The organism is Naasia lichenicola (assembly GCF_004801885.1).
Classification (GTDB): Bacteria; Actinomycetota; Actinomycetes; order Actinomycetales; family Microbacteriaceae; genus Naasia; species Naasia lichenicola.
Genome location: NZ_SSSM01000002.1, coordinates 57,672 through 114,646, shown reverse-complemented (window position 1 = coordinate 114,646; position 56,975 = coordinate 57,672). Strand labels below are relative to the sequence as shown.

Annotated in this window: 51 protein-coding genes and 1 pseudogene (2 of these 52 cut by a window edge); 33 read left to right on the top strand and 19 right to left on the bottom strand. The window is 69.4% G+C overall.

Annotated features, from left to right (window positions below; all coding sequences use genetic code 11):
• Positions 1-95: pseudogene (locus E6C64_RS19350) on the bottom strand (DUF6518 family protein); it reaches 523 nt to the left of the window's first position.
• Between the two features lie 249 nt (positions 96-344).
• Here E6C64_RS19350 and rpsO point away from each other — a divergent pair.
• From rpsO to E6C64_RS04755, 4 genes are all read left to right on the top strand, one after another.
• Entirely contained in the window at positions 345-614 is a 270-nt protein-coding gene (gene rpsO, locus E6C64_RS04770; protein ID WP_136426499.1) for a 30S ribosomal protein S15, read from the top strand.
• 229 nt (positions 615-843) lie between these two features.
• A complete protein-coding gene (locus E6C64_RS04765) occupies positions 844-1,683 on the top strand; it encodes an NERD domain-containing protein (protein ID WP_158437738.1) in 840 nt (279 codons plus the stop codon).
• Positions 1,684-1,902: 219 nt separating this feature from the next.
• On the top strand, positions 1,903-3,336 hold the full coding sequence (locus E6C64_RS04760) for an MFS transporter (RefSeq protein WP_136426497.1): 1,434 nt from the start codon (positions 1,903-1,905) through the stop codon (positions 3,334-3,336).
• Between the two features lie 124 nt (positions 3,337-3,460).
• Positions 3,461-4,528: an MsnO8 family LLM class oxidoreductase gene (locus E6C64_RS04755; RefSeq protein ID WP_233255472.1), complete on the top strand. Its 1,068-nt coding sequence runs from the start codon at positions 3,461-3,463 to the stop codon at positions 4,526-4,528.
• Positions 4,529-4,683: 155 nt separating this feature from the next.
• On the opposite strand, the gene E6C64_RS04750 is transcribed toward E6C64_RS04755, so the two are convergent.
• A complete protein-coding gene (locus E6C64_RS04750; protein ID WP_136426495.1) occupies positions 4,684-6,942 on the bottom strand; it encodes an HAD-IB family phosphatase in 2,259 nt (752 codons plus the stop codon).
• 160 nt (positions 6,943-7,102) lie between these two features.
• On the opposite strand from E6C64_RS04750, the gene E6C64_RS04745 reads away from it, so the two are divergent.
• Genes E6C64_RS04745 through E6C64_RS04735 form a run of 3 tightly spaced genes read left to right on the top strand, consistent with a single transcriptional unit; the run spans position 7,103 to position 10,487 of the window.
• Positions 7,103-7,882 carry an SDR family NAD(P)-dependent oxidoreductase gene (locus E6C64_RS04745; RefSeq protein WP_136426494.1) on the top strand — a complete coding sequence of 260 codons (780 nt, stop codon included), beginning with the start codon at positions 7,103-7,105 and terminating at the stop codon, positions 7,880-7,882.
• The gene (locus E6C64_RS04740) at positions 7,879-8,691 is read left to right on the top strand and encodes a lysophospholipid acyltransferase family protein (RefSeq protein ID WP_233255471.1); all 813 of its coding nucleotides are present in this window, start codon (positions 7,879-7,881) and stop codon (positions 8,689-8,691) included. Before E6C64_RS04745 ends, E6C64_RS04740 begins: the two co-directional genes overlap by 4 nt.
• A complete protein-coding gene (locus E6C64_RS04735; protein ID WP_332908216.1) occupies positions 8,688-10,487 on the top strand; it encodes an FAD-binding oxidoreductase in 1,800 nt (599 codons plus the stop codon). The genes E6C64_RS04740 and E6C64_RS04735 overlap by 4 nt, the downstream gene beginning before the upstream one ends.
• Positions 10,488-10,649: 162 nt before the next feature.
• On the opposite strand, the gene E6C64_RS04730 is transcribed toward E6C64_RS04735, so the two are convergent.
• Positions 10,650-11,066 carry an LbetaH domain-containing protein gene (locus E6C64_RS04730; protein WP_136426493.1) on the bottom strand — a complete coding sequence of 139 codons (417 nt, stop codon included), beginning with the start codon at positions 11,064-11,066 and terminating at the stop codon, positions 10,650-10,652.
• Positions 11,067-11,232: 166 nt separating this feature from the next.
• Here E6C64_RS04730 and E6C64_RS04725 point away from each other — a divergent pair, with 166 nt between their 5' ends.
• A complete protein-coding gene (locus tag E6C64_RS04725; protein WP_136426492.1) occupies positions 11,233-11,631 on the top strand; it encodes a nuclear transport factor 2 family protein in 399 nt (132 codons plus the stop codon).
• Positions 11,632-11,661: 30 nt separating this feature from the next.
• Here the strand turns inward: E6C64_RS04725 and E6C64_RS04720 are convergent, their stop codons facing one another.
• Together E6C64_RS04720 and E6C64_RS04715 are read right to left on the bottom strand one after the other, a co-directional pair.
• Entirely contained in the window at positions 11,662-12,396 is a 735-nt protein-coding gene (locus tag E6C64_RS04720; protein ID WP_136426491.1) for an alpha/beta hydrolase, read from the bottom strand.
• A gap of 57 nt (positions 12,397-12,453) precedes the next feature.
• Positions 12,454-14,589, bottom strand: a complete 2,136-nt coding sequence (locus E6C64_RS04715; protein ID WP_136426490.1) for a bifunctional metallophosphatase/5'-nucleotidase — start codon at positions 14,587-14,589, stop codon at positions 12,454-12,456.
• A 376-nt stretch (positions 14,590-14,965) separates the two neighbouring features.
• On the opposite strand from E6C64_RS04715, the gene E6C64_RS04710 reads away from it, so the two are divergent.
• The 4 genes from E6C64_RS04710 to E6C64_RS04695 all read left to right on the top strand — a co-directional run bounded on the left by E6C64_RS04710 (position 14,966) and on the right by E6C64_RS04695 (position 18,489).
• On the top strand, positions 14,966-15,403 hold the full coding sequence (locus E6C64_RS04710) for a hypothetical protein (protein ID WP_136426489.1): 438 nt from the start codon (positions 14,966-14,968) through the stop codon (positions 15,401-15,403).
• Between the two features lie 117 nt (positions 15,404-15,520).
• Positions 15,521-16,681, top strand: coding sequence for an LLM class flavin-dependent oxidoreductase (locus E6C64_RS04705; protein WP_438941839.1), 1,161 nt, complete (start codon positions 15,521-15,523; stop codon positions 16,679-16,681).
• Positions 16,678-17,334: an FMN reductase gene (locus tag E6C64_RS04700; protein WP_438941838.1), complete on the top strand. Its 657-nt coding sequence runs from the start codon at positions 16,678-16,680 to the stop codon at positions 17,332-17,334. The genes E6C64_RS04705 and E6C64_RS04700 overlap by 4 nt, the downstream gene beginning before the upstream one ends.
• A gap of 105 nt (positions 17,335-17,439) precedes the next feature.
• Positions 17,440-18,489: an FUSC family protein gene (locus tag E6C64_RS04695; protein ID WP_136426487.1), complete on the top strand. Its 1,050-nt coding sequence runs from the start codon at positions 17,440-17,442 to the stop codon at positions 18,487-18,489.
• Between the two features lie 55 nt (positions 18,490-18,544).
• Here E6C64_RS04695 and E6C64_RS04690 read toward each other — a convergent pair whose 3' ends face one another.
• The 5 genes from E6C64_RS04690 to E6C64_RS04670 form a co-directional block, all read right to left on the bottom strand.
• Positions 18,545-19,135, bottom strand: coding sequence for a DnaJ family domain-containing protein (locus E6C64_RS04690; protein ID WP_136426486.1), 591 nt, complete (start codon positions 19,133-19,135; stop codon positions 18,545-18,547).
• A 144-nt stretch (positions 19,136-19,279) separates the two neighbouring features.
• Complete coding sequence (locus tag E6C64_RS04685; protein ID WP_136426485.1) at positions 19,280-20,053, bottom strand: ABC transporter permease; 774 nt, start codon at positions 20,051-20,053, stop codon at positions 19,280-19,282.
• Positions 20,050-20,937: an ABC transporter ATP-binding protein gene (locus E6C64_RS04680; RefSeq protein WP_136426484.1), complete on the bottom strand. Its 888-nt coding sequence runs from the start codon at positions 20,935-20,937 to the stop codon at positions 20,050-20,052. Before E6C64_RS04680 ends, E6C64_RS04685 begins: the two co-directional genes overlap by 4 nt.
• Complete coding sequence (locus E6C64_RS04675; RefSeq protein ID WP_136426483.1) at positions 20,934-21,314, bottom strand: GntR family transcriptional regulator; 381 nt, start codon at positions 21,312-21,314, stop codon at positions 20,934-20,936. Before E6C64_RS04675 ends, E6C64_RS04680 begins: the two co-directional genes overlap by 4 nt.
• Positions 21,315-21,412: 98 nt before the next feature.
• The gene (locus E6C64_RS04670; RefSeq protein ID WP_136426482.1) at positions 21,413-22,294 is read right to left on the bottom strand and encodes a LysR family transcriptional regulator; all 882 of its coding nucleotides are present in this window, start codon (positions 22,292-22,294) and stop codon (positions 21,413-21,415) included.
• A 122-nt stretch (positions 22,295-22,416) separates the two neighbouring features.
• Here E6C64_RS04670 and E6C64_RS04665 point away from each other — a divergent pair, with 122 nt between their 5' ends.
• From E6C64_RS04665 to E6C64_RS04645, 5 genes are all read left to right on the top strand, one after another.
• Positions 22,417-23,670, top strand: coding sequence for an MFS transporter (locus tag E6C64_RS04665; protein ID WP_136426481.1), 1,254 nt, complete (start codon positions 22,417-22,419; stop codon positions 23,668-23,670).
• Positions 23,671-23,890: 220 nt separating this feature from the next.
• On the top strand, positions 23,891-25,024 hold the full coding sequence (locus tag E6C64_RS04660) for an ABC transporter substrate-binding protein (RefSeq protein WP_233255470.1): 1,134 nt from the start codon (positions 23,891-23,893) through the stop codon (positions 25,022-25,024).
• Positions 25,025-25,028: 4 nt separating this feature from the next.
• Positions 25,029-25,988 carry an ABC transporter permease gene (locus tag E6C64_RS04655; RefSeq protein ID WP_136426479.1) on the top strand — a complete coding sequence of 320 codons (960 nt, stop codon included), beginning with the start codon at positions 25,029-25,031 and terminating at the stop codon, positions 25,986-25,988.
• The gene (locus E6C64_RS04650) at positions 25,985-26,893 is read left to right on the top strand and encodes an ABC transporter permease (RefSeq protein WP_136426478.1); all 909 of its coding nucleotides are present in this window, start codon (positions 25,985-25,987) and stop codon (positions 26,891-26,893) included. The genes E6C64_RS04655 and E6C64_RS04650 overlap by 4 nt, the downstream gene beginning before the upstream one ends.
• Complete coding sequence (locus tag E6C64_RS04645) at positions 26,890-27,993, top strand: ABC transporter ATP-binding protein (RefSeq protein ID WP_136426477.1); 1,104 nt, start codon at positions 26,890-26,892, stop codon at positions 27,991-27,993. Before E6C64_RS04650 ends, E6C64_RS04645 begins: the two co-directional genes overlap by 4 nt.
• Positions 27,994-28,076: 83 nt before the next feature.
• Here E6C64_RS04645 and E6C64_RS04640 read toward each other — a convergent pair whose 3' ends face one another.
• The 3 genes from E6C64_RS04640 to E6C64_RS04630 all read right to left on the bottom strand — a co-directional run bounded on the left by E6C64_RS04640 (position 28,077) and on the right by E6C64_RS04630 (position 31,746).
• Entirely contained in the window at positions 28,077-28,487 is a 411-nt protein-coding gene (locus E6C64_RS04640; protein WP_136426476.1) for a DUF779 domain-containing protein, read from the bottom strand.
• A 140-nt stretch (positions 28,488-28,627) separates the two neighbouring features.
• Positions 28,628-30,211 (bottom strand): acetaldehyde dehydrogenase ExaC, encoded by a 1,584-nt coding sequence (gene exaC, locus E6C64_RS04635; protein ID WP_438941837.1) that lies wholly within the window; start codon positions 30,209-30,211, stop codon positions 28,628-28,630.
• 269 nt (positions 30,212-30,480) lie between these two features.
• Positions 30,481-31,746: a sigma-54-dependent transcriptional regulator family protein gene (locus E6C64_RS04630; protein ID WP_136426475.1), complete on the bottom strand. Its 1,266-nt coding sequence runs from the start codon at positions 31,744-31,746 to the stop codon at positions 30,481-30,483.
• Between the two features lie 326 nt (positions 31,747-32,072).
• On the opposite strand from E6C64_RS04630, the gene E6C64_RS04625 reads away from it, so the two are divergent.
• The 5 genes from E6C64_RS04625 to E6C64_RS19345 all read left to right on the top strand — a co-directional run bounded on the left by E6C64_RS04625 (position 32,073) and on the right by E6C64_RS19345 (position 41,167).
• Positions 32,073-34,250, top strand: coding sequence for a glutamine synthetase III family protein (locus E6C64_RS04625; RefSeq protein WP_136426474.1), 2,178 nt, complete (start codon positions 32,073-32,075; stop codon positions 34,248-34,250).
• A gap of 185 nt (positions 34,251-34,435) precedes the next feature.
• Positions 34,436-35,593: a hypothetical protein gene (locus E6C64_RS04620; protein WP_136426473.1), complete on the top strand. Its 1,158-nt coding sequence runs from the start codon at positions 34,436-34,438 to the stop codon at positions 35,591-35,593.
• A gap of 388 nt (positions 35,594-35,981) precedes the next feature.
• Complete coding sequence (locus E6C64_RS04615) at positions 35,982-38,264, top strand: polyribonucleotide nucleotidyltransferase (protein ID WP_136426472.1); 2,283 nt, start codon at positions 35,982-35,984, stop codon at positions 38,262-38,264.
• 369 nt (positions 38,265-38,633) lie between these two features.
• Positions 38,634-39,638, top strand: a complete 1,005-nt coding sequence (locus tag E6C64_RS04610) for an aldo/keto reductase (RefSeq protein WP_136426471.1) — start codon at positions 38,634-38,636, stop codon at positions 39,636-39,638.
• Positions 39,639-39,736: 98 nt separating this feature from the next.
• Positions 39,737-41,167: an aldo/keto reductase gene (locus tag E6C64_RS19345; protein ID WP_233255469.1), complete on the top strand. Its 1,431-nt coding sequence runs from the start codon at positions 39,737-39,739 to the stop codon at positions 41,165-41,167.
• A gap of 52 nt (positions 41,168-41,219) precedes the next feature.
• On the opposite strand, the gene E6C64_RS04600 is transcribed toward E6C64_RS19345, so the two are convergent.
• The gene (locus E6C64_RS04600) at positions 41,220-41,816 is read right to left on the bottom strand and encodes a TetR/AcrR family transcriptional regulator (protein WP_136426470.1); all 597 of its coding nucleotides are present in this window, start codon (positions 41,814-41,816) and stop codon (positions 41,220-41,222) included.
• A 269-nt stretch (positions 41,817-42,085) separates the two neighbouring features.
• Between E6C64_RS04600 and E6C64_RS04595 the strand changes: the two genes are divergently transcribed.
• Positions 42,086-43,540: a M16 family metallopeptidase gene (locus E6C64_RS04595; protein ID WP_136426469.1), complete on the top strand. Its 1,455-nt coding sequence runs from the start codon at positions 42,086-42,088 to the stop codon at positions 43,538-43,540.
• A 91-nt stretch (positions 43,541-43,631) separates the two neighbouring features.
• Positions 43,632-44,234: a histidine phosphatase family protein gene (locus tag E6C64_RS04590; RefSeq protein ID WP_136426468.1), complete on the top strand. Its 603-nt coding sequence runs from the start codon at positions 43,632-43,634 to the stop codon at positions 44,232-44,234.
• 132 nt (positions 44,235-44,366) lie between these two features.
• Here E6C64_RS04590 and E6C64_RS04585 read toward each other — a convergent pair whose 3' ends face one another.
• Positions 44,367-44,837 (bottom strand): GNAT family N-acetyltransferase, encoded by a 471-nt coding sequence (locus E6C64_RS04585; RefSeq protein ID WP_233255468.1) that lies wholly within the window; start codon positions 44,835-44,837, stop codon positions 44,367-44,369.
• 237 nt (positions 44,838-45,074) lie between these two features.
• Between E6C64_RS04585 and dapB the strand changes: the two genes are divergently transcribed.
• Positions 45,075-45,920 carry a 4-hydroxy-tetrahydrodipicolinate reductase gene (gene dapB / locus E6C64_RS04580; RefSeq protein WP_136426467.1) on the top strand — a complete coding sequence of 282 codons (846 nt, stop codon included), beginning with the start codon at positions 45,075-45,077 and terminating at the stop codon, positions 45,918-45,920.
• Between the two features lie 13 nt (positions 45,921-45,933).
• On the top strand, positions 45,934-46,392 hold the full coding sequence (locus E6C64_RS04575) for a tetratricopeptide repeat protein (protein WP_136426466.1): 459 nt from the start codon (positions 45,934-45,936) through the stop codon (positions 46,390-46,392).
• A gap of 22 nt (positions 46,393-46,414) precedes the next feature.
• Here E6C64_RS04575 and E6C64_RS04570 read toward each other — a convergent pair whose 3' ends face one another.
• From E6C64_RS04570 to E6C64_RS04560, 3 genes are all read right to left on the bottom strand, one after another.
• Positions 46,415-47,473: a TIGR01777 family oxidoreductase gene (locus E6C64_RS04570; protein WP_136426465.1), complete on the bottom strand. Its 1,059-nt coding sequence runs from the start codon at positions 47,471-47,473 to the stop codon at positions 46,415-46,417.
• A gap of 89 nt (positions 47,474-47,562) precedes the next feature.
• Positions 47,563-48,111 carry a DUF4395 domain-containing protein gene (locus E6C64_RS04565; RefSeq protein WP_136426464.1) on the bottom strand — a complete coding sequence of 183 codons (549 nt, stop codon included), beginning with the start codon at positions 48,109-48,111 and terminating at the stop codon, positions 47,563-47,565.
• On the bottom strand, positions 48,108-48,575 hold the full coding sequence (locus E6C64_RS04560) for a TlpA family protein disulfide reductase (RefSeq protein WP_136426463.1): 468 nt from the start codon (positions 48,573-48,575) through the stop codon (positions 48,108-48,110). Before E6C64_RS04560 ends, E6C64_RS04565 begins: the two co-directional genes overlap by 4 nt.
• A 127-nt stretch (positions 48,576-48,702) precedes the next feature.
• Between E6C64_RS04560 and thyX the strand changes: the two genes are divergently transcribed.
• The 4 genes from thyX (at position 48,703) to E6C64_RS04540 (ending at position 53,349) form a co-directional block, all read left to right on the top strand.
• Positions 48,703-49,401: an FAD-dependent thymidylate synthase gene (thyX, locus tag E6C64_RS04555; protein WP_233255480.1), complete on the top strand. Its 699-nt coding sequence runs from the start codon at positions 48,703-48,705 to the stop codon at positions 49,399-49,401.
• A 209-nt stretch (positions 49,402-49,610) separates the two neighbouring features.
• Positions 49,611-50,504, top strand: coding sequence for an endonuclease domain-containing protein (locus E6C64_RS04550; RefSeq protein WP_136426462.1), 894 nt, complete (start codon positions 49,611-49,613; stop codon positions 50,502-50,504).
• Positions 50,505-50,607: 103 nt separating this feature from the next.
• Positions 50,608-51,585 carry a 4-hydroxy-tetrahydrodipicolinate synthase gene (dapA, locus tag E6C64_RS04545; RefSeq protein WP_136426461.1) on the top strand — a complete coding sequence of 326 codons (978 nt, stop codon included), beginning with the start codon at positions 50,608-50,610 and terminating at the stop codon, positions 51,583-51,585.
• Positions 51,586-51,672: 87 nt separating this feature from the next.
• Entirely contained in the window at positions 51,673-53,349 is a 1,677-nt protein-coding gene (locus E6C64_RS04540; protein ID WP_136426460.1) for a ribonuclease J, read from the top strand.
• A gap of 119 nt (positions 53,350-53,468) precedes the next feature.
• On the opposite strand, the gene E6C64_RS04535 is transcribed toward E6C64_RS04540, so the two are convergent.
• A complete protein-coding gene (locus tag E6C64_RS04535; RefSeq protein ID WP_136426459.1) occupies positions 53,469-54,464 on the bottom strand; it encodes an LCP family protein in 996 nt (331 codons plus the stop codon).
• 270 nt (positions 54,465-54,734) lie between these two features.
• On the opposite strand from E6C64_RS04535, the gene E6C64_RS04530 reads away from it, so the two are divergent.
• The 3 genes in view from E6C64_RS04530 to E6C64_RS04520 are tightly spaced (each overlapping or abutting the next) and all read left to right on the top strand, a layout consistent with a single transcriptional unit that may run on beyond the window.
• Entirely contained in the window at positions 54,735-55,796 is a 1,062-nt protein-coding gene (locus E6C64_RS04530) for an efflux RND transporter periplasmic adaptor subunit (RefSeq protein ID WP_199240957.1), read from the top strand.
• On the top strand, positions 55,793-56,497 hold the full coding sequence (locus E6C64_RS04525; RefSeq protein WP_136426458.1) for an ABC transporter ATP-binding protein: 705 nt from the start codon (positions 55,793-55,795) through the stop codon (positions 56,495-56,497). The genes E6C64_RS04530 and E6C64_RS04525 overlap by 4 nt, the downstream gene beginning before the upstream one ends.
• Positions 56,494-56,975, top strand: the beginning of a protein-coding gene (locus tag E6C64_RS04520) for an ABC transporter permease (RefSeq protein WP_233255467.1). 754 nt of this gene lie beyond the right edge of the window; the window shows 482 of its 1,236 coding nt (coding positions 1-482); its start codon is at positions 56,494-56,496; its stop codon lies beyond the right edge, outside the window. Before E6C64_RS04525 ends, E6C64_RS04520 begins: the two co-directional genes overlap by 4 nt.

The following is a 56,975-nucleotide window of genomic DNA, read 5'->3' as shown; positions in this document are numbered from 1 at the left end:
CCATAGGACGTGGCTCCGCCCAGCAGCAGAGCGGCCGCCGAGATGCCGAGGATGGAGGGCAGTGCCGCGCGGACGGTGCGCGAGCGGTGCGCCACGCTCGGCGGGCGATGCGGGTCGCGCGCCGATGTCGGCGGTCTGCAGGAGGCTCATGATCCGACGGTAGGAGTCCGATCCTCTCGTCGGCGTCCGCCTGTGGAGTGACCCGCGTCATCCGCAGGAACGAGCCGCCCCGTCAGCCGGAGATCGCTGGTAGGCTGGCACGTCGCCGTCGAACGGCCGCGGATAAAGAGAGCCTGCCCATCAGGGGTGGTGCGCCGCGCAACAACAGGAAGGGGATCCCATATATGGCACTCGAAGGAGAAGTCAAGAAGGCGATCATCGAAGAGTACGCAACGCACCCCGGTGACACCGGTTCCCCCGAAGTCCAGGTCGCAATGCTGACCAAGCGGATCAAGGACCTGACCGAGCACCTGAAGGAGCACAAGCACGACCACCACTCACGTCGTGGCCTGCTGCTGCTCGTCGGACAGCGTCGGCGCCTGCTGGGCTACCTGCAGGACATCGACATCGCGCGCTACCGGGCGCTCATCGAGCGACTCGGACTGCGTCGCTAGTCGGACTCACGATGTGATCCGTCGCAGGCCGAGAGGCTGAACTGCACGGACCACGCGAGCTTCTTCGGAGCGGGTCGTCACCTTCGGGTGGCGGCCCGCTTCTGCGTCTGCGCCCATACTCTCCGCGGGCCCGTGTGCTGTCCGGGCCGGGGTCGGCACCCCGAACTGGGACTCTTCCCGTCCCATGTGCGCCGAATAGCCTGGCATCTCCGAACGCATGGGGGTGCGCATGGTCAGGTCTGTCCGCGAGCAGGGTGATGTGATCGCCGCTCCTCGGCTGAGCGACCGACCCGCCGCGTACGGCCTCATCCGCGAATGCCTGCAGATCAACGATGCGGGCGCGCAGCCCTCGCAGCTCGCCTCGTTCATCGGCGTGCGCCCGCTCAGCCGCAAGGCGCACACCTGGTACGCCGGTGTGCTGGGCGAACTCGCCGTCGCGGAGCTCCTGCTGACCCTCGGCCCCGAGTGGCGGATCTTCCACTCCGTGCCGGTCGGCGTGGGCGAGAACGACATCGACCACCTGCTCATCGGCCCCGGCGGCGTGTTCGCGATGAACACCAAGCACCATCGTGGCGCCAAGGTCTGGGTCGCGGGCCCGAGCGTCCTGGTCAACGGCCAGAAGGTCGGCTACGTCCAGAAGGCCGAGACCGAGGCGCGCCGCGTCTCCGACTGCCTGCGCGATTCGCTGCGCTCCGCCGCGGTGCCGGTCACCCCTGTCGTCGTGCTCGTCGGACCGCGCAAGCTGACCGTGCGCACCGCCCCGCGAGAGGTGAGCTTCGTGCGCGACGAGCAGCTGCTGGACTGGCTGCGCGAGCAGCCGACCGTGCTCTCCGCCCACGAGATCGAGGCCATCGCCGCGGGCGCCGACCTGTACACGACCTGGCACTCCCGCCCCGAGTCACTCGATGCGACCCTCCAGGTGACCGCTCGCTTCGACCGGCTGCGCGCCGAGGTGGCTGCGGCCGACCGGCGGTGGCGGGGCACCCAGCGCGCCATCCAGATCGCCGGCATGGGCGTCGTCGCCATCGCCGCGATGGGCGCATTCGCGGCGTTCTTCCTGCTGGTCTGAGCCTCACCACCGCGGCGGCGTAAGGGCCGAGGCACGGCGACCCGCGACCGGGGTCGCCGGTAGACTGGACCCCTCGCGACGTGGCGAGCACTCTTCGACGGCTCGGCCCTCCATCCAGGAGCCGCCCGCCCGACTCTTCCGGTCGGATCGATCGCGCCCGCGCCCGGCTTCATCTCCGCCCGCCCGCTGCTCCGCTCCGCCACAGCCGAACGGCAGCCCATGCGCGATCCCCAGTCCGAACGACGTCAGCTGACCCGCATGCCGAATCCACGGGTCGTGGTCGCAGTGCTCGCGCTCGCAGGGATGAGCGCATCGTTCATGCAGACGATCGTCCTGCCGATCCAGAGCGAGCTGCCCGAGCTTCTGAACGCCTCGCGCGAGGACACCGCCTGGGTGATCACCGCCACGCTGCTCAGCGCGGCGGTCGTCACGCCGATCGCCGGCCGACTCGGCGACATGTACGGCAAGCGGCGGATCGCGCTCGCGCTCATCGCGGTGCTCGTGGTCGGGTCGGTCGTCGCCGCGCTCTCGCACTCCGTGGGGCTGCTCATCGTGGGCCGGGTGCTGCAGGGCGCCATCGTCGGCGTCATCCCGCTCGGCATCTCCATCCTCCGCGACGTGCTGCACGAGGACCGGCTCGGCGGCGCCATCGCCCTCGTCAGCGCCACCCTCGGCGTCGGCGGAGCGCTCGGGCTGCCGATGAGCGCGCTGGTCAGCGAGAACTTCGACTGGCACGTGCTGTTCTGGATGGCCGCGGGACTCGGCGGCGTCGACTTCGTCCTGGTGCTCGCCCTCGTGCCGGTCAGCACGCTGCGGAGCCTGGGCAGATTCGACTGGATCGGCGCGATCGGGCTCACCGTCGGCCTCGTCGGCGTGCTGCTGGCGGTCTCCCGCGGCAACGAATGGGGCTGGCTGTCACCGCAGGTGCTGCTGCTCGGGGTAGGCGGGCTCGCCGTGTTCGGCGTCTGGGGCTGGTACGAGCTGCGTCACGACAGTCCGCTCGTCGACCTGCGGGTCGCCGTCCGACCCCCGGTGCTGCTCACCAATCTCTCGTCCATCATGCTCGGCTTCGCCCTGTTCGCCTCGAACGTGGCGTTCCCGCAGCTGCTCGAGCTGCCGCTCGCGACGGGAGTCGGACTCGGGCTGTCACTGCTCGTCGCCAGCCTCATCCTGATGCCCTCGGGGCTCGCGATGATGGTGATGTCGCCGATCGCTGCCCGGCTGATGGGATCGGTCGGACCTCGGCTGCTGCTCGTCGCCGGCTCGCTGCTGCTCGTGGTCAGCTACCTCATGTCGATCTTCTTCGCGACGCAGATCTGGCAGGTGCTGCTGATCAACGTGATCATCGGGATCGGCATCGGTCTGGGCTACGCGGCGATGCCGACGCTCATCATGCGCGCGGTGCCGAAGTCGGAGACGGCCGCCGCGAACGGGCTGAACGCCCTCATGCGCTCTCTCGGCACCAGCTTCGCCTCGGCGGCGGTCGGCGGCATCCTCGCGCTCAACTCGGTGTCGATGGGCGGGGCCCAGGTGCCGACGGCGGCAGGCTTCAACCTGGCCTTCGTCTTCGGCGGATCCGCTGCCCTGCTCGGCGCGATCCTCGCCCTCTTCATCCCGACGGCCCGCACGGAGCCGCGCCCCTCCCTGCCCTGAGTTCCACATCGAGATGCCACTTTCCGTCCCTATCCGGCGCTCATGGGGACGGAAAGTGGCATCTCGATCGTGCGATCGTGAGGGCGGATGGAATGGGCGGCGGCGGCGCGGGGTTGGCTCAAGGGTGAGTGCACGCGAATTGAAGCTGTCCGTCCTCGATCTGATCCCCGTGCGGACGGGGCAGCGATCCGCCGACGCCGTCGCCGCGACGACCGCGCTCGCGATCGCGGCGGACGACGCCGGCTACACCCGTTACTGGCTGGCCGAGCACCACAACATGGCCTCCGTCGCATCGACGAACCCGCCCGTCCTGATCGGCGTGCTCGCTGCCCGTACGACGCGGATCCGAGTCGGCTCCGGCGGAGTGATGCTGCCGAACCACGCCCCGCTCGTGATCGCCGAGCAGTTCGCCGCACTCGAGGCCAGCGCGCCCGGTCGGATCGATCTCGGGATCGGCCGCGCGCCCGGCAGCGACCCGGTGATCAGCGCCCTGCTGCAGAGCTCGGGGCATACGAGCGACGTCGACACCTTCCCGAACAACGTCACCGACATCATCAAGCTGCTCTCGCCCGACGGCGCTGCCCTCTCGCTGCGCGGCGGGCAGACCTATCCGCTTCGCGCCACACCGAACGCCGACGGAGTGCCCACGGTCTGGCTCCTCGGATCGAGCGACTACTCGGCCCGCCTGGCGGCCAAGCTCGGACTGCCGTACGTGTTCGCCCACCACTTCTCGGGCGAGGGAACCGCCGAGGCGCTGCGCCTCTACCGCTCGCAGTTCCAGCCGTCCGAGGATGCCGCCGAGCCGCGGACCCTGCTCACCGCGAATGTGGTCGCCGCGGCCACGGCCGAGGAGGCGCACGCGCTCGCCCTGCCGCAGCTGCAGCAGATGGCCCGGCTGCGCACGGGCGAGCGGATGGACGCCCTGCCCACCGTCGAGGAGGCGGCTGCCACCACGATGACCGCGGCGCAGGACGCCATGATCGATCGGATGCGCGGCATGTGGATCATCGACGAGGCGGATGCCGCCGCGCGCCGACTCCGGGAGCTCGCCGAGCAGTTCGACGTCGACGAGATCATGGTCTCGCCCGGAGCAAGCGCCCACGCGGGCGATCCGATCGATCGCAGTCCGGCCCGCGAGAGCACCGTCCGCCTGCTGGCCGAGCGCCTGCTCGCCCCCGCCCTCGTCGGCTAGCCGAAGAGCTCACCTCGCGACGTTCGGCCACCTTTCGGCGCGACGGTCACCTTTATAAAGGTGGCCGTCACGTGAAAAGGGTGCCGCCGCGGGTGGAAAGGTGGCCGCCGCGAGCGGAAAGGTGGCCGACGGTACGAAGGGTGGCCGAGCGGCGCTCAGTCGAGGCGGGTGCGGCCGCCGCCCTTCCAGGTGTGGATGTCCCACTGCTTGCGCTGGGCCTCGCGGGCGAGCTGCGCGTCGGGGTTGACGGCGCTCGCGTTGCCGAGCAGGCCGAGCCAGACGAGGTCGGAGTGGCTGTCGCCGTAGCCGTAGGAAGCGGAGAGGTCGATGCCGTTCCGGTCGGCGTACTGCCGCAGCCATGCGGCGCGCGCCTCGTCGACCAGCGGCGGCTTGGCGAGGTAGCCGGTGAGCACTCCATCGCGCACGTGCATCTCGCTGGCGACGACCTCGTCGAACAGGCCGGCGAGGGGAGCGACGAGGGTTCCGATCGAGCCGGTCACCAGGATGGTGCGGTGTCCGGCGGCGCGGTGCTCCTTGATCCGCTCGATCGCGGCCTCGCTGGTGTGCCGGAGCAGGGTGTCCTTGTAGCCGCGCTGCACGATGCGCTCGAGCCGCTCGGCGGGCATGCCCGCATACCGGCGGAGGAAGGCGCGGATGAACTCGCCGCGGTCACGACGCTCGGCGGCCAGGTAGCGGGGGAGCGAGGTGAGCAGATCGGCGACCTCCTTCGGCCAGGCCGCCTTGCCGAATCCCGACGAGCGCACCCAGAGGTACTGCTCGACGATGTTGGAGTCGACGACGGTTCCCTCGAGGTCGAAGATGGCGACGACGTCCGTGCGCTGCTCGAGCGGCTTCGCCTCCTTGGCGGCGCCCGCGCCCGCGGCGCCCGAGCGCCCGGCGAACGCCCGCGTGAGCTTCGTGATCGTCGGGAAGTGCACCTTCTGCAGGTAGTCGGACCAGTCGATCTTGGTGACGTCGAAGCCGTGGGCGTCGCGCTTGTCGGCCGGCAGGCTGGCGTCGAGCTCGCGCAGCTTGGTGTCGTCGAAGATGACCTCGGTCTTCACGTAGGCGCGGTACAGATCGGACAGCGTGCGCAGCACCTCGAGCTCTCCGCGGCGCCGGGAGACGGCGGTCTGCCACTTCCTCGTGCGCGGGTTGGAGGGCAGGCGATCGATGAGGCGGTCGCCGAGGTCGGCGCGACGCTCTGCTGAGCTCAGCGCCTTCTCCATGCGTCCCTCGCCGGGGAACCTCCAGGTCGGCACCGGCACATCGCCGTCGGCGCCGGCAGCCGGCATGGGGTGCTCGGTGAAGTACTGCCGCACGTTCTCGTACATGTTGAGGAACGGGAGCGGGTTGGTCGCGCCGGAGGCCACCTGGTAGTAGTTCGCGACGCCGGTGCGCTCCGGCGGATTGGCGGCGGCCGCGAGCATCGCGTTGACCACGAAGTCGACCGGGATGACGTCGAGGACGCTGTCCGGGACGCCCGGGAAGTCGGGCAGCTGGCCGCGCCCGAAGGCGAGGATCAGCGGATCGGCGACCTTGAAGCCGTCGATCCAACCGGGGTAGGGGTGCTGCAGCGAGCTCTCGATGATCGACGGGCGCACGATCGAGAGGCGCCGGCCGTCCTGCGCCCACATCGTCTCGGCGGCGCGCTCGGCGAACGCCTTCGTCAGCGTGTAGACGTCGGTCCAGCCGAGGCTCTCCGCACGGCTGCGGCCTGCATCGACGAGCTGCTTCGTGACCCAGGCGACCCGGGCGGCCTCGGTGGCCCGCGCCACCGTCTGCGGGCCCTCCTTGCCGTGCTTGGCGCGTGCGTCGGCCATGAAGCCGGCGAGCGTCGCGGGCTCGCGGGAGGTGATCTCCACCTGCTCCCGCGCCGCCTTCGCCGCCTCGTACTCGGCGCGCCAGTCGACCTCGTGCTCGAGGCTCGCCTCGGGCAGCACTCCCTTGCGGATGCCTCCCACGTAGCAGGTCGACACGTGCACGACATGCGGGTCGGAGCCGCTGGCGAGCAGTGCACCGTAGACGCCGAGGGCACCGCCGACATTGGTGTCGAAGGCCTGGTGGATGGGCGGATCGAACGAGACGGTGGATGCGCTGTGGATCACGATGTCGATGTCGGACGGCAGCGCGGGGATGCTCGTCAGCCCGCCCTCGACGATGGTGACCCGAGCGGCGACCTGCTCGGCGACGGCGTCGGCGCCGATCTCGTTGCGCCAGGTCTTGAAGACCGGCTTGCGCATCAGGGTCTTGAGGCGGTCTTCGCTCGACTGCCCCGTCTTGGTGCGGACGAGCATGCTGACGCGTGTGCCGGGATGGGCGGAGAGGAGGCGCTCGAGCACCGCCTGGCCGACGAATCCGGTTCCGCCCGTCAGGAAGACGTGCGCGTTGCCGAGGTCGAGTGAGGACGTCATGGTTCCAGTCTCGCTTCTGTGTCGATGGTGCGGCTGCCCGGTCCGATGCGTCGGGGGCACCCACGCCAGCCCTGCAATCGTTTCCCTGTCCTGGGCTCGAACGCGCCGCGGGCGGCACGCATGCGCACAGGAGTGTCCTCGCTTTCGTATCGTAGGCCGTATGAGAACAGCGCTCGTCACAGGCGGCACGTCCGGGATCGGGCTGGCCTTCGCTCGGGCGCTCGCCGCACGCGGTCACCACCTCGTCCTGGTCGCCCGAGACGCCGATCGACTCGAGGAGATCGCCGCGGGCCTGCGCACCGAGGTGCGCAGCGTGGAGGTGCTCCGTGCCGACCTCGCCGATCGAGCGGACGTCCAGCTCGTCGTCGACCGGCTCTCCGACCCCGACCGGCCGATCGACGTGCTGGTCAACAACGCGGGGTTCGGGGTGCACTGGTCGCTCGTCTCCGACGAGCTCGAGACCTGGGATCGCGCCTACGAGGTGATGGTGCGCTCCGTGCTGGTGCTCGCCGGAGCCGCCGCCCGAGCGATGAAGCCGCGCGGCTTCGGGACGATCATCAACGTCTCGAGCGTTGCCGGATACATCACGATGGGCGCGTACTCGTCGATCAAGGCCTGGGTGACCTCCTACTCGGAGAGCCTGTCCAACGAGCTGAAGGGCACCGGGATCACCGTCACGGCCCTGCTCCCGGGCTGGGTCCGGACCGAGTTCCACGGCCGGGCCCGGATCAAGTCGTCCAGCATCCCATCCGCGCTGTGGCTCGACTCCGAACCACTCGTCGATGCCTGCCTTCGCGATGTCGACCGCGGCCGGGTGCTGTCCATCCCGACCATCCGCTTCCAGGTGCTCACCTGGCTGCTGCGCCACCTGCCGAGGAAGCTCGTGAGGAGCGTCTCGCGCGCCATTTCCTCCAGCCGCCGCGATAGCCTGAACCAATGACAGCCGGTTCCGCGCGCCCACCGCGCATCGGCGAAGAGGACGGACAGCCGATGGCGGCAGCTGAGAGAGACAGGTTCACCTCTCCCGTCATCGCAGCGGCCCGGTTCGTCGCCCAGCGGATGATCCTCAAGCCCGTCGTCTGGACCGTCACCAAGGTGACCGTGCTCGGCAAGACGGAGCTCACGGACCTGAAGGGCGCATTCGTCGTCGTCGCGAACCACACCAGCCACCTCGACGCTCCCCTCATCTTCGGCGCCCTGCCTCGGCGCCTGGCCCGCTACCTGGCCGCCGGCGCGGCGGCCGACTACTTCTTCGACGTCCGTTGGCGTCGTGGCCTCACCGCCCTGTTCTTCAACGCCTTCGCCGTGGATCGCTCCGGAGTCGGCCCGCGCGGCGTCAGCGCCAAGTCGCTGCTGCGTCGGGGCATCCCGCTGATCGTCTTCCCCGAGGGCACCCGATCGCGCGACGGCAGCCTCGGCACCTTCAAGCCAGGAGCGGCGGCGCTCGCCGCCGGCGCCGAGGTGCCCTGCGTGCCCGTCGCGATCATCGGCGCGAGCATCGCCCATCCACGAGGATCCAAGTGGCCGGGGCCGGGACGACTTCCGGTCGGAGTCGTGTTCGGCGAGCCCATGCACGCCGAACCGGGGGAGGCCCCCACGGCCTATATCACCCGGGTGCGGGCGGAGGTCGCCCGCCTCACCGACGAGCACAGCGCGCGGATCCTCGCGCAGGGGCCCACGCACGGCCAGGCGGATCGCCCATCAGGGGATTCGGCCGGATCCGCCGAGTCAGGACAAGGACAGAGATGACGAACCTCGACCAGGCAGCACCTTCCGCTGAGGAAGCGGAGGCCGGCGCACCCACGACCGAGCACGCGTCATCGCCCCACAGCGCCGTCGCAGCAGGAGCATCCGTCGATGCGTCCATCGAGCCGGCGGACACCGGCGTCAAGCACATGAAGTGGTGGGGCTGGGGCATCGAGGGCGTCGGCTTCCACCACGAGGACAAGCCGGGCTTCGCGCCCTTCGTGCTCAAGGCGGTCGGCCTCGACCTGCACACGGCCGAGCGAGCGGAGAAGCCGGCGTTCGAGAACGTGCAGATGCCCGACAGCAACGCGCAGGCCTCCTTCCTCACCGCGCTCGCCGGGATCGTCGGAGAGCGCTACGTCTCGACCGAGCGCATCGAGCGCGTCGTGCACACGTTCGGCAAGAGCCTGCGCGACCTCGTGCGCGTGCGCTCCGGCGTGATCGAGCGCACCCCCGACGTCGTGGTCTACCCGGCCGACGAGGCCGAGGTGCAGCGGATCGTCGATGCCGTGATCGCCGAGGACGCGGTCGTGATTCCGTTCGGCGGCGGCAGCAACATCGCCGGCAGCCTCGAGCCCGACCCGACCGAGACGCGGACGATCGTCTCGGTGGATCTGGGCCGGATGAACAAGGTCCTCTCGATCGACGACGAGTCGGGTCTGGCCCGCATCCAGGCCGGTGCCCTCGGTCCCGACCTCGAGGACCAGCTCAAGGCGAAGGGCTGGACGATCGGGCACTTCCCCGACTCGTTCACCCACTCGACTGTGGGCGGCTGGGTCGCCACCCGGTCGTCGGGCATGCAGTCGGACAAGTACGGGGACATCTCCGACATCGCCAAGGGCATGCACGTCGTGCGTCCCGGCGGACTGCTCGAGATCCGCGGCATCCCCAGCGCATCCACCGGCCCGAGCGTGCGAGAGATGATCCTCGGCAGCGAGGGGCGCCTCGGCATCATCACCGAGGTCACCGTCCAGGTGCACCGCATTCCCGCCGAGCGGACGATCTACGCCTACTTCTTCCCGAACTGGAAGGCCGGCCTCGCCGCGATGCGCGCGATCTCCGAGAGCGACGCCGCCCCGTCGGTCACGCGCATCTCCGATGCTCGCGAGAGCGGCTTCTCGCTCGCGACCAGCAAGGAGTCCAAGGGCGTCTCGAAGCACGTGCAGAACGCCCTCTTCGGCTTCCTCAAGCGCCGCGGCTGGGACCTCGACCAGCTCTGCCTGTCCTTCATCGGGTACGAGGGCAGCCCGTCGCATGTCGCGCGGCAGAAGTCGATGGTCGGCAAGATCGTCAAGAAGCACGGCGGCATCGGCGTCGGCACCGGACCGGGCGTGCTCTACGACCAGAAGAAGTTCGACACCCCGTATCTGCGCGACTTCCTGCTCGACATGGGTGCGGCGGGCGACGTCTCCGAGACAGCTGCTCCGTGGTCGAAGCTGCAGGGCGTCTACGACGCGACGATCGCCGCGGCGAACGGCGCCTACGCGAAGCTCGACCGCACCGGCTGGATCATGTGCCACATGTCGCACTCGTACCACTCGGGGGCGTGCCTCTACTTCACCTTCGCCTTCGTGATGGGCGACGAGGATCCGCTGGGCGAGTACGACATCGTGAAGTCGGCCATCCAGGGCGCCTTCGTGAAGGCGGGCGGGACGATCTCGCACCACCACGGCGTGGGCCTCGAGCACTCGCCCTGGTTGGAGGACGACATCTCGCCCGAGGGCGTCGCAGTCATGCGCGGTCTCTTCGCGAGCGCCGACGCGGGCGGCAACTTCAACCCGAACAAGATCCTCCCCTGATGTGTACGTTCCGGCCCCATGTGCTCGTAATTGCGAGCACATGGGGCCGGTTTCGTGCACATGGATCCGCTCCTGGACCTTTCCGGAGAATGAGGAAAGGGCCCCCTCCGCGATGCGGATGAGGCCCTCTGCTCTGTCGTGCTGCTGATGTACCTCTGCCGATCAGGCGGCCGACGCCCAGCCCTCGCCGCGGGACGACTTCGACGCGATGACCGCGTTGTCCGCCACCGTGCTGTCGGCCGGCACCCGTGCGCCGCCGGTCACGCGGGCGTTGTCGCCGACACGCGCGTAGCTTCCGACCTTCGATCCGGCGCCGATCACCGCACCCTCGCCGATCCGAACGCTCGCGCCCAGTTGGGCGGTCGCGCCGACCAGCGCATTGCGGCCGATCCAGCAGCCGGGACCGATGCGCACCGAACGCCCGATCTCTGCTCCTGCCTCCACATAACTTGTCGGAGCGATGAACGCCGAAGCGTCAACGCTCGCACTCACCTCGACGAATCCGCGCCCGTTGGGGTGCTTGCGGTACTTGGTGACACCGCCGCGGCCGTCCTCGATCTCCTCGAATACTCTGCTCATCGCTAGCTACAACCATGGAATGGACTCAGATGTTCCCGCATGGACTCGGCGTGGCGCGGGACGATGATGTCCTGCTCGTTATCCAGAAACTGCCCATATGAGTCCCGGATTTGGGCAGAATCTGGAGAACGACGCTCCGCGCCGGGGCGAAGGAGAGGAGACCGCGATGACGATCACCAAGGACGACGTGCGCGCATGGGTCGCCGGGTACGAGAAGGCCTGGACGAGCAACGAGCCAGAGGACATCCGAGCGCTGTTCGCTCCGGGAGCCGAGTACCGGTTCGAGCCGTTCAGCGAGCCGGAGGTCGACATCGACGCGATCATCGCCAGCTGGCTCGACCACAGGGATGAGCCCGGCACGTGGACCTTCGACAGCGAGGTGATCGCCATCGAGGGCGATCTCGGAGTCGTGGAGGGCCGGACGGTGTACGGCCGGCTCGGCACGGCGTATCGGAACCTCTGGCTGATCCGCCTCGACGATGGTGGCCGGGCGACCATGTTCACCGAGTACTACGCGAAGGAGCCCGAAGTCGAGCAGGCTGCCGCCGTTGCGGGCGCCGTCTGAGCCGGCGCTGAGCCGGCCCTGAACCGGCGATCAGCCGGGCAGGTCCGCGAGTGCTCGGTCGACCGCGTCGCGCAGCTCCTGAGTGCCGAGTGGTCGGAAGTGCCCCGATGACCTCAACCGGATGTTCGTCGCCCCGCTCAGTGCGCTCCCCCCGGGGATGTGCGGATCGAAGGCGCCCCAGATGGAGGTGATCCTGCTGTTCGCGTCGAGCTGGGCGCCGAGCGAGCGGAGGGTCGCGTTGTTCGGCGAGAAGGCGCGCAGCGTCGCCCCGACGAGGAAGCGGGCGTAGATCGAGCCGGAGAACGGCGTCGAGATGGCGATCATCCGGTCGATCCGACCCCGTGGATCCTGCAGCATCGCGGCCTTGCCGATCAGGCCGCCCTTGCTGTGCGCCACGATGATCACGCCATGCAGGTCGCGCTCTTCGATCATCCCGTTGACGATCCGCGCGCTGTCCGAGACGGATGCGGTGTTCCAACGGAGCTCGGGCACCATGTGCACGGGATGGCCGTTGCCCTCGAGGTGATCGGCGAGGGGTCGAAGGAACTGCCAGCGCTCGTAGACGCCCGGAAGGATGACCACAGGGGCCTTCGGGCCGGGATGCGCGAGGTACTGCTGTGGATCGGCGTGTCCGACGAAGGACCGGGTCATCCAGTAGCCGACGTAGGCGTAGTCCAGCCCCCAGGCGACCCAGTTTCGCAGAAGCCCCCACGGACTCAGGCGCTGACGATCCTGGGGGGCGTCCTCGTCCGTCGTCGGGGGCATCCGTCGACCCTATGCGCAGGACGCCGGATGCCCCTGAGAATCGCGAAGAAGTCGCCCTCAGCCGACCCTGATCCGTCGTGCGACGACGATCATGCCGGCGCCGACCAGCAGAGCCAGGATCGCCACGGCGACCATCGGACCCGTCTCGGCGCCCGTCGCGGCGAGCTCCTGACCTGATCCGACGCCCCCGGAACCGGTGCTGCCCGAACCGACGGTCCCGGGCGAGGTGCCCGTTCCCGAACCGCCCGCCGTCGATGCGGCGACGACCGTGATCGGCACGTCGATCGAGGTCGCGGTACCCGGCGTCGTGACGGTGAGCGACTGCGCGCCGACGGCGATGCCTGCCGGCAGGGTCACATCCACCGATGCCCGTCCGGCCTCATCCGTGCCGTCGACGATCGTCGGATCGATGCTTCCGGTGCCGACCAGCGCATCGCCCAGACGGATCTCCACCGTGGTCGGCTTCGGCTCGTCGGTGCTGAACAGCAGCGAGGAGAGCGAGACGCCGACCGTGCTGCCCGGCAGGTAGCCGCCGTTCGCGGGGGCGCTCAGCTGCACGCCGACCGAACGCTGGGCGTCATCCGGCGTGGCGGTGCCGAACTCCTGGAACCAGTCGACCATCGACTGCAGATCGATCCGACCCGAGTCGGCGACGCCGGTGCCGGCCGTGAAGCCGAGGAAGTTGTCGCCGCCGGAGGCCAGGAACGAGTTGAGCACTGCCGTCAGCGAGGCATCATCCGCGAGGGGTGAGCCCTGGTAGGAGATCGTGCCGATGTGCGATCCCGCAGGAGCGGCCGGATCGTAGGTGTACGACAGCCCCTCCGAGAGGCCGAGCTTGAGGAACGGACGGCTCGCGCCGGCGGGCTGCCACTGCTCCTCCAGCACCTGGCGGATCTGCGCTCCGGTGAGCTGCATGGTCACGAGGGTGTTGGCGAACGGCTGCACATCGGCCGCCTCCCGATAGGTCACGACACCTTCGCCGTCGCCCGAGACGTCGGGGTTGGCGGCGTAGACGAGGTCCTGCCGGATCCCGCCGGGGTTCATGAAGGCGATCTGCGCGCCGACGTCCGTCGTCGCCCAGAGCTGCACGTCGGCGACGAAGTTGCCGAGCGTCGACTCGCCGCCCCGGTTCTCGGTCGCCCCGTCCGTGCCGACCGCCCGGTTGAAGTCGGCCGTGATCTCGCCGAGCGGCACGCTGCCCGACACCTCGGCCTCCGCCACAGCATCGTCGACGATGGCTTGCACCTCGGGGTCAGCGTCGTAGAGCGGGTACGACTCGCCATCCGCGTCCTCCGCCGTCAGCGGCAGCACCTCGGGCGTGAAGCTCGCGATCTGCTTGGTGTCGGCGTCGATCGACAGGGTCAGCAGCCCGAACGCCTCGCTGTACTGGCCGGCCTGGATCACCGGGCGCTGGTAGGGGTCGAACGGCACGACTCCCGCGTACTGCTGATGCGTGTGTCCCGAGACGATGGCGTCGACATCGGAGTCGAGCCCGCTCACGATGGTGCCGAACACCGAGTCCGCCGGGATGTCCGTCGTCGGACCGCTGGCCGGCGCGCCCTCGTGCATGACGGTGACGACCACATCGGCTTCGCCGTTGGATTCGTCGCCGTCCGACAGCTCTCCGGCCACGCGGTTCACGTTGTCGACGATGCTCTCGACCTGCAGACCCTCGATGCCCGCGGGGCTGACCAGGGAGGGCAGCTCCTCGGTCGTCGCGCCGATGAATCCGATCCGCACGCCCGCGACCTCGGCGATCCAGTACTCGTCGAGGGCGGCGCTGCCGTCGTCGTGCCGGACGTTCGCGGACAGGATCGGGAAGTCGGCGAGCGGCAGGACCCGATTCACCAGGTCGTCGTAGCCGCGGTCGAACTCGTGGTTGCCGGCGGCGCTCGCGTCGAGGCCCATCGTGTTGAGCACGTCGATGGTGGGCTCGTCCTCCTGGATGAAGGACGTGAACGTCGACGCGCCGATGTTGTCGCCGGCGGACACCATGACGGTGTTCGGGTTGGCGGCGCGGACGGAGTCGACGGCGCCGGCGAGCACCGCGGCGCCCGCGACGCTGCCGTCGGCCTCGAGGCGACCGTGGAAGTCGTTGATGGTCACGATGTCGATGGTGACCGGTGCCGCGTTCGCGGCGACCGCGCCGGAGAGCGCGAGTCCGGCCCCCGCGAGCAGGGCGACACCGGTCATGGCGACGGCCCGATGGAAGGATCCCCGCCGGGAACGCCGGCGGGCTGATCGGGACGGGATGGCGGACGGGGGAGTGGCGTCGCTCGCGCGCAAGGGGGCCTCCGGGATGGGCGCGACCGGGGGCGGAGGGTGTCGGGACTGCGCCTGCCGGCAGGTGATCCGGGGTGCGGAGCAGGTCTCGACGAGTGCGGGGAGCACAGCACGCGTTCGGGTCGCGGTGTCGGGTGCGGCGCTGGGTGCGCCGAGTCCAACCTGTCACAGGAGCCCCCGATGCGGAACCCGGTTCATCGAGCTTTTACCTTGCGGCAACACACGGCTCTCCCGCCGGCAACGGCCGGGGATCGCCGGATGGGTGCCGCCCGATTAGGTTGGCGCTATGGCGTGGTTCCAGCGCGGCGCAGCAGCCGACGTTCCCGACGGGATGCGGTTCTCGAAGAGCGACTCCGGCAAGGCCGACCTCAACGACTACGCGTTCGACCTCCGGCCCAAGAACGCGAAGGTCAGCATCCGGCTGGCGGGCAGCGATCCTCGCCAGGACGAGATAGCGCGGCTCGCGGGCAACGCCGATCTGCAGACCGCCGGCGGGCGGCGCACGCTGGAGGAGGAGCGCACCGACGCGCCCATGGAGGTGCGCCTGTTCGCCGATGCACGCATCAGCGGAGTAGTCGGCATGGTGCCGCGCGGCTTCGAGAGCGCGGTGACCGAAGCGCTGAACCGTCTGGAAGAGGCCGGGCGCAAGCCCCGCATCCCCGTCCGGATCGTCTCCACCCGACACGGCTATCGGGTCGACCTCCTGGTGGGTTCCACCCGCTGAGCCCTCCAGGCTGAGGCTCGCGGCATATGCCTCTCGACACGCCCGAGATGCACGTCGGCGGGTCCCGGGAATGCCTGGGGCCTCTTCCCTGTTCTCTCGGATATGTATGCAAACGCATTGAATTCTGAGTCCGCTCCGGCGGTCCAGTTCGGCATCTTCACGGTGGGCGACGTCACCACGGATCCCACCAACGGCGAGACCCCCAGCGAGCGGGATCGCATCAAGGCCATCCTCGCCATCGCCCAGAAGGCGGAGGAGGTCGGGCTCGATGTCTTCGCGCTCGGCGAGCACCACAACCCGCCCTTCGTGCCCTCGTCGCCGACGACCATGCTCGGCTACATCGCGGCCAAGACCGAGAGGCTCATCCTGTCCACCGCGACGACGCTGATCACCACGAACGACCCGGTGAAGATCGCCGAGGACTACGCGATGCTCCAGCACGTCGCCGACGGGCGCGTGGACATGACCCTCGGCCGCGGCAACACCGGCCCCGTCTACCCGTGGTTCGGCCAGGACATCCGTCAGGGCATCCCTCTGGCCATCGAGCACTACGCGCTGCTGCACCGGCTGCTCCGCGAGGACGTCGTCGACTGGAGCGGCAAGTTCCGCACCCCGTTGCAGGGCTTCACCTCGACCCCGCGCCCGCTCGACGGCGTGCCTCCGTTCGTCTGGCACGGATCGATCCGCAGCCCCGAGATCGCCGAGCAGGCCGCGTTCTACGGCGACGGCTTCTTCGCGAACAACATCTTCTGGCCGAAGGAGCACTACATGCGCCTCATCGGCTACTACCGCCAGCGCTTCGAGCACTACGGCCACGGCTCCGCCGACCAGGCCATCGTCGGGCTCGGCGGGCAGGCCTTCATGGCCAAGAACAGCCAGGACGCCGTGAAGACCTTCCGCCCCTACTTCGACAACGCGCCCGTCTACGGACACGGCCCGTCGCTCGAGGAGTTCACCGAGCAGACACCGCTCACCGTCGGCAGCCCGCAGGAGGTCATCGACCGCTACGCCGGGATGCGCGAGCACTTCGGCGACTACCAGCGCCAGCTGTTCCTGATGGACCACGCCGGCCTGCCGCTGAAGACGGTCCTCGAGCAGCTCGACCTGCTGGGCGAGGAGGTCGTGCCCGTGCTGCGCAAGGAGTTCGCGAAGAACCGACCCGCGCACATCCCGAACGGACCCACCCACGCCGCCCTCGTCGCCGCTCGCGATGCCGCCCAGGATGCGGAGCTCGCCGGTGCGACTCGGACCGCGGCGCCCGTCGCGCAGGAGGCATGACCATGGCCGCATCGACTCCAATGCGCACGAAGCGCACCGTCGCCGTGGTCTCCGCCGGTCTCAGCCAGCCGTCGTCCACCCGTCTGCTGGCCGATCGGCTGGTTCAGGCCACCGAGCGCCACCTGGTGGAACGGGGCTTCGAGGTGGAGATCGTGACCGTCGAGCTGCGCGAGATCGCCAAGGACGTCACGAACAACCTGCTGACCGGGTTCCCGAGCCCGTCGCTCAGCACCGTCATAGAGCAGGTGACGGGCGCCGACGCGCTGATCGCGGTGACGCCGACGTTCACCACGAGCTACAGCGGACTGTTCAAGTCGTTCATGGACATCCTCGATCCGAGCTCGTTGGTGGAGATGCCCGTCCTGATCGGCGCGACCGGGGGCTCGCCGCGGCACTCGCTCGTGCTCGACTACGCGATGCGGCCCCTGTTCACCTACCTGCACGCGCTCGTCGCACCGACCGGGGTCTACGCGGCCTCGGAGGACTGGGGGAGCAACCCCGACGATGTGAAGCCGCTGCCCGAGCGGATCGATCGCGCGGGCGCCGAGTTCGCGGCATTCGTGGAGCGCTCCGATCGCGCCGGGCGCCTCGTGGATCCGTTCGCCATCCCGGTATCGGACGGCGCTGGCGTCGGCGGCTTCCAGGCCCAGTGACGCATCCCTCTCGCGGTCCCGCGAACCGAGCGCGGCAGGTCCGCCGACCGCGCTCGGCTCCCCGGGCCGCGTGAGGCCTGCTCGGCCGCCCCGTACCCTCGAAGGGTGGAGTTGCGCAGCTGGCTGAGGGACTTCGTCGCCATCCGGCCCATCCCCACCCGCTGGGGGCACGCCATCCAGGGCGGCGTCGCCGTGCTGCTGCCGGGGCTCGTCTTCGTCGTGATCGGGCGACCCGAGCTCGCGCTCGCCGCGTCCAACGGCGGATTCCTCGCTCTCTACCTCGGTGGTCTCAGCAGGACGCGACGGGCGCGCCTGCTCCCGATCCTCGGCGCCGGCCTCTTCGCGGCGGTCGCCCTCGCGCTGCTCGGCGCGCAGGCGGGGGCCGCCGGAGCCGTGGTCACCGTGTCCGTCCTCGCTGTCGGAGCCACGATCCTCACCGTCGGCTGGGGAGTCGGACCGCCCGGTGCGCTGTTCTTCGTGCTGCTCGCCGGCGCGTTCTCGACGCTGGGGGTGCAGGAGCTGGAAGCCGAGGGCTCGATCGACTTCGCGTCGGTCCTGGGACCGCTCGCGGTCGGACTCGTTCTCGCCTACGCGATCGTCATGCTGCCGCTGGCTCTCCCCTCGGTCCGGGAGCGGACCGGGCTCGCGCCCGGTCGCAACGCCCGCCTCAGCTTCAGCCTTCGCGGCGAGGCGCTCGTCATCGTCGTCCGCGTGGCGGTGGCCGTCCTCGTGGCCGCCATCGTCGGCCTGCTGCTCGGCGAGGACCGCGCGTACTGGATCGTGCTCACGGTGGTGACCGTCCTGCAGACCAGCGTGCGGCGACGGATGTCGGCGATCCGGGCCGGTCAGCGACTCGTCGGCACCCTCCTCGGCCTCGGCATCTTCGCCCTGCTCGCTCTCCTGCCGCTCAGCGCGCTCACGCTGCTGATCATCATCTTCGTCCTGCAGACCGTCATCGAGCTCGTCATCGCCCGAAACTACGGACTCGCCCTCATCTTCATCACACCGCTCGCGCTGCTGGTGGCCACGCAGAGCGACCCCAGCGACGTCGGGGCGGTCGTGGGGGAGCGGATCGTCGACACCGTCATCGGCGCCACGATCGCGCTGGTGGTCATCCTCGTCGAGCACGCCTACGTGGTCCGCCGAGCGCGGTAGCCGCGGCGGCGCGGGAGGGCCGCCCGCGGTCGGCGCGGACTGCCGCGCGCTGCGCCTACGGCCGGGACCGGCGAAGGCGTCGGCGCTCGCGTCGGGTGAGTGCGGCTTCGGCTTCCGCCTCGGCCTGTCGGCGCGCGGTCTCCTCGGCGCGGGCGGCCTCCCGACGCTCCCGCCAGGCGTCGAGCTCGGCGCCGACATCGCGGAGGGGAGTGACCACGGGAGGGCCGCCCAGCAGCTGGCGGCGGGCCTCCTTGACGCGACGGTTGAAGTCGTCGAGCACGGCCCGGACGTCCGATTCGAGGTGCAGCGCGTCGATGCGGCCGCGCAGCTGAGCGCTCTCGGTTCGGAGGGTCAGCGCGGGAGGGCCGAGGCCGGTGAGGTTCTCGCGCTCGATCTTCTTGCGAATCCACCAGTCGGGGTCGTGCACCTCGTGCAGGTTGGGCAGCGGCTTGCCCGCGCCCGGCAGGTTGTCGAACTCGCCGCGGCGGAACGCCTGCTGGAGAGCCGTCTCCGCGATCGCGGCCCGCTGCTGCATGCTCGCCGCCGGGCGTTCGCCGCGCGGCTCGTCGGGAACGGATTCGCCGCGCTCCCGAGCCGCCTTGTCCAGCTGGTAGCGCGCCACGTCGAGGCGCGGATCGTCGGCCATGGTGCTCGCTCCTTCCGTGCGACCGATTCCAGGGTAGGCACGTGATCCTGAAAGCCGAACACGGCAGCTCCGCCCGGGCGGCAGACGACGCCGTCGCCCGGGCGGAGCTGCGGGAATGCGCGGGCCACTGCGCCCGCGTGCGGTTCAGCCCCGGGGGGTGGCCCGGCGGAGCACCGCGTAGCCGGCGACCGCAGAGATGACCGTCGGCACGAGACTCCAGGCCACCAGTCCCGGGGCTCCGTTCACGACGAACCAGTTCCCGACCTCGGGCCAGCTGCGCGTCACCGTCGCGAGGAATGCGAGCGCGACGAGCAGCACCGTCAGGATCCCGAAGAAGACGAGCGTTCCCGTGACCCTCCAGCGGGAGTAGATCGCGGCGATCACGGTGCCGAAGAAGAAGAAGAACAGGAAGGCCGCGGTGAAGAGCAGGAAGCGCTGGTACCAGACGCCGTCTCCGAAGTAGACGGCGGTGAACATCCGACCGCCCAGCCCCCAGCCCCCCGTGGCGGTCTCCACCACGGCCAACAGGGTGAAGACGGCCCCGAAGAACACCGACAGGAGCACCCAGGTCGCTGCTGTTCCCAGGTAGAAGTCGCGACGAGTGACGCTGAAGCCGAGCGCGAGCGGGAAGGTCGCGGAGACTCCCAAGATGCCGAGCACCATCATGTAGATGAACAGATAGAACGAGGCGCCGCTCCACTGCAGCCCCTCCTGCGCATCGGCGAGGTCGGAGGCGTCGGTCACGGAGGCGGCGATGATCGCCCAGATCGCGACGTTCACCAGCAGGATGAAGCCGAGGATGATCAGCGGTGTGCCGATGATGCTCGCCTTGTTGACGAGGTGCAGCCGCACGACGGAGCCGATCCGGCTCGTCGGGCGGGACGGTCGGGCGAGCTCGGTCACGGTGGTGGTGGTCATGCGCTCTTCTCCAGTTCTGTGGCGAGTCCGGTGCGGCGGACAATCAGCTGCTGCAGGGACACCGGTGTGAGTTCCAGTCCTGCCGTGGTGGCTGCCGCGCGCTCAGCGGGCGTCAGCTGGCCGATGGTGGCGGAGGCGAGGCCGCCGATCCGGTCGAGGTGGAGCACCTCGTGCCCTGCGATGAATGACTCGACGGCGGTGCCGGTGCCGACGACCGTCGTGGCCGATCCGCGCAGGCTGTCGGAATCCTGGTCGATGATGATCCGGCCGTCGTCGATGACGATCACGTGCTCGAGCAGGCTGCTCACCTCGTCGATCAGGTGCGTGGAGAGGATGATCGTGCGCGGGTGCTCCGCGTAGTCCTCGAGCAGGCGGTCGTAGAAGATCTGCCGGGCGACCGCGTCGAGGCCGAGGTACGGCTCGTCGAAGAACGTCAGCGGTGCGCGGGACGCGAGTCCGACGATCACTCCGACCGCGGAGGTCTGGCCGCGGGAGAGCTTCTTGATCCTCCGGTTCACGGGGAGTCTGAAGTCCTCGATCAGCCGGGCGGCCAGCTCGGCGTCCCAGTTCTCGAAGAACCACGGTGCGCTCTCGAAGACGTGCTTCGGCTTGAAGTCGTCCGGGTACTTCTGGCTCTCCTTGATGAAGCAGACGCGGCGCAGGACGCCGCTGTTCTCGACGGGGTGCTCGCCGAAGATCCGGATGCTGCCGGAGGTCGCGAAGTCCTGGCCGGTGATGAGCTGCATGAGCGTCGTCTTGCCGGCTCCGTTGCGGCCGAGCAGGCCGTGGATGGTGTTCTCCTCGACGGTGAAGGTGGCCTCGTTCACGGCAGTCGTGCTGCCGAAGCGCTTGGTGAGGCCGGAGACCTCGACTGCTGCGGTCATGCTCTGTCGTCCTTTCGAATGCTGTTCTCGTCGTCACGGATCATGGCGATGAGCTGGCTGCGCGAGAGGCCGAGCTTGGCTGCCTCGCTGATGAGTGGCTGCACGAATTCCGTCCGGAACTCGTCGCGGCGCTTATGGAGCAGACGCTCCCGCGCGCCGCTGGCGACGAACATGCCGATGCCGCGCTTCTTGTAGAGGACGCCGTCGTCGACGAGGAGATTGACCCCCTTGCCGGCCGTGGCGGGGTTGATGCGATGGAATGCGGCGAACTCGTTGGTCGACGGGACCTGCTCCTCTTCCGCGAGACCGCCGGCGATGATGTCGTTCTCGATCAGCTCTGCGATCTGCAGGAAGATCGGTCGCGACTCATCCACGATGCGGCCGCCACCTGGTTGGTTCGTTACTCATGTAACTAACCAACCAGGTGCGCCGCCGGAAGTCAACAGCGGTCCGGAGGTCGCCGGCCTGCGGCTGATCAGATGCCGGCGCGCTCCTCGAAGCGGGCGAAGAGGCGGCGGGTGGCGGCGCTCGGTCGCGTGCGAGTCGCGACCGAGATCCTCCACGTCAACGGCTCGCCCTCCAGGGGGAGGGAGACCGTCGCGGGATGGATGGGTGCGAGGCCCTCGGGAGTGACCGCGACACCGAACCCCGCCGCGACGAAGCCGCCGATCGCCGCGAGATCGGCGACCTCGATGGCGACGGTGCGGCTGATTCGTCGAGCCGCGAAGGCGGCGTCGAGCAGGACGCGGTTGCCGAATCCGCGCACGGTGTCGACGAACGGCTCTGCGGCGAGGTCGCGCAGGGACACTGCTCGGCGCGCGGCGAGTCGATGGCCCACCGGCAGGATCGCGACGAACCGGTGCTCGGAGGCGGTGACCGTCTCGAGGCCGCTCAGCTGCTCCGGCGGAAGCGCCACGAGCGCGATATCCAGCCGGCCGGCGCGAAGGTCCTCTGCGAGACCGGTCGAGCCGCTCGGCGAGGTGGACAGCCGCACATCGACATGCGGCGCCTCCCGTCGGAAGCCCGCGAGGATCTCGGGCAGGTCGAGGATCACGAGCGCCGCGAAGGTGCCGAATCGGATGCTGCCGCGCAGGCCCGACGACGTCTCATCCACGGCCTCGTGCATGCGGTCTGCGGCCGCCAGCAGCTCCCGCCCCACCGGCAGTGCCGACGCTCCGGCCTCCGTCAGTGCGACGGATCGGGTGGAGCGGGCGAAGAGCGATGCGCCGAGCTCGCGTTCCAGTCCGCGGATCGAGGCGGAGACGGTCGATTGGACGACGTGCAGGCGTGCAGCGGCGGCGCCGAAGTGCAGCTCCTCCGCGACGGCGACGAAGGTCTCTATGCTGCGGATGTCCATCCGACAATCATCGGCGAACGCGATCACTGCGTGCAAGACAATTCGTTGGACGTGATCAATGGACCGCGCGACACTGAGAGAGCTCGAAGGGGAGCGCCCACCGCACTCTCGAGGAGCAGCTCATGTCCACCGACTCGCCCGCCCGCACCGTCACCGGGCAGCCAGCTGCCACCACCGTCGCTCCTCCCGGGAGCCGAGCGCACGCACGCGGCTTCTGGGTGATCGCGGTCGCCTTCCTCGCGGTGATGGCCTTCTCGACGATCCCCACTCCGCTCTACGCGCTGTATCAGGCGCGCGACGGCTTCCCGACCTGGATCGTCACCGTGATCTTCGGCGCCTACGCGGTCGGCGTGGCCGCGAGCCTGTATCTCGTCGGGCACATCAGCGACTGGGCGGGGCGCCGGCCGATGATCCTCGTGGCCGTAGCGCTCGAACTGCTCTCCGCGGTCGTCTTCCTGGTCTGGCCGGATGTGCCCGGTCTGCTCGTCGCCCGCTTCATCAGCGGCATCGGCGTCGGAGCGCTCACCGCGACGGCGACGGCTCACCTCTCCGAGCTCCGCGCCGCGGCTCGACCGGGCAGCGGCCCGGGGACGAGCGCCGCCGTGTCCACGGTGGCGAATATCGGCGGGCTGGCGCTCGGGCCACTCATCGGCGGGCTGCTGGCGACCTTCGCGCCCGCGCCGCTGACGACGCCCTACCTCGTGTTCCTCGTGGTCCTCGCGCTCGCGGTGGTCGGCATCGCGCTCGTCCCCGAGACCGTCATCCGCGCGGCCCAGCGACCGGCATACCGTCCTCAGCGGCTCGTCCTCCCTGCCGAGGGCAGGGCCGAGTTCTCCGCGGCGGGCGCCGGAGTCTTCGCCGCGTTCGCCATCTTCGGGCTGTTCACCGCCCTCGCGCCGAGCCTGCTGGCCGGCCAGTTCGGAGTCACCTCCCGCATCGCGGCGGGCCTGGTGCCGTTCGCGGTCTTCGCCAGCGCCGCGATCACCCAGGTCGTCCTGGCCCGGCTGACGCTGCGGCGCCAGCTGTCGATCGCGGTCGCCTCGATGATCGCGGGGCTCGCGGCGCTCGGCGTCTCGGTGCTCATCCCGTCTCTCGCGCTCTTCGTGATCTCAGGGATCGTCGCCGGCGCGGGAGTCGGACTGCTCTTCCGCGCTTCTCTCGGAGTCGCGGCATCCCTCGTCGCCGGGCCCGAGCGCGGGGGAGTGCTCGCCGCCCTGTTCCTCATCGCCTACGTCGGGCTGGCCGTCCCCGTCTTCGCGGTGGGCCTCGCTCTCTCGGCGCTGAGCCCCGTCGTCACGCTGATCGGCTTCGTCGTGCTCGTCGGCGCCCTCGTCCTCGTCTCGGGCATCCGGATGATCCGCAGGCTCGCCGCCTGATCGGCTCGGCCCCACGGTGCCGATCAGCTCGGCTCCACCTGATCCGATGGGCGCCAGGCCGCCTGCGTCCGAAGTCAACCCGCTAGCTCGGCGTCGCCTTCCGTTCACCTGCGATCCATGGCCGGTTACCCGGCGATCCATAGGTTCAGGGCCGTCCCCGCCGAGTGCAGTCGCCCGATCCACAGCTCGGGCCGCTCGCGGGGATGAATCGGAGGACAACGTGATCCGCAAGCGCACCGCGCTCGCAACCCTCGCCCTGCTCACCGTGTCCGGACTGGCCCTCGCGGGCTGCTCCAGCGACACGGCGGGCGCATCGACCGACGGCACCGACGCTGCCGCGGCCACCAGCCTCGCCGACTTCGGCGATCTGGCCGCCCTCGAAGAGGCGGCCAAGTCGGAAGGCTCGCTCAACGTCATCGCGCTTCCGCGCGACTGGGCCAACTACGGCGAGATCCTCGACCTCTGGGCGGAGAAGTACCCGGAGATCGCCCTGAACGAGGCCACTCCCGACGCGTCCAGCGCCGAGGAGCTGCAGGCCGCCGAGAACCTCAAGGGCCAGGACACCGCGCCCGACGTGTTCGACGTCGGACTCGCTGTCGCCCTCGCCAACACCGACTCGTTCGCGCCCTACAAGGTGGCCGGCTGGGATGACATCCCCGACGCGCTCAAGGAGCAGTCGGGTCTGTACACGGGCGACTACGGCGGATACATGGCCGTCGGCTACGACCCCGACGCCGTGCCCGCCCCCGACTCGCTCGAGGACCTCCTCGGCGCCGACTACAAGGGCAAGGTCGCGATCAACGGCGACCCGACCCAGGCGGGTGCGGCATTCGCGGCCGTCGGCCTCGCCGCGGTGCAGAACGGCGGATCGGTCGACGACTTCCAGGCCGGCATCGACTTCTTCCAGGAGCTCAACGCCGCAGGCAACTTCGTGAAGATCGACCCGACCCCCGCCACCATCGCCTCCGGCGAGACCCCCGTCGTCTTCGACTGGGACTACCTCAACGTGGGCTACGGCACGCAGCTCGAGGGCCAGCGCAACTGGAAGGTCGTGGTCTTCCCGGGCACCGGCTACGCGGGCTACTACAACCAGGCGATCAACGCCGACGCGCCGCACCCGGCCGCAGCGCGCCTCTGGCAGGAGTTCCTCTACAGCGACGAGGTGCAGAACCTCTGGCTGAAGGGCGGCGCCCGTCCGGTCCGCGCCGAGGCGATGGAGACCGCCGGAACGATCGACGACGCGCTGTTCGCCGCTCTTCCGGAGACCCCCGAGGAGACGGTCGTCCCGACCGCAGAGCAGAGCGAGGCCGCCTCGACCCTGCTCGGCACCGCGTGGGCCACGGCAGTCCAGTAGTCAGATGACCAGCGTGGCATCCTCCGCGCCGGTCGCCACCGCCGCTGGTCCTGCCTCGGGGACGATCTCCCCGCCGCAGGGCCGGCGGCCTCGGCGTCTGCGCCTCTCCCGACCCGCACTCCTCACACCCGCGGGCATCGGACTGCTTCCGTTCGCCGTCTGGGTGCTGCTCTTCCTGGCGGTGCCCACCCTGCTCGCCCTCGGCACCGGCTTCCTCGACGGCGACGGCTCGTTCACGCTCACGAACGTCGAGGCCCTGGGCGACCCGTTCGTGCTCAGCGGCTTCGGCGCATCCTTCGGCATCTCGGCCGTCACGGCGCTCGTCGGAGTGATCGTGGGCGGACTGGTCTGCTACGCGCTGCTCGGCGCGAACCCCGAGGGCCCCCTGCGCTCGACGGTCGATGCCATCAGCGGCGTGCTCGCCCAGTTCGGCGGGGTCATGCTCGCCTTCGCGTTCGTCGCGACGATCGGCATCCAGGGCTTCTTCAAGGTCTGGCTCGAGACGACCTTCGGCATCGACATCTTCGCCGACGGGGTCTGGCTCTACGAGGTTCCCGGCCTGATCCTGCCCTACATCTACTTCCAGGTGCCCCTCATGGTGATCACGTTCCTGCCCGCTCTCGAAGGGCTCAAGCCGCAGTGGGCGGAGGCCAATGCCACCCTCGGCGGCACGGCCCGCGTGTACTGGACGCGGATCGCCCTCCCCGTGCTCGCGCCATCGCTGCTCGGCAGCTTCCTGCTGCTGTTCGCCAACTCCTTCTCGTCATACGCGACGGCGGCGGCGCTCACCAGCCAGGGGGCGGGGATCGTGCCCCTGCAGATCCGCGCGGCGCTCACCAGCGAGACGGTGCTCGGCCGCGAGAACCTGGCCGGCGCGCTGGCCCTCGGAATGATCGTCGTGATGGCCGTCGTGATGACCCTGTACGCACTGCTGCAGCGTCGGGCCGCGAGGTGGCAGCGATGAGCCACGTCCCGCCCGCGCACGCACCGAAGGCGGCAGCGCGCACCGTCATCCTCGTTCTCGTCGGACTCGTCTTCGCGGTGCCGATCCTGTCCATGGTGGAGTTCACCCTCCGCGGAGGTCTCGCGGGCGGCTACACGCTCGACCGCTGGATCGCAGTGTTCTCCGGTCAGCTCGATGCGTCGTACCGACCCATCTGGACGGGGCTCGCGAACTCCGCGCTGCTCGCGGTGATCACCGTGCTGCTGACGCTGGCGATCCTGGTGCCGACGCTGATCCTCGTGCAGCTGCGCTTCCCGTTCCTGCGCCGTGCGGTCGAGTTCCTCTGCCTGCTGCCGATCAGCGTGCCCGCGATCGTGCTGGTCGTCGGCCTGGCGCCCGTCTACTCGGTGGTCGCCCGCATCTTCGGCAGCGGCGTCTGGCCGCTGTCCTTCGCCTACGGCATCACCGTGCTGCCGTTCGCCTATCGGGCGATCCAGTCCAATCTCGACGCGTTCGACGCGAAGACCCTGAGCGAGGCGGCCCGCTCCCTCGGCGCCGGCTGGATCACGGTGTTCCTCCGGGTGCTGCTGCCCAGCCTGCGCCGCGGGGTGCTGGCGGCCGCCATCATCGCGCTCGCCGTCGTGCTCGGCGAGTACACGATCGCGTCGCTGCTCAACCGGGTGAATCTGCAGACGGCTCTCGTGCTGATCAGCAAGAACGACCCCTTCACCGCGGTGATCTTCGCGCTGCTCGCGCTGATCTTCGTCGGCATCCTGCTGTTCGTGCTCGGCAGGGTCGGCTCGGGCACGGCCGGATCGGGCCGCACTCCCAAGCCGCCCCGAGCCGCCCGCCGGCCGCGCTCGGCGGTCGCCGCAGCCACCACTCCCACACCGTCCGCGCCACTCGTTCCAGGAGCCAGCTCATGAGCCTCGCCACCGCCCCGTCGTCCAGCGCCGACACCCAGATCCGAGCTGTGTCCGTCGAGCTCGACACCGTCGTCAAGGAGTACCCGGGTCACCGGGCGCTCGATGGCGTGAGCCTCGACGTGCAGTCCGGCGAGTTCGTCGCACTGCTCGGCCCGTCCGGCTGCGGCAAGACGACTGCGCTCCGCGCCATCGCCGGCCTCGAGGGCATCGACGGCGGACAGATCCGGTTCGACGGCGAGGACGTCTCTCGCACCCCGACCAATCTGCGCGACGTGGGCATGGTCTTCCAGTCGTACTCGCTGTTCCCGCACCTCACCGCGCAGGAGAACGTGGAGTTCGGCCTGCGGATGCGCAGGGTGCCAGCGGCCGAGCGGCGCTCGCGGGCCGCCGAGGCGCTCGACATGGTCGGCCTCGGCGAGCGAGGGGCGCGCTATGCGCATCAGCTCTCCGGTGGCCAGCAGCAGCGGGTGGCGCTCGCCCGGGCGCTGGTCACGCGTCCGCGCGTGCTGCTGCTCGACGAGCCGCTCTCGGCCCTCGACGCGAAGGTGCGCGTGCAGCTGCGCGACCAGATCCGGAGCATCCAGACCGAGCTCGGCATCACGACCCTCTTCGTCACGCACGACCAGGAGGAGGCCCTCGCGGTGGCCGACCGGGTCGCCGTGATGCGGGCGGGGAACATCGAGCAGATCGGCACGCCCGAGGAGCTCTACGGCCAGCCGGCGACGGCGTTCGTGGCGGACTTCATCGGCCTGTCCAACCAGGTTCCGGGGACAGTGCTCGGCGGTCAGGTGGAGCTGCTCGGCACGACGCTGGCGCTGCTCGACCCCTCGGTGCCGACCGGACCCGTCCTCGCCAGCGTGCGCCCGGAGGATGTGCTGATCGGCGCGCCCGGCACGGGTTCGGCCGCGATCGTGACCGGCACGAGCTTCCTCGGCTCGCACCGTCGTACCCGCGTGATCCTCGAGGACGGCACCGAGCTGCTCATCCAGCACGAGGCGGAGCTCAAGACCGCCGTCGGCGACGCGGTCGGCATCCGCCTCCGCGGCACCGCGGTCGGCATCCGCCTCCGCGGCACCGCGGTCGCCGTAAGGCCGGCATAGCAACGTCCCCGAATTGCCACAAATGGCTCCCAAATGCGCAGTTTGGGAGCCATTAGTGGCAATTCGAGGTTGTTGCCGAGTCGTCAGGTCAGGGCGGCTGCCGTGTCCGGGACGGCAGGGATCAGGCCGAAGAAGTCCAGCTCCTCGTCGGTCAGCATCCGCGAGCGGATCATGAACCGCTTGCCCTCGGGCGCCTCGAGGGAGAAGCCCGATCCGCGCCCGTTCACGAGGTCGATCGTCAGGTGGGTGTACTTCCAGTACTCGAACTGCGACTTCGACATGAACACCTCGACCGGGGCGATCCCCTCGACCTCGAGCGCGCCGAGGAGGACATCCGACTGGCCGGTGCGGAACATGCCCACCGGGTAGCACATGGGGGAGGAGCCGTCGCAGCAGCCCCCCGACTGATGGAACATCAGCGGCCCGTTGGTCGCCGCCAGCTCCTGGAGCATCCCGGCAGCGGCCGGGGTGACATCCACTCTCCTGCTCGTCATTGCATCTCCTCTGTCCTCTTCGACCGCGGTCATTGTGGGCCTCCCGACGGGAACACAGGTCACCGTGTCCATCAGACGGGCCGGACGGCCGGGACGAACGCGCGCTGCGCTCGCCCCGGCCGTGCATGGATGATGCGGGATCAGAAGAAGCCCATGGGGCCCTCCGCGTAGGACACCAGCAGGTTCTTGGTCTGCTGGTAGTGGTCGAGCATCATCTTGTGGTTCTCGCGTCCGATGCCCGACTGCTTGTAGCCGCCGAACGCCGCGTGCGCCGGGTACTGGTGGTAGGTGTTCGACCAGACACGCCCCGCCTCGATGGCACGGCCGGCTCGGTAGAGCTGCGAGCCGTTGCGGCTCCAGACCCCTGCGCCGAGGCCGTAGAGCGTGTCGTTGGCGATCGAGATGGCGTCGTCGAAGTCGGTGAAGCTCGTGAGCGCGAGCACCGGTCCGAAGATCTCCTCCTGGAAGATGCGCATCTTGTTCTGGCCCTCGAAGACCGTCGGCTGCACGTAGTAGCCGTCTGTCAGGTCTCCGCCGAGATCGGCGCGCTCGCCGCCGATCAGCAGCTTGGCGCCCTCCTGTTTGCCGATGTCCATGTAGCTGAGGATCTTCTCCAGCTGGTCATTGGAGGCCTGGGCGCCGATCATCGTCGACAGGTCGAGCGGGTTGCCCTGCTTGACCTTCTTCACGCGGTCGAGGCCGTCGGCGACGAAGCCGTCGTAGATCGACTTCTGCACCAGCGCCCGTGACGGGCAGGTGCACACCTCGCCCTGATTGAGGGCGAAGAAGGTGAAGCCCTCGAGCGCCTTGTCGTAGAACGAGTCCTTCTGTGCCGCGACGTCCTCGAAGAACACGTTGGGGCTCTTGCCTCCGAGCTCCAGCGTGACCGGGATCAGGTTCTCGCTCGCGTACTGCATGATCAGGCGACCGGTCGTCGTCTCGCCCGTGAAGGCGATCTTGCGGATCTTCGGGTTCGAGGCCAGCGGTGCGCCCGCCTCGATGCCGAAGCCGTTGACGATGTTGAGCACTCCCGGGGGCAGCAGATCGCGGACTAGATCCATCCAGACATGGATCGACGCGGGGGTCTGCTCGGCCGGCTTGAGGACGATGCAGTTGCCGGCGGCGAGAGCGGGGGCGAGCTTCCAGACCGCCATGAGGATCGGGAAGTTCCAGGGGATGATCTGGCCGACCACGCCGAGCGGCTCGTGGAAGTGATACGCGATGGTGTCCTCGTCGATCACCGAGACGCCGCCCTCCTGGGCGCGCAGAGCGCCGGCGAAGTAGCGGAAGTGGTCGATGGCGAGGGGGATGTCGGCGGCCAGCGTCTCGCGGACGGGCTTGCCGTTCTCCCACGTCTCGGCGACGGCGAGCAGCTCGAGGTTCTGCTCCATCCGGTCGGCGATCTTGTTGAGGATGTTGGCTCGCTCGGCCGGGCTCGTCTTGCCCCAGGCGGGGAAGGCCTTCCAGCCGGCGGCGACGGCCGCGTCGACGTCGGGTGCGGTGCCGCGGGCGATCTCGCAGAACGGCTTGCCGGTGACCGGGGTGATGTCCTCGAAGTACTTGCCGTTGGCCGGCGGGACGTACTCTCCGCCGATGAAGTTGTCGTAGCGGCCCCTGTAGCTCATCACCGCCCCTGCGGTGCCCGGCTGGGCGTAGACCGTCGAGCTCGCCTTGGGCGTCTCCTCCGGCTGCTGTTCGAGTGCTGAGTCAGCGGTGAGTGTCACGGATGTCCTCCATCGACGTCGTCGTCGGGCGCACGGGTTCGCGCGTCGTTCGAGCCCGACGCTACGCGCGCACGAGTTGCAACAGATTGCGCTCCGCCATTCCTACGTTCCGGCCGAATGTGCACGTAATTTCGTGCACATTCGCCGCTTTCGTAGGTGCTCCTGGGAGCGGAGAGAAGCGGTCCGGACGGCGGTGGATATCGAGGAGTACCTACGATCCCCGCGGATACCTACGGAATTACGTAGGTATCGGGCCGGAACGTACACATTCAGGAGGAGTGCTGCTCGAGGAGCTCGAGGTGGGCCACGACGCCAGCGCGCTTGGGGGAGTGGCGGGGCAGGCCGTGCAGGGCGGCGCGCCAGATCCGCTCGTCGTCCGCGCCGTCGGGGGTGTTCGCCCAGGCCAGGAGCACATCGGGAGCGGCGCAGTCGAGCAGCGCCTCACGGATGCGGCTGGCCACCTCATCCCGCAGCTGGACGATGCCGGGCGCCGACGAGCCAGGGAGCGGCCCGCCCGACCAGGCGGTGACGGCAGCGCGATGCGCGCCCCGATCCAGCAGGCCGACCACGTTGGCGACGTCGAGCTCGACACCCGACGGCAGCCGGTACGGCCGGGCCAGCGGCTCGAGAGCCGGCGCCGCGTCGTGCAGGGCCCTGCGCAGCCGCACCATCTCGGCGCGGAGGGTGACCGTGGCGTCGTCCCGGTCGTAGACGAGCTCGGCCAGTCGCTCGGCGCCGATCCCCGACGGATTCCAGGCCAGCAGCGTCATGATCTCGCTGTGCCGCGCGCTGAGCGCCGTCGTGCGGCCGTTGGCGGTGACCGTCGCCGCATCGCGACCCAGGGCCCGCAGCGACGGGGCGGTCTCGATGCGCCGACGCGGCGAGCGGCGGAGCGGGCGCTCCGCCGCCGCCCTCAGCCGATGCACGAGCAGCTCCCGCTCCACGGCGGCGACAGCGGCCTCGATCATCGGCAGCGTGTGCGGAGCGACGACATCCGATCCGCCCGTGATGTCGAGGACGCCGATGATCGCGCGCGTCTCGGGATCGTGCACGGGCACCGCGGTGCAGCTCCATGGCTGGACGGCGAATGCGAAGTGCTCCGCTCCGTGGATCTGGATCCCGTGATCGAGGGCGAGCGCGGTTCCCGGTGCGGACGTGCCGACGTCGGATTCCGACCAGCCGGCACCGGCCATGAAGTGCATCCCCTCCGCCCGTCGGCGCAGCACGGGATCGCCCTCGACCCAGAGCAGCCTGCCTGCCTCGTCGCCGACGGCCACGAGGACCTGGCTGTCCTCATCCGCGTCGCGCACCAGCAGCTGGCGGATCACCGGCAGGGCAGGGGTGAGGGGGTGCAGTCGACGGCGCTCGAGCAGCTCCTCCTCGGAGTAGACGAGGGGAGCAGCGACCCGCTCGGGATCGAGCCGGACCAGCGCCCGTTTCCACGACTCGGCGACCAGAGCCCGCGGCGCCCGTCCGACGGGGACGGCTGATCCGGGCGAGGCGAGCCAGGGATTGCGCACTGCGTCACCACCCATCGTCATCGATCGGGAAGCCGGAGGACCCCTCCGGTCGACGTGCGAATAATACGCTCGCCGCCTGCCGGGAAGACCAGCTCCTGCGCGGACCCCTTCGCGTCGACGATCGGCCGCACGCGAGCAGTGACGGATCGGCGCCGATCATCGGCACTCGATCGTCGGCCTTCGTTCGTCGGCATGGGCCGGCAGGGCATCTCCATGGCGAATGCGTCAGAAGACGACACACGGCCGAAACATGCCTGGCACACCCGGTTCGTAGATTTGCGCCAACGGATTCCGCTGACTCGCGCGGACCGCAGCGTCGCGTCGAAAAAGGGAAGACCCACATGACAGGAAATGCCGCTCGCCTCCAGGCACTCAAGGACGTCGAGGCCTACGTGCCCCCCACCGTCAGCTTCGTCGGCGAGGAAGCGCCCGGCCAGGTGTTCGGTGAGAACGTCTTCAACAAGGTCGTCATGAAGCAGCGTCTGCCGAAGTCGGTCTACAAGTCCGTCATCGCCACCATCGAGCACGGGGTCAAGCTCGACCCACTGGTCGCCGACGCCGTGGCCTCCGCGATGAAGGACTGGGCGCTGGAGAAGGGCGCCACCCACTACGCGCACGTCTTCTACCCGCTGACCGGCCTGACCGCCGAGAAGCACGACAGCTTCCTGGAGCCCGAGTCGGACGGCACGGCGATCGCCGAGTTCGCGGGCAAGACGCTGGTCCAGGGCGAGCCCGACGCATCCAGCTTCCCGAACGGCGGGCTGCGCAACACGTTCGAGGCCCGCGGCTACACCGGCTGGGACGTCACGAGCCCCGCCTACGTGCTCGAGAACCCGAACGGCAACACCCTCTGCATCCCCACCGTCTTCATCTCGATGACGGGTGAGGCCCTCGACCACAAGACGCCGCTGCTGCGCTCGCAGCAGGCCATGGGCGAGCAGGCCGAGCGCATCCTCAAGCTGTTCGGCCACACGAACCTCAACCACGTCGTCTCGTTCTGCGGCCCCGAGCAGGAGTACTTCCTGGTCGACCGCCACTTCTTCCTCGCCCGCCCCGACCTGCTGAACGCGGGACGCACCCTGTTCGGCGCGAAGCCGCCCAAGGGCCAGGAGTTCGACGACCACTACTTCGGCGCCATCCCCGAGCGCGTGCTCGGCTTCATGATGGACACCGAGCGCGAGCTGTTCAAGCTCGGCATCCCGGCGAAGACCCGCCACAACGAGGTCGCCCCCGGCCAGTTCGAGATCGCGCCCATGTTCGAGCGCGGCAACGTGGCCTCCGATCACCAGCAGCTGCTGATGACGACCTTCAAGACGATCGCCAAGAAGCACGGCATGGAGATCCTCTTCCACGAGAAGCCGTTCTCGGGCGTCAACGGATCGGGCAAGCACGTCAACTTCTCGCTCGGCAACAACGAGCTCGGCAGCCTCTTCGTGCCCGGCGACAACCCGCACGACAACGCCCAGTTCCTCGTCTTCTGCGCCGCCACCATCCGCGCGGTGCACCTGTACGGCGGACTGCTGCGCGCGTCGGTCGCCTCGGCCTCGAACGATCACCGCCTCGGCGCGAACGAGGCGCCGCCGGCGATCATCTCGATCTTCCTCGGCGACCAGCTCGCCGACATCTTCGACCAGATCGCCAAGGGCTCGCTGACCTCGTCCAAGGGCAAGGGCAAGATGACCATCGGCGTCGACACCCTGCCGGTGCTGCCCACCGACCCCGGAGACCGCAACCGCACGAGCCCGTTCGCCTTCACCGGCAACCGGTTCGAGTTCCGCGCCCCGGGATCGCTGCAGACCGTCGCCGCGCCGATGACCACGATCAACACGATCATGGCCGACTCGCTCGACTACATCGCGAACAAGCTCGAGGCGGCGGTCGCCGAGGGAACCGACTTCGACGCGGCGGTCCAGACCCTGCTCACCGAGATCATCACGGAGCACGGCGCGGTCGTCTTCAACGGCAACGGCTACTCGGCCGAGTGGCCGATCGAGGCGGAGAAGCGGGGCCTCAAGAACCTCAAGACCACCCTCGACGCCCTGCCCGAGCTGATCACCGAGCCCGCGCTCGAGCTGTTCCAGAAGTACAAGGTCTTCAACCACCGCGAGATGCACAGCCGCTACGAGATCGGTCTCGAGCAGTACATCCTGACGGTCGGCGTCGAGGCGCGGCTGACGGCCGAGATCGGCGCGACGGTCATCCTGCCCGCCGCGGTCCGCTACCAGACCGAGGTCGCGGTCAACGTCGGCGCCCTCAAGGCCGTCGGGGTCGAGGCGGACACCACCGCGCTCGATGAGGTCAGTGCTCCGATCTCCGAGCTGAGGGCCGCGCTCGCGACGCTCAAGTCGGCGCTGGCCGCCGAGCTGCCGCACGATGCGTGGGCCGAGGCCAAGCACGCGCAGGACGAGCTGCTGCCCGCGATGCTCGCCGTGCGCGCCGCCGCCGACGCGCTCGAGGAGATCGTGGCCGACGACCTCTGGCCGCTGCCGACCTACCAGGAGATGCTCTACGTCCTGTAGCCCGATCCGCGCGCGCTGAGCCTTCAGCCGTGACCTGCCCAGTTCTGCCGCTCCGGACGCGATCCGGGCGGCAGAACTGGGCAGTTCGTCGTCTACGGGGTCGTTTCCGCCGCCGTCGGCGTGGCGCACGTTAACTCCGTGAAACAGGTTGGATCGGCGTGCATGGATTGGCATACGGTGGCTGAGTGACCTACGAGCCCACGCCCTCCGACTATCTGCAGAGGGAACGGGCCAGGTCGGATGACTCGGCTCCGCAGCGCGCGTGGTCGACTCCGCGGCGAGAGTTCGACGGCTACCCGCATCCGAGCAGCGATCCGCAATTCGGCAGCGCCTACCGTGAGCAGGACCGGTGGGGGCAGACCGGAGGAGCGCAGGGCACCGGCCCCACCGGCAGCGCGCCGTACTCGCGCGGTGCGCAGGATCCGACCGGCACAGGACCTCAGGGCCAGCAGGGGCAGGGCCAGCAGGGTCAGCAGGGGCAGGGCACGGGGCCTCAGGCTCAGCAGCCCTACGGTCAGCAGCAGCCGTATGGTCAGCCCGACCAGCGGCCCTACGGGCAGCCGGAGCAGGCCTACGGCCAAGGTCGCGCATACGGTCAGCCGGCGTATCAGACCGGTCAGTTCCCGCCCGCAGGACAGGACTACGCCCAGGACTACGGCACGGACTACGGCCAGGACTACCGGCAGCCCACCGATCTCTACGGCCAGCCGATCTCCCAGCCCACGCCGCAGCAGACCGGAGTGCAGCAGCCGGCCGCCTACGAGCAGCAGACCGGCGGCTACCCGCCCGTGACGGGCGGGTATCCCGCGACGGGCGGCTATCCCGCGACAGGCGGCTATCCCGCGACAGGTCAGTACTCGCAGCCGCAGACCGGCCAGCAGAGCGCATACCCGGGGCTGTCCGACGGCTACTCCGACGCCGAGTACTTCGCGCCTGCGCCGCGTCGCAGCGGGGCGGCGGTCACCGGGCTGGTCTTCGCCATCGTGCTCAGCATCGGCGTCATCGCCGGCGAGATCATCAGCACCATGCTCGCGACCTCGATGCTGACCGTCCCCGGCCTGGCCCTGGGTTCCTCGGTCATCGGCTACGTGGGACTCGTCGGGCTCGGCATCCGGGTCGTGCTCTCGGTGCTCGTTATCGTGCTCGCCGGAGTCGGCCTCACCGCGACGCGGCCGCAGGGATCGGCGAAGCTCGGCCGTGCGGCGGCGGGGGCGGCGGCAGCCCTCGGATACCTGCACCTGCTGCTCGCCATCACCACTGCGGCCCGCGCGGCGATCTACTACCTGCAGTACGGCGGCGGCGACCGGATGGTGCTGCTCGTCCAGCTCTTCAACTGGTCCTGACCGGACCCCGCGAGCGGGCTGGGGATGCTCCGCGCGCCCTGACCGTGTGCGATGAGCCCGATCCGGCTAGAATGTTCGAGTTGCCCGCCTCGGAAGAGGCAGGCTCCACTAGAGCAGATCGGCTGGAAGCTGGTCGTTAGTGGTGGATTTCCAACACCGGGACCGAGCACCTGATTCCTTTCTCACGGCTCATCGTCGAGGCATTCCTCGAATCCCGTTCGGCGTGGAGTTCTTCTACTGATGACCAGAAGTCCGCAATCGGACTTGCCTCGCTCTTTCCTGCCGTCACGTCTGCTCTGTAGCTGAACGAAGCCCCCGCCTCGAGGCGTGGGCTCACAGTCCGCCCTGCGCCATTCGGCGCGGGCGGCGAAGCAAAGGAGAGTGACTCTTGGAGGGTCCAGAAATCAAGTTCGCCGAAGCAGTGCTGGATAACGGCAAGTTCGGCAAGCGCACCATCCGGTTCGAGACCGGCCGCCTCGCGCAGCAGGCTCAGGGGGCAGTCGCCGCCTACCTCGACGAGGACACCATGCTGCTGTCCGCCACCAGCGCCAGCAAGCACCCGAAGGACAACTTCGACTTCTTCCCGCTGACGGTGGATGTCGAGGAGCGCTCGTACGCCGCAGGGAAGATCCCCGGATCGTTCTTCCGCCGTGAGGGACGTCCGTCGACCGAGGCCATCCTCGTCTGCCGCCTCATCGACCGGCCGCTGCGCCCGTCGTTCAAGGAGGGCCTGCGCAACGAGGTCCAGATCGTCATCACCGTGCTGTCCATCGCCCCCGGCGAGTTCTACGACGCCCTGGCGATCAACGCGGCCTCCGCGTCCACCCAGATCTCCGGTCTGCCCTTCAGCGGCCCGATCGGCGGCATCCGTCTCGCCCTGATCGACGGCCAGTGGGTCGCGTTCCCCAAGTTCGAGCAGCTCGAGCGCGCGGTCTTCGACCTCACGGTCGCCGGCCGCCTGGTCACCGACTCCGCAGGCAACGAGGATGTCGCGATCATGATGGTCGAGGCCGAGGCCACCGAGCACTCGTGGGGCCTCATCCAGGGCGGCGCCACCAAGCCCGACGAGGCGGTCGTCGCCGCCGGACTCGAGGCGTCGAAGCCCTTCCTCAAGCAGCTGATCAAGGCTCAGGCCGAGATGGCCGCCCAATCGGCCAAGGAGATCGCGGACTACCCCGTCTTCCTGCCCTACAGCCCCGAGGCCTTCGCGGCCGTGGCCGCTGAGGCGGAGACCGAGCTCGCCTCGATCTACCAGATCGCCGACAAGATCGAGCGCCAGAGCGCCGACGACTCCCTCAAGGAGCGCGTCAAGGCCGCCATCCAGGCCAAGGTCGAGGCCGGCGAGCTCGGCGGAGAGATCCCGCCCATGGTGTCCGCCGCCTACAAGTCGGTCACCAAGAAGGTCGTCCGCGGACGCATCCTCACCGAGGGCGTGCGCATCGACGGCCGTGGCCTGAGCGACATCCGTGCGCTCGACGCCGAGGTCCAGGTCATCCCGCGCGTGCACGGCTCGGCGATCTTCCAGCGCGGAGAGACCCAGATCCTGGGTGTCACCACGCTGAACATGCTCAAGATGGAGCAGCAGATCGACTCCCTCGCCCCCGTGACGAAGAAGCGCTACCTGCACCACTACAACTTCCCGCCCTACTCGACCGGTGAGACCGGCCGGGTCGGCAGCCCCAAGCGTCGCGAGATCGGGCACGGCTTCCTCGCCGAGCGCGCCCTCGTGCCGGTGCTGCCGTCGCGCGAGGAGTTCCCCTACGCGATCCGCCAGGTGTCCGAGGCTCTCAGCTCCAACGGCTCGACCTCCATGGGCTCGGTCTGCGCCTCGACCCTCTCGCTGCTCAACGCCGGTGTGCCGCTGCGCGCACCCGTCGCCGGCATCGCGATGGGCCTCGTCTCCGACACGGTCGACGGTGAGACCCGCTATGCGGCGCTGACCGACATCCTGGGGGCCGAGGACGCGCTCGGCGACATGGACTTCAAGGTCGCCGGCACCTCCGAGTTCGTCACCGCGATCCAGCTCGACACCAAGCTCGACGGCATCCCGTCGTCGGTGCTCGACGGCGCGCTCAAGCAGGCCAAGGAAGCGCGCACCGCGATCCTGGCCGTGCTGAACGCAGCCATCGACGGACCGGACGAGATGGCGATGACCGCACCGCGCGTCATCTCCGTGCAGATCCCCGTCGACAAGATCGGCGAGCTGATCGGCCCGAAGGGCAAGACGATCAACCAGATCCAGGACGACACCGGAGCCGACATCTCCATCGAGGAGGACGGCACCGTCTACATCGGTGCCGTCGACGGCGAGTCGGCCGAGGCTGCGCGCAGCGCGGTCAACGCCATCGCCAACCCGCACAACCCCGAGGTGGGCGAGCGGTTCCTCGGCACCGTCGTCAAGCTGGCCACGTTCGGCGCGTTCGTGTCGCTCATGCCCGGCCGCGACGGCCTGCTGCACATCTCCGAGGTGCGCAAGCTCGCCGGTGGCAAGCGGGTCGAGAACGTCGAGGACGTGCTCGGCGTCGGCCAGAAGATCCAGGTGGAGATCACCAAGGTCGACGACCGCGGAAAGCTCTCGCTGAGCCCGGTCGTCGATGAGTCGACCGAGCCCGGCGACACGCAGTCCAGCGTCGCCGCGTCGGACGGCCCTGAGGCACCCGCCGAAGGCTGAACGACCAGGTAGCTCCGAAGGCCCGTGCCGCACCGTGTCGAACACAGTGCGGGGCGGGCCTTTGCCGTCTCCGCGCCGTCTTCCGGCGATACGGAGCGTCGGGCGGGATCGCTCCGATCGATGCCGGGTTCTCGGGTCGCTGTCGGGGGAGTGCGGCATGCTGGCCTGACCATCGATCACCCGAGTCGAGAAGGTGCTTCATGCAGTATCGCCAGGTCCATCGCACAGACCCGCTTCCACTGATCGCTCCGGCGTCCCCCTCGCGACGGCCGAGGAGCTGACCCCGATGCTCCCCCTTTGGTCGCTGCGCCTGCCGCTCGGCCTGGCGATCGACGGTATCGTGGGCGCGTCGCCCTTACACGGGGGCGCGTGTCGGAGATCCACGTGCGGCCGGGGGCCTCGCGGATGCGGGACTGGACGGAGGGAGTCGCGATGAACGCTGTGGCACCCAATCCCGTGACCCGGCAGATCGGCTCGACCGGCCTCAATGTCTTCCCCTACGCCATCGACGGTGCAGTCTTCGGCTGGGCGGCCGGGTTCGAGGCGACGATCGAAGTCCTCGACGAGTTCTTCGCCGCCGGCGGCAACCTCATCAGCACCGCCGATCACTATGCGGGCGGCCGCAGCGAGGTCATGATCGGCTCATGGCTCGATCGCCATCATCAGCGCGACCGTCTCATCGTGGCGACCAAGATCGGCCGGCACCCCGACGCCGCCGGGCTCTCGGCGCGATCCGTCGGCGCGGCCATCGATGCGTCGCTCGAGCGGCTGCGGACCCCGTACATCGATCTGCTGTCCTTCGACGGCGAGGACATCGATGTGCCGCTCGAGGAGTCGTTGACCGCGGTGGCCGAGGCGATGGCGGCCGGCAAGGTGCGCCATCTCTCCGTGTCCGAGTTCTCGGGTGCCCGACTGGCCGAAGCCCTGCGGGTCGGCGCTGCGCTCGGCTTGCCGATGCCGGAGAGCGTCATGGCGGAGTACAACCTCATGGAGCGCGTCGAGTTCGAGAAGCGGATCGCTCCCATCGTGCACGAGAACGGCCTGGGTGTCATCGCTCGGCTGCCGCTGGCCAGCGGCTACCTTCGCGGAGACTTCCGCACGAAGGACGACCGCCCCACATCGTCGATGTTCGTGGGCGCCCTCAAGTACGTCGGCCGTCGCGGCAACAAGGTGCTGGCCGCGCTCGAGACCGTATCGCACGAGGTCGGCGAGAACATCGGGCGGGTGGCCCTCGCGTGGGTGCTCAGCCGGCCCGAAGTGGCGGCGGTGAACGTCCGCGCCGCAGACGGCCCGCAGCTGCTCGACCTCCTTCCGTCCGTCGATCTCAGCCTCGAGCGACACCACCTCGCCGTGCTGGACAAAGCCTCCAACTGATCGCTCTCGTCCGCGTCCCGCGTCGACCGGGAGCGCCGTGACGAGGCGCGGGAGAACGCCTGTACCCTGTGTCTCAGGTCGGGGGACAGGAGGGTCGAGTGACGCATTCGCGGGATGACGACGCCCTCCCCGTGCTGCCCCGGGACGGCGCGGAGTCGCTCGCCCAGGAGGGCTCCGCGACGCGATCGGCGGGTGTCGAGACCGTCGGGGTGCGACGTCGCGATATCCGGCTCGCCGAGCAGCTGGCCGCCTCTGCCGGAGGGCGGGAGACGCACGATGTCGCATCCGGCGCGGAGGATGCCGCCCCTGCAGCCGTCGAATCCGCGGGCGTCGAATCCGCGGGGGTCGAAGCTGCAAAAGGCAGCCCCGCGAGCAGCGGAGCGCAGGTCGAGGCGACCGCTCGTGCTTCCGCTCGCGTGGGCGCGCATGTCGCCACCGACGCGACGGACGACGCCTCGTTCGAAGCCTCACGTGAGGCGTCGGACACGGCCACCGATGCCGAGCGGATCATGCGCCAGGCTCTCGAGGTCGTGGACCGCTCGATCGTCGCCATGGCAGCGGACGAGACACGGCCGATCCCCGACATCCGATCGCTCCGCATGCGCAGACTGGGCGACAGCGAGCTGGCCGTCTTCCCGCTGATCCTCGGCGCGAGCACCTTCGGCTGGACCGCGGGTGCCGACGCCAGCATGGCGATCCTCGACGCCTACCTCGAGGCGGGCGGCAACGCGATCGACACCGCCGATTCGTATTCCGCTGGCCGCAGCGAGACGGTCATCGGCACCTGGCTCCGCGATCGCGGGGCCCGCGACCGGATGGTGCTCTCCACGAAGATCGCGCAGAGCTCGGAGAACCCTGGCCTGTCGGCCCAGAGCATCGCCAGGTCGGTCGACGCATCGCTGCAGAGACTCGGAGTGGACTACCTCGACCTGCTGTACTTCCATCTCGACGACCGGGCCGTGCCGCTGGAGGAGAGCCTGACCGCGGCCGACGCCCTGGTCCGCAGCGGCAAGGTCCGCTACCTGGCCGCCTCGGGCTTCGACGGAGACCGGCTCATGCAGGCCCGGATCCTGGCCGGTCAGCTCGACCTGCCGCGATTCGTCGCCGTCCAGGTGCCCTACAACCTGCTGCAGCGCGAAGAGTTCGAGCAGCGACTGTTCCCCGTCGTGCGCGCCCAGCAGCTCGCGGCCGTTCCGTTCTCCTCGCTCGCCAGCGGCTTCCTCACCGGCAAGTACCGGGGGCGGGTCAAGGGGGAACGGGGGTCGGAGGCGCATTCGCGGGCGACCCGGGCGGCGCAGTTCGCCAGCAAGCGAGGGTTCCGCGTCCTGGACGCCCTCGAGGACGTCGCCGAGGAGCATGACCGCTCCCTGGCAGCGGTGGCGCTGGCCTGGCTGCTCACCAAGCCGCTCGTCACCGCCCCGGTCGTGAGTGTCAGCCGGCCGGAGCAGCTGGCCGACCTGCTCACCGCGACGCGGCTGAACCTGACCCGGCACCAGGTGGCGCTGCTCGACCGCGTCAGCGCGGGCTGACGTTCGGTATCGGCTGACCGGACGGCGGAACCGAACCGCCGACCGACGCGGCTCAGCGCGGGTCGATCTCCGCGAAGATCCGCTCGGCTGCTCGGGAGAGCGCAGACGTGGCGGCGATCTCGTCGCCGGCGTAGCCGCCCGTCATGGCACCGTCGCGGAGCAGGTAGAGCTCGTCGGCCGCCGCGCCGGGTGTCGGGTGCCCCATCGCCGCGAGGTGATCCTCGAGGTAGGAGGTGAACCAGTCGCGATGCTCGCTGACCGCGCGACGGACCGGGTGGCGGGGATCGGGGAACTCCGCAGCGGCGTTGAGGAACGGGCAGCCACGGAATTCGGGTCGGCCGGTATCGCCGATGATTCCAGCGATCAGCGAGCGGAGCGTCTTCTCGGGATCGCGGTCCTCATCGGACTGCTGGGTGAGCGATTCGCGGACCTGGCGGTCGCGACCGACGACGTACTCGAGGATGAGTGCGTCCTTCGAGCCGTACTGCTTGTAGAAGGTCGCCTTGGTGACCGAGGCCTCCGCGATGATGCGGTCGATGCCGGTCGTGTTGATGCCGTCGGCGTAGAAGAGCTCGTCCGCGACCTCGAGCAGCCGGATCTTTGCTGCAGAGGGACGCCTGGCGGCTGGAATGGGGGCATCAGCCGCCATGGCGTCTCTCCTCCTGATCGCTGTGCGATCTTCTCTATCGATCACCACGGCATGTCAGCGAGGTGAAATCGTTGCGGATCAGGGAAGACGGGGGGTTCTTCCGTTGACCCTCGAGCCGGGTAGGGTTCCCCGGGCGCCGAATGCAGGAAGCGGCGCGGAAGAGACGTTACCAGAGGTGTGGACAGACAAGTCGGTCTGTCCGCCAGAAGTCCGGGCCCCAATCCGGGGTACATCGGGGTCGTCGAGTGCGTGCCGTAGGGTGATCTGCGATGAATGGCGCGGTGCTCTTCCCTCTCGAACAGCCCGATCTGCGGATCGCCGCGGCAGGGGGGACCGCGGTACGCCGCACGGTCCTGCCGAGCGGGCTCCGCATCCTCACCGAGGCGGTGCCGGGAGCGCAGAGCGCCACCGTCGGCTTCTGGGTGCCGGTCGGCTCACGCGATGAGACGGACGGGGTCTTCGGCTCCACCCACTTCCTCGAGCACCTCCTGTTCAAGGGCACGCCGTCGCGCACGGCTCTGGACATCGCCGTCGCGTTCGACTCGGTCGGGGGCGAGCACAATGCGGTGACCGCCAAGGAGTACACCTGCTACTACGCGAAGATCCGCGATGTGCATCTCGGCATGGCGGTCGACGTGCTGAGCGACATGGTCGCGGCCTCGCTGCTCGACCCCGACGAGTTCGAGACCGAGCGCGGCGTCATCCTCGAGGAGCTCGCGAGTGCTGAGGACGATCCCGGAGACGTCGCCAATGAGCGCTTCTTCGAGGCGGTCCTCGGCGACCATCCTCTCGGCCGACCGATCGGCGGCAGTCCGACCACCATCGGCGATGCCACCCGAGACGCCGTCACGGCCCACTATCGGGCTCGCTATACCCCAGCCGACCTGGTCGTGACCGCGGCCGGGGGAGTCGACCACGACGTCCTCGTCGCGCAGGTGGAGCGCGCGCTGAGTGCTGCGGGATGGCAGCTCGATGTCGAAGCGGCGCCGCGCGCGCGCCGCCCGACGACCCCCGCCTCGCTCGCCTCCAGCTCGCCGATCGTCGCGGTCAAGCGGCCGACCGAGCAGACCCACCTTCTGATCGGCGCACCGGCGCTCGTCTCCACAGATCCGCGGCGGACGACGATGTCCGTGCTCAACGCGGCGTTCGGCGGCGGGATGTCGTCGCGACTGTTCCAGGAGGTTCGGGAGCGCCGCGGGCTGGCCTATTCGGTGTACTCGTTCGCCGCCGGATTCTCGGACGCGGGGGTGTTCGGCATGTACGCGGCCTGCTCGCCCAAGGTGGCCGGGTCGGTCGCGGAGCTGCTCGTCGATCAGCTCGGCGTGCTGGCACGCGACGGCATCACCCCGGATGAGCTGCGACGGGCGGTCGGCCAGCTGTCCGGCTCGTCCGCGCTGGCGCTCGAGGACTCGGACACCCGGATGTCCCGCCTCGGTCGCAGCGAGCTGGCGCAGGGCGAGTTCGTCGATCTCGACGAGGTCGTCCGACGACTCGACTCCGTGACCCTCGAGGATGTCCGGGAGCTCGCCGTCGAGCTGTCGGAGCGTCCCCTGAGCGTCGCGTCGGTCGGCAAGGTGGATGCCGCCGCATTCGCGCCGGTCCTCGCCGTACCGTCCGTGCCCCTGCCGTCCTTCGCAGCACCGGCTCAGCGGAAGTCGGCGCCCACGAGATCTGCGCCCGAGGAATCCGCGCCGGTGGCGGCGGAGCCGATCGCCACCGTCTGAGCGCGGCCGCACGGGAACAGCGCTGTGGCGCACCACCCGTGCAGGTCGGTGCACTCGGATGGATCAGACTGGATAGGCAGGAAGGACGAGGATGTCGCACTACCTCTATCTCGTACGGCACGGCGAGCAGCTGGATGCCGAGCACGGGCTGCCCGACGGGCCGCTGTCTCCGCGTGGGGTCCGGCAGGCCCGACTGATCGCCGAGCGGCTCAGCGGGATCCCGTTCACCTCGGTGCAGCACTCTCCGCTGCGCCGGGCCAGCGAGACGGCGCAGGTGATCGCCGAGGTGATGCCCGCGCTCGAGCCTGAGCCGTCCGCGCTGCTCTTCGACTGCATCCCGTCCGGTCCGACGCCGGACACCCCGAAGGCCTTCGACTCGTGGTTCCACTCGGTCACCGAGGAGGAGATCGATGCGGGCCGCGCGCAGATGGCCGACGCGGTCAGCGAGTACTTCGCTCCCTCGCGGGGTGACCGGCACGATCTGCTGATCACCCACAACTTCGTGATCGGCTGGTTCGTCCGGCATGTCTTCGATGCGCCCGAGTGGCGCTGGCTCGGCCTCAATCAGGCCAACTGCGGGCTCACCATCATCCGGATCCGATCCGCGAAGCCGCCTGTGCTCGTCGCGCACAACGACCTGGCGCACCTGCCGGTGGAGCTCCGCACGGGCCTGCCCGACCCCCAGCCGGTCTGATACCGCTCCTCTGACTCGGCCACCTTTCCTACCGTCGGCCAGGTTTGCAACCCGTGCCATCGGTAGGAAAGGTGGCCGAGCAGCCGCAGCGCTGGCCTGCTGTCGTGATCGAGGCCGCGGGAGGACTGAGCCTCAGCCCAGGCGCTTCTCGTACCAGTGGGTGGCGTTGACGTTCTCGTTGTACGGCTCGATGGTCCGGTAGCCGGCGGATCGATACAGCGCCCCTGCCGCCGTCAGCGACTCGTTCGTGTCGAGCGCGACGACCGCGGCGCCGAGCTCGGCCGCCCGCCGCTCCAGCTCGGAGAGCAGCGCCCGTCCCCAGCCGCGGCCGCGGGTCTCGTCGCGCAGCCACAGGTGCTTGACCTCGTACCGGACACCAGCCGTCGGGTCGTCCTCGATCCGACGCACGCCGCCGCAGCCGACCACCTGATCCTCGTCGTCCCGCACCAGCAGGAAGGCGCCGGCGGGCGGTTCGAACATCGCCGGGTCGGGCTGCACCACGCGGTAGGTGCCGCCGACGAAGCCCAGCTCGCGACTCGTGAAGTACTCGGTGAGCATGCGCTCGGCATCGACCGAATCCGCCGCGACCGCCTCGAACCTCACCGCTCCACCCTAGAACCGCCCACGCACCCACCTTCCCTCCATGTGTCCGTTCCGGCCCCACGTGCACGTAATTGCGCAGGTATCCGCGGGTTTCGAGCACATGATCGCGGCCGACGGCCCACGAGATCGGCAGATGGCCCGTTGGTAGTGTTGGCGGGTGCAGTCGAGCGGATCCGCGAGCCGGATGTCAGGCCACCCGTCACGTCGGATGCCCGGGTCCTCCCAGGAGACCCGCCCGTGACGACGAAGGTCGCCGTAGTCGGCGCGAACGGACGGATGGGCCGTCTGATCACGGCTCTCATCGAGGCCTCCGACGAGTTCGAGGTGCACGCCCTCCTCGGCTCCTCCGATGATCTCGATGGCATCCGCGGTGCCGATGTGGCCGTCGATGTGACGCTGCCGCAATCGTCCCAGCGGATCGTCGACGCCGCGGTGGCGCTCGACGTGCCGATCGTCGTCGGCACCTCGGGCTGGTCCAGCGAGCGGATCGAGAGCCTTCGCCACGCCCTCGGGACGTCGCCATCGACGGGCGTCCTGATCATCCCGAACTTCTCCATCGGATCGGTGCTCGCCACCTCCTTCGCCACGATGGCGGCCCGGTTCTACGACTCGATCGAGATCGTCGAGGCCCACCACGCGGCGAAGGCCGATTCGCCCTCCGGCACGGCCGTGCGCACCGCCGAGCTGATCGGCGCGGCCCGCAGCGAGCTCGGCCCGGTCGCGGCGCCGCACACCGATCAGCGCGCCCGCGGGCAGCAGGTGGCGAGCATTCCCGTGCACTCCCTGCGCCTCAGCGGCGTCATGGCCAAGCAGGACGTCCACCTCGGCGGAACGGGCGAGGTGCTCACGATCAGCCACGAGACCATCTCGCCGAGCGCCTACGAATCGGGCATCCGGATCGCACTCGCGGCCGCCCGCACCGCACGGGGAGTGATCGTCGGCCTCGAGAGCCTCGTGGAGCTCGGGCTTCCCGGCACAGGTTCCGCGAGTACAGGTTCCGCAGCAGCATCTGCCCCCGAGTCGGCACCCGAGCCGGCGCCCGCGCCTGAGCGGCCCACCGGCCAGGCGGCCGGCCTCGCGTGAACGCTCGCCGCTGATGCGTCGGACCACCATCGCGGGCGTCATCCTCATGACGGTCCTGCTCGGGCTCTACCTCGCGCTGCTCGGCCAGCGCGGCGTGCTCTTCATCGCGTCGGGGCAGCCGATCGCCGTCGTGCTCGGGATCTTCCTGTTCGTGCTTCCCGTCCTGGGCCTATGGGCGCTCATCAGAGAGCTTCTCTTCGGAACCCGATCCGCGGCGCTGATCAGCAGATTGGACGCGGAGGGGGGCCTTCCGGTCGACGATCTGCCGAAGCGCCCGAGCGGCCGGCCGGATCGGGCCTCGGCCGATGCGCAGTTCCCGATCTACAAGGAGCGCGTGGAGAGGCAACCCGAGGACTGGCGGAGCTGGCTGCTGCTCGGCCTCGCCTACGACGCGAGCGGAGATCGGCGGCGTGCGCGCCAGGCGGTCCGCAACGCCATTGCGCTGTCCCGCCGGCCGGCCGCCTCGAGCTGACTGCGAGAGGCTTGGGGCTCGCTCAGCTCCAGGACTCGACGGCCGCGGTGATCGCCTCGGTGCTCGTCGTGTGCCGGAAGGAGAAGCCGTCGGCCAGCAGCACGGCCGGGGTGACCAGCTGGTCGGCCAGCAGCAGCTCCCTGCCGGCGTCGCCGAGCGCGAGCTCGAGAGCGAACCTGGGCGCCGGGATCGCGTAGGGGCGGTGCAGCTGCTCGGCGAGAGCGCGGCCGATCTCGTTCTCGACCGCGGGGGTGGGGCCGGTGATGTTGACAGGTCCGGCCACGCTCGAGGTGAGCAGGTGCACGATCGCGGCGGCCTCGTCGTGCAGGCTCACCCACGGCCAGTGCTGGGCGCCGCCGCCGAGCGGTCCCGAGACGCCGAGCTTGGTGAGCGCCTTGAGTGGCCCGAGCGCGCCGCCCGTGCCGAGCACCACTCCGGTCCGAAGCAGCACCGTGCGGGTCGACGCGGGAACGAGGCGGGCGGTCGCCTCCCACTCCTCGACGACGTCGGCCAGGAAGCCCGTGCCCTTCGATGACGATTCGGTGAGCGTCTCGCCCGGCCGATTTCCGTAGAAGCCGACCGCCGAGCCGCTGAGGAAGACGGGAGGCGGGCTGGATGCCATCCCCATGGCCTCGACCAGAGCGCTGGTCGCCTTGATCCGGGAACGCAGGATCTCCTTCTTCCAGCCGCCGGTCCACGGCAGTCGGTTGAGGGAGGCGCCGGAGAGGTTGATGACCGCATCGACGTCGTCCAGCAGCCGGAAGTCGAGGATTTTGGCGTCGGGCGCCCAGGTGAACTCGCTCGGCTGCATCGGCTCCCTGCGCACGAGGGTCTGCACGGTGTGGCCCGCCGACTCGAGCTGGCGCACCAGCTCGGTGCCGATCATCCCGCTCGCACCGGCGATCAGCACGCGGAGGGTGCTCGACCGATCGATCCGTCGACGAGGTGCGGGCTTGGGGACCGCGGGGGATTCGGGCTTCTTGGCTGCAGCTCGCGCGTTCGCAGGCCGTGCCGGTGCCTTGACCGCGGGCTTGACCGGCGGCTTGGCGGAGGGAACGGGTACGCGTTTCGGGGCCGCCATGTCTCCACCCTAGATGCGTGGCGATGCGGAAGGACGAGGATCCCGCCGTTCACTCAGGTGCACCCGGTTCGGGGGCGCCCTGCGCGGAGTCAGGCGGCCAGCGGACGGCGCAGCAGCCCGATGCGACGGAGGCCGAGGTACATCCGGCAGCCCAGGCAGAAGGCGAAGACCGAGTTGAGGAAGGCGGCGAGGAAGGCGAAGGAGGCGGCGATGACCAGGGCGTACGGCACCCCGAGGAGCTGCAGGATTACCCCGGCCGCGGTGATCACGAAGCCGACGCCTTGGGCGAAGGTCGGGGGAGCTGCGTCTTCGAGCTCGGTCGGCGGGCCGAGGCGGGGACGGATGAAGCGTCGGAAGATCGCGCCGTACGGGTGGCGGCGGATGCCGGCGAACGCACCCCAGGCGAAGACCGCGCTGATGGCTGCCAGCAGCCAGAGCGCCGGATCCGGAAGCCGGTACTGGAACAGGATGGCGAAGAACTCGACGAAGGGCCCTGTCCCCGAGTAGCCGAACCAGACTGCGGGCCGGGTCAGCTCGAGCACGATAGTGACGGCCAGCAGCACTCCGGTGATCGCGGCCCCGAAGCGCGGCGATCGCGGGTCGATGCCGAGGCGGGCGGGCGTTCGGTCTGCGGTCATCGGGACTCCCGGGTCGGGGTTGCGGTTGCGGTTGCGGCCGCGGCGAGGAGGGCTAGCTGCGCTTCGAGCTCCGCGCGACGCGGCGGGCCGCCGATCCGGGCGACCTGCCTTCCGTCGCCGTCGAGCAGCAGGGTCGTCGGTGTCTGGCGGATCGCGAACCTGTCCGCGAGCGCGAGGTCGTCCGTCACATCGACTTCGACATGGCGGACGCCGTCATTTCCCGCGAGCTCGGCGAGCAGCCTCCGGGTCGCGGGGCACTGAGCGCAGAACGCGGTGGAGAACTGCACGAGGGTGGCCGACGATCCGAAGGCGATCCCGACACCCAGCTGATCGGGATGGACGAGCGGGCGAGAGTCGGCTGCACCGACCCGGACGCGGCCTGACGCGGCTTTCAGCAGCAGGCCGACGGCAGCCGAGATGGCGATGAGTCCGCCCAGGACGGCGAGCGCGAGAGGGAGCTGCATGCTCGGACGGTAGTAGACACGCGTGCGGTCAGGGTCTTGATGACGGTGGGTTACGCGGGCTTAGGGTGAAGCCGTGGCAGCCGACGCGATCGCAGAGACGACGACCGAGATCCGATTCCGCAGCGACATGACCGTGGAGCTCGTGCGCTCGAGCGCTCACGACTCCGACGTGCTGTTCGCGGCGCGCGTGTCGACGCAGGGGGAGCAGACCCTGGAGAACGCGGCCGCCGGCACCTCGGCGACCGATCGCGATCGCGGTCTGATCAACTACCTGATGCGCGACCGGCACGGGTCGCCCTTCGAGCACAACTCGCTTACCTTCTACGTGCAGGCGCCGATCTTTGTCTTCCGGGAGTTCATGCGGCACAGGATCGCCTCCTACAACGAGGAGTCGGGCCGCTACCGCCAGCTGGGTCCCGTCTTCTACGTCCCGGGTGCCGAGCGGAAGCTGATCCAGGTCGGCAAGCCCGGCGCCTACGTGTTCGAGGACGGCACGCCCGAGATGACCGAGCTGGTCGAGGAGCAGACCAAGGCCGTCAGCATCCACGCGTACGAGTCGTATCAGCGCATGCTCGAGGCGGGCGTCGCACGAGAGGTCGCCCGCATCGTGCTGCCGCTCAACCTGTACTCGTCGATGTACGTGACGATGAACGCCCGCGCGCTGATGAACTTCCTCTCCCTGCGCACCAAGCGCGAGGACACGCACTTCCCGTCGTTCCCGCAGCGCGAGATCGAGATGGTCGCCGAGCAGATGGAGACCCTCTGGGCCGCCGAGATGCCGCTCACCTACGACGCCTTCAACGGCAACGGCCGCGTCGCCCCCTAACCCGATCGGCGTTCGGCGGTACGCGTACACGCAAGCGGACTTGCGGCTGTTTCGGCCGTCGAAACGCCTTGAGAGGCGCGAAATCCGCTTCCGCGTACACCAGCGGGCACTCCAAAGGACCATCCCTCCACAGGTGGGTCGTCGGCTGGTTTCTCCACGGATCGCGAAATAGCTCGCGCCGATAATCTGCACCTCACCAGGCTGTGCCCGTGGATACGCCGGCCGCCCTGTGTTCGTCCCTCGATGGCGTCGCCCGCGCCGCCGAGTTGCGGATGGCGGGCTTCAGTCGGCGGTCGATAGCGGCGGCACTGACCGGAGGCGACATGACGCGACCGCGGATCGGCGTCTACGCCCTGCCATCGCTGAGCCGGAGCGAACGGCACGCGCTCCAGCACGGGGGTCGTCTCGGCTGCGTCTCCGTCGCGGCGTCCTACGGGCTGTGGACGATGCCGTTCGACGGCGATCATCTGTCGGTGCCACCCGACTTCCACGCCTTCGACCATGCAGCCTGCACCGGAGTCACCGTCCATTGGTCAGGTGGGCAGGCGTTCGGCCGACATCGGCGTCGGCTGCCGCTCGGCGACGCCATCCGCGACATCGGGCGGTGTCAGGGGCCGGAAGGTGCACTCGTCGTGATCGAGTCCGCGATGCATCCCAGTCGGCGCATGGTCGGCGAATATGAGCTGAACCTCCTGCGTGAGCTCTGGCCGGAAGGGAGAGACGTGCTCGATTTCGTCGACACGAAAGCCGACAGTGGCCTCGAATCCCTGATGAGATGGCGCCTGCATCGCATGGGCATTCCGGCTCGATCACAGCACCGGATCGAGGGCGTAGGTCGCGTCGACCTCCTCGTCGGGGACCGTCTCGTCATCGAACTCGACGGCGCGACCCATGGCGACCCGGCCGGAGTGAGCAACGACCGCCGACGGGATGCCGTCTCAACGGCAGCCGGCTATCGCACCGAGCGCTACGGCTACCAGCAGGTGCTGTTCGGGTGGCCGCAGATCGAGGCGGCCATCCTCGCCATCATCGAACAGGGGGATCACCTCCATTCCGGACCCGGATCGCGGCGGCGCGGTACGCGCAAGCGGACTTGGGGCTGAATCGGCGGTCGAACGGGCCCAAAACGGCCGATCTCCGCTTGCGTGATCGCCAGCGAGCTCGATCCGCTCGGGGAGGATCGGCCGGACCGCTAGCCTTGACGACGTGTTAGCGCAGGACAATCCCTTCGGCCAGGTGCTCGTCGCCCTGGTGACCCCGTTCACCTCGGACGGAGAGGTCGACTGGGCCGGCGTCGAGAAGCACATGGACGACGTCATCTCCGCCGGGGCCGACGGCCTCGTCGTCACCGGCACCACGGGGGAGACCAGCACGCTCACCGACCCCGAGAAGGTCCGGCTGATCGAGATCGGCAAGGACGTCGCAGCGGGCCGGGCGAAGGTGATCACGGGCGGCGGTTCCAACGAGACCGCGCACGCCATCGAGCTCTACAAGAAGAGCGAGAAGGCCGGCGCCGACGGCATCATGATCGTCACGCCGTACTACAACAAGCCGACCCAGGCGGGCATCCTCACCCACTTCCGGATGGTCGCGGACTCCACCGACCTGCCGGTCATCCTCTACGACATCCCCGGCCGCACGGGCGTTCCGATCAAGTACGAGACCATCCTGCGCATCTCCAAGCACCCCAACGTGCTGGCGATCAAGGACGCCAAGGGCGACTTCAGCGAGGTCAGCCGCGTTCTGAACCAGACCGACCTGCTCTACTTCTCGGGCGACGACGCCAACGTGCTTCCCCACCTCGCGATCGGCGCATCCGGCCTGATCGGCGTCACGGCCAACATCGCGCCGTCGCCGTACCGGGCCATGGTGGATGCGGTGAACGCGGGCGACCTCGCCACGGCGACCGCCGCCCACAAGTCGCTCGAGCCCCTGGTCCGCGCCACCATGACCCACGTGCCCGGGACGGTTGCGGCGAAGTACATCCTGCACGGCCTCGGACGGATCGGATCGCCCCGCGTTCGGCTGCCGCTCGTCGGACCCGAGGAGTGGGAGGCCGCACTCATCGAGGACGAGATCGACCTCGTGCGCGACATCCCCGGCGTGAGCTTCAAGAACTTCCGACCCGACCGCAACGCGGCGGCCGGCGGTGCCCTGCCGAAGGTGGCCGGCACCACCCGTTAGACGTCACAACCGCCTCGAGGCGGCCATCGGCGTCCGAAGAGGACGCCACCATCAGGGCCCACAGGAATCGGCCCGAAAGAGGAGCACATGTCCGACACCGTCTACGCCCCGCCCGCCCTCGACCCCGCAGCGCTCCGGGTCACCCCGATCGGCGGTCTCGGCGAGATCGGCCGCAACATGACGCTCTTCGAGTTCGGCGGCAAGCTGCTGATCGTCGACTGCGGCGTGCTCTTCCCCGAGGCGGACCAGCCCGGCGTCGACCTGATCCTGCCCGACTTCGCCCCCGTCCGTGACCGACTCGACGACGTGCTGGGCATCGTGCTCACCCACGGCCACGAGGACCACATCGGCGCCGTGCCCTACCTGCTCCGCCTGCGCAATGACATCCCGCTGATCGGCAGCGGCCTGACGCTCGCCCTCGTCGAGGCGAAGCTCAAGGAGCACCGGATCACTCCATACAGCCTCACCGTCAAGGAGGGGCAGACCGAGCAGGTCGGTCCCTTCGAGCTGGAGTTCGTCGCCGTCAACCACTCCATTCCCGACGCGCTCGCCGTGGCGATCAAGACGCCCGCCGGAGTGGTCCTCCACACGGGCGACTTCAAGATGGATCAGCTGCCGCTGGACAACCGACTGACCGACCTACGGGCGTTCGCCCGCCTCGGCGAGGCGGGGGTCGACCTGTTCCTCGTCGACTCCACCAACGCCGACGTGCCAGGCTTCACCGCCCTGGAGCGATCCATCGGACCGGTCCTGCAGGACGTCATCTCCCGCGCCCCGCGCCGCGTCATCGTGGCCAGCTTCTCCAGCCACGTGCACCGCGTGCAGCAGGTGCTCGACGCAGCCGTCGCCAACAAGCGCAAGGTGGCCCTGATCGGGCGCAGCATGGTGCGCAACATGGGCATCGCCTCGCAGCTCGGATACCTGCACGTGCCGGATGGCGTGCTGATCGACGCGAAGAAGGCCGCGGACCTGCGCGACGACCAGATCGTCTACATGTCCACCGGATCGCAGGGCGAGCCGATGGCCGTCCTCGCTCGGATGGCCAACCTCGAGCATCAGATCGAGATCGGTCAAGGCGACACCGTCATCCTCGCCTCGAGCCTCATCCCCGGCAACGAGAACGCCGTCTACCGCGTCATCAACGGCCTGACGAAGCTCGGCGCCAACGTCGTGCACAAGGCGAACGCCAAGGTGCACGTCTCGGGCCATGCCGCCGCCGGCGAGCTGCTCTACTGCTACAACATCCTCAAGCCGAAGAATGTCATGCCCGTGCACGGCGAGTACCGCCACCTGGTCGCGAACGCCCAGCTCGCGCAGGACACCGGCATCCCCGAGAAGAACACGATCATCGTCGAGAACGGCGCGGTCGTCGACCTCAAGGACGGCGTCGCCCGGGTGGCCGGCCAGTGGGACCTCGGCTACGTCTACGTCGACGGCTCCTCGGTCGGCGAGATCAGCGACGCGGACCTCAAGGACCGCCGCATCCTCGCCGAAGAGGGCTTCATCACGATCTTCACCGTCGTCGACCCGGTCACCGGCCGCATCGTCGTCGGCCCCGAGATCCACGCCCGCGGCTACGCCGAGGACGACAAGGTCTTCGACGCTGTCATCCCCAAGATCACCCAGGCGCTGCAGGAGGCGGCCGGCAACGGCACCCGCGACGCCCACGCGCTCTCGCAGGTCGTCCGCCGCACCGTCGGCCGGTGGGTCAACACCCAGCACCGCCGGCGACCGATGATCGTCCCCATCGTCATCACGGCCTAGCCGCCAGGGCCGCCGCTCCGAGCGCTCGGCTCGCGCGGTACGCACGTCCTCGCGCGGTCCGCATACCCACCGCGCGAGGACACCCGGACAGCGCGAGGCGGCAGCTGGCGAGGCGCCGGCTAGCGGTCGAGCAGGTCGAAGGTGTCCGTCTTGAGCGCGTTCTCGAGCTCGGCCATGCCCGCGTCGTCGAGCTCGAGGATCGCCTGGCCGTCGTCCGATGTGGCGGGGCCCGAGATCGGCGCCGTCGAGAACGTGATGTCGCCCGATCGCACCGACCGCAGCTCGAGCGCCAGCCCGGAGATGTAGGTCGAGTTCATGTCGGCATCGACCTGCACGAACGGCGTGATCGACGAGACCAGGGCGGACAGCGTCGTCGGGTTGAGCAGCGTCTCCGGGGTGAGGATCCCGCGCAGCACGCCTTTGATGTACGCCTGCTGGTTCTTGACCCGCTGGATGTCGCCATCGGGGAACTCCGAGCGGCCCCGCACGTAGGCGAGCGCCTCCTCGCCGTCGAGCAGCTGGGTGCCGACGGCGAACGTCTCGCCGTCCGCCTCGAAGGCGACGGTGTTGTCGACGCTCACCCCGCCGAGGGCGTCGGTGAGCCCCTCGAAGCCCTCGAATGAGACGGCGGCGACGTGATCCATCCGGACGTCCAGCAGCGTCTCGACCGTCTGCACCATGAGCGGGATGCCTCCCAGGGCGAGCGCTGCGTTGATCTTGTTCATCCCGTGCCCAGGGATGTCGACCCAGCTGTCGCGGAGGATCGAGATCGCGTAGATGTGCGTGCGGCTGGCGGGGACGTGCAGGACGATGATCGTGTCCGAGCGCTGACCGTCGAGCGTCGCTCCGGCCTCGCCATCGGATGCGTCCCAGCCCGCCTCGTCGGCGCCCAGGAGCAGGATGTTCTGCGCGTTCCCGGCCGTGCCGCCGAGCGCCGCGGGGCGCAGCTCGTCGCTCGGGAAGGCGCTGTCGATCACCGTCCGCCCGTTGTCGAAGGACTGCGAGAGCGTGAACGCGTACGCGGTGATGCCCAGGCCGCCGAGCAGCAGGACGATCCCGGCGACGGCGGCCGTCTTGATGGTGATGACGGCTGCGCGACGGCGGTGTTTGGCCATAGGTGTCAGTCCAAGTGGGTGAGCTTGTGAGGCTGGCGGCAGGGGAACGGAGACGGAGCGAAGGGGAGCTGCGGTGCGTGGGTGCCTCAACGCTATCCGGATGAGGTTTCGACGGGGTCACGGCGGCGCGTCGTCTGGGCCCCGTCGGCGTGTCGGAATCATCCGCTGGGATGACCTGCTCAACCGTGGCGCTGACGCCGAGGTTCTTCCGCATCTCATAGTGTCTGGGCTTGACGGTGCTGCCCCGGCGCCGGAGAAGTGGAGTGCCCAGTGGGCGTCTGGCGCAAGTGGGTCTTCCCGATCCTTCGGCTCGTCGTGTTCGCGGCGATCGCCGTCGCCCTCGTGAAGGTCGCGTTCTTCGCCGACCCGGCTGCGGGCGACGGGCCCGCGGTTCCCACCGGATCGATCACCGATCCGCAGGTGACCGCCGTGATCGGCACCATCGTCAACGACGTGACCCTCGACGGCACCGTCTCCGCGGACGCCGCCGTGCCGGTCCGCTCCACCGGGGCGGGGACCGTGGACGAGATCTTCATCCAGCAGGGCGCCACTGTCGCAGCGGGCGACAAGATCTACGACATCAAGGTCGAGACCGTGCAGGACCCGGTGGAGTCGACCGACGCCATGGGCAACCCGACCGTCACCCAGCCCAAGCCGGTCATCACCTACGCGAAGGTCTTCGCGCCTGCTGCGGGCGTGCTCAGCTCGCTCACCGTGCTGCACGGACAGGCCGTGAACATCGGCGACACCACCGGTCAGGTCGCGCCGCCGACCTTCTCGGTCTCCGGCTCGCTCAGCCCTCAGCAGCAGTACCGGCTGCTGGATCAGCCGACCGAGGCGTCCGTGACCATCGCCGGCGGGCCCGCCCCGTTCACCTGCACCGGGCTCAGCATCACCAGCCCGCTCGCCGGACAGACCGACTCGGGAACGGGAGGGGGAACGGGCGACGGCAGCGGATCGACGGGCGGCAGCGCGACGGTGCGCTGCGCGGTTCCCGGCGACGTCAAGGTGTTCTCGGGCCTGACCGCCACGATCACCATCCCGGCGGGCTCCGCCGAGAACGTCCTCACCATCCCCACCACCGCGGTCGACGGCGGAGCGCAGACCGGCGTCGTCTACGCCGTGCTCGAGGACGGCAGCACCGAGCAGCGCGACGTCACCCTCGGCCTGACCGACGGCACCATGGTGCAGGTGGTCAGCGGGCTCGACGAGGGCCAGGCGATCCTGCAGTTCACCCCCAACGCCAACGCCCCGATCGACGTCGGCGGCGGCTGCTTCGACGACGGCTCGGGCAACATCACCTGCTCCGACACCGGCGTCATCGCCAAATGAGCATCATCCGACTCGACGGGGTCACCCGGGTGGTCACCCTGCCCGACGGAGGGCGGCTGACGATCCTCTCGGGGATCGACTTCGAGGTGGACGGAGGCGATCGGGTCTCGATCGTCGGCCGATCGGGCTCGGGCAAGTCGACCCTGATGAACATCCTCGGGCTGATCGATTCTCCGAGCGAGGGAACCGTGCACTTCGACGAGCGCGACGCGCGGAGGTTCAGCTCGAGCATCCGCGATCGGATCCGGGGACAGCGGATCGGATTCGTCTTCCAGCAGTTCAACCTGCTCGCGAGGCGCACCGCCCTCGAGAACGTGATGACGCCGCTGCTCTACGACTCCGGCCGCGACTTCTGGCGACGGAAGGCGATCGCCACCGAGATGCTCGAGAGCGTGGGCCTCGGCCATCGGCTCGACTCGACGCCCGACCGGCTCTCCGGCGGTGAGCAGCAGCGCGTCGCCATCGCACGCGCGCTCGTGCGCCGACCGCAGCTGATCCTCGCCGACGAGCCGACGGGAGCGCTCGACCTCGACACCGGGCAGTCGGTGATGGAGCTGCTCGAAGGGGTCGCCGCGCGCACCGATGCCGCCCTCGTGACCATCACCCACGATCCCAACATCGCCGCCCGGGCCGATCGCCACTACCGCCTCGACGCCGGCCACCTCACCACCACCCTGACCCGGCCGGTGGTGCCCGCGTGAACGGCGGCTTCGTCAGCCGCCTGCTGACCAACCTGGTCGGGGCGGTCTCCGAGGCGTGGTCGGAGCTGCGGGTGCACCGCGGCCGCGTGCTGCTCTCACTGATCGGCGTCGGTGTGGCCGTCGCTGCCCTGACCGCTGTGGTGGCGGCGGGCGGGATCGCCGAGCAGACACTGCGCGAGCAGAGCGAGCAGCAGGGCGGGCGCGCGGCGACCATGTCGATCAGCGCGTTCACCGACGATGGGAGCGTCATCGACGCGACTGCGCTGCGCGGCGCTTTCGACGAGGCCGTCGATCGCTACGGCGTGGACTACGCCAGCGAGCACGGCTACACGTCGCAGATCGTCCGCTTCGTCGACGGCAAGCAGTCCGTCCAGGTGCAGACCGTCGACGTGCCGTTCGCCGAGATGCATCGGATCAAGCTCGTGAGCGGGCACTGGTTCACCGAATCGGATGAGACACGGCTCGCGCCCGCGCTCGT

Bases quoted from the DNA above. Each gene is read 5' to 3' on its own strand.
- rpsO (WP_136426499.1), top strand. From the start codon at position 345: ATGGCACTCGAAGGAGAAGTCAAGAAGGCGATCATCGAAGAGTACGCA.
- E6C64_RS04765 (WP_158437738.1), top strand. From the start codon at position 844: ATGGTCAGGTCTGTCCGCGAGCAGGGTGATGTGATCGCCGCTCCTCGG.
- E6C64_RS04760 (WP_136426497.1), top strand. From the start codon at position 1,903: ATGCGCGATCCCCAGTCCGAACGACGTCAGCTGACCCGCATGCCGAAT.
- E6C64_RS04750 (WP_136426495.1), bottom strand. From the start codon at position 6,942: ATGACGTCCTCACTCGACCTCGGCAACGCGCACGTCTTCCTGACGGGC.
- E6C64_RS04745 (WP_136426494.1), top strand. From the start codon at position 7,103: ATGAGAACAGCGCTCGTCACAGGCGGCACGTCCGGGATCGGGCTGGCC.
- E6C64_RS04740 (WP_233255471.1), top strand. From the start codon at position 7,879: ATGACAGCCGGTTCCGCGCGCCCACCGCGCATCGGCGAAGAGGACGGA.
- E6C64_RS04735 (WP_332908216.1), top strand. From the start codon at position 8,688: ATGACGAACCTCGACCAGGCAGCACCTTCCGCTGAGGAAGCGGAGGCC.
- E6C64_RS04730 (WP_136426493.1), bottom strand. From the start codon at position 11,066: ATGAGCAGAGTATTCGAGGAGATCGAGGACGGCCGCGGCGGTGTCACC.
- E6C64_RS04725 (WP_136426492.1), top strand. From the start codon at position 11,233: ATGACGATCACCAAGGACGACGTGCGCGCATGGGTCGCCGGGTACGAG.
- E6C64_RS04720 (WP_136426491.1), bottom strand. From the start codon at position 12,396: ATGCCCCCGACGACGGACGAGGACGCCCCCCAGGATCGTCAGCGCCTG.
- E6C64_RS04715 (WP_136426490.1), bottom strand. From the start codon at position 14,589: ATGACCGGTGTCGCCCTGCTCGCGGGGGCCGGACTCGCGCTCTCCGGC.
- E6C64_RS04710 (WP_136426489.1), top strand. From the start codon at position 14,966: ATGGCGTGGTTCCAGCGCGGCGCAGCAGCCGACGTTCCCGACGGGATG.
- E6C64_RS04700 (WP_438941838.1), top strand. From the start codon at position 16,678: ATGACCATGGCCGCATCGACTCCAATGCGCACGAAGCGCACCGTCGCC.
- E6C64_RS04690 (WP_136426486.1), bottom strand. From the start codon at position 19,135: ATGGCCGACGATCCGCGCCTCGACGTGGCGCGCTACCAGCTGGACAAG.
- E6C64_RS04685 (WP_136426485.1), bottom strand. From the start codon at position 20,053: ATGACCACCACCACCGTGACCGAGCTCGCCCGACCGTCCCGCCCGACG.
- E6C64_RS04680 (WP_136426484.1), bottom strand. From the start codon at position 20,937: ATGACCGCAGCAGTCGAGGTCTCCGGCCTCACCAAGCGCTTCGGCAGC.
- E6C64_RS04670 (WP_136426482.1), bottom strand. From the start codon at position 22,294: ATGGACATCCGCAGCATAGAGACCTTCGTCGCCGTCGCGGAGGAGCTG.
- E6C64_RS04665 (WP_136426481.1), top strand. From the start codon at position 22,417: ATGTCCACCGACTCGCCCGCCCGCACCGTCACCGGGCAGCCAGCTGCC.
- E6C64_RS04655 (WP_136426479.1), top strand. From the start codon at position 25,029: ATGACCAGCGTGGCATCCTCCGCGCCGGTCGCCACCGCCGCTGGTCCT.
- E6C64_RS04650 (WP_136426478.1), top strand. From the start codon at position 25,985: ATGAGCCACGTCCCGCCCGCGCACGCACCGAAGGCGGCAGCGCGCACC.
- E6C64_RS04645 (WP_136426477.1), top strand. From the start codon at position 26,890: ATGAGCCTCGCCACCGCCCCGTCGTCCAGCGCCGACACCCAGATCCGA.
- E6C64_RS04640 (WP_136426476.1), bottom strand. From the start codon at position 28,487: ATGACGAGCAGGAGAGTGGATGTCACCCCGGCCGCTGCCGGGATGCTC.
- E6C64_RS04630 (WP_136426475.1), bottom strand. From the start codon at position 31,746: ATGGGTGGTGACGCAGTGCGCAATCCCTGGCTCGCCTCGCCCGGATCA.
- E6C64_RS04625 (WP_136426474.1), top strand. From the start codon at position 32,073: ATGACAGGAAATGCCGCTCGCCTCCAGGCACTCAAGGACGTCGAGGCC.
- E6C64_RS04600 (WP_136426470.1), bottom strand. From the start codon at position 41,816: ATGGCGGCTGATGCCCCCATTCCAGCCGCCAGGCGTCCCTCTGCAGCA.
- E6C64_RS04595 (WP_136426469.1), top strand. From the start codon at position 42,086: ATGAATGGCGCGGTGCTCTTCCCTCTCGAACAGCCCGATCTGCGGATC.
- E6C64_RS04590 (WP_136426468.1), top strand. From the start codon at position 43,632: ATGTCGCACTACCTCTATCTCGTACGGCACGGCGAGCAGCTGGATGCC.
- E6C64_RS04575 (WP_136426466.1), top strand. From the start codon at position 45,934: ATGCGTCGGACCACCATCGCGGGCGTCATCCTCATGACGGTCCTGCTC.
- E6C64_RS04570 (WP_136426465.1), bottom strand. From the start codon at position 47,473: ATGGCGGCCCCGAAACGCGTACCCGTTCCCTCCGCCAAGCCGCCGGTC.
- E6C64_RS04565 (WP_136426464.1), bottom strand. From the start codon at position 48,111: ATGACCGCAGACCGAACGCCCGCCCGCCTCGGCATCGACCCGCGATCG.
- E6C64_RS04560 (WP_136426463.1), bottom strand. From the start codon at position 48,575: ATGCAGCTCCCTCTCGCGCTCGCCGTCCTGGGCGGACTCATCGCCATC.
- thyX (WP_233255480.1), top strand. From the start codon at position 48,703: ATGACCGTGGAGCTCGTGCGCTCGAGCGCTCACGACTCCGACGTGCTG.
- E6C64_RS04540 (WP_136426460.1), top strand. From the start codon at position 51,673: ATGTCCGACACCGTCTACGCCCCGCCCGCCCTCGACCCCGCAGCGCTC.
- E6C64_RS04535 (WP_136426459.1), bottom strand. From the start codon at position 54,464: ATGGCCAAACACCGCCGTCGCGCAGCCGTCATCACCATCAAGACGGCC.
- E6C64_RS04525 (WP_136426458.1), top strand. From the start codon at position 55,793: ATGAGCATCATCCGACTCGACGGGGTCACCCGGGTGGTCACCCTGCCC.